Source organism: Kitasatospora sp. NPDC096077 (genome assembly GCF_040303245.1).
Lineage (GTDB): Bacteria > Actinomycetota > Actinomycetes > Streptomycetales > Streptomycetaceae > Kitasatospora.
In genome coordinates this window covers 1-56,274 of the sequence record NZ_JBEOSV010000044.1, presented here as the reverse complement: position 1 = coordinate 56,274, position 56,274 = coordinate 1, and the positions used below count along the sequence as shown (strand labels likewise).

Below are 56,274 nucleotides of genomic sequence, written 5' to 3'. Positions count from 1 at the left end.
AGGCCGGGGCCGAAGGCCGGGGCCGAAGGCCGGGGCCGAAGGCCGGGGCCGAAGGCCGGGGCCGAAGGCCGGGGCCGAAGGCCGGGGCCGAAGGCCGGGGCCGAAGGCGACCGACGACGACGCGGCGGGGTGCGTGCCCCGACGCCGCGCGCCCGGCTCGCACCCGGCGGGAATCGGCGGACACGCCCCGGCTGTATCGACCGCCGTCCACAACGCCCGTGGTCGATACAGCCAGCGGGCCGCAACGGCTCCGCCCTCGGCCGTCAGGGCTTCCAGGCGCGGGGGCGCCAGGCGTGGCGGCGGGCGGTGGTGACCAGGAGGGCCAGGCCGAGGGTGAGGACGACGGTGGCGAGGACGGCGGCGGCGACGGTCGCGGCCTGGTGGGGGGCGGGGTCCGCGGGCGGGGGTTGGAGGGCGGGGGCCGTGGCGGGCGGCAGGGCGGCGGCCGGGGCGGCGGGCGCGGTGGTGGTGAGGGCGGCCAGGGGGTCGACGGTGCCGTAGCCCAGGCGGGGGTCGGGCAGGGCGGTGCCGGGGTGGTAGGCGGTGGATTCGAGGCGGTCGCGCAGGTGGGCGGGGTCGAGGTCGGGGTGGTAGCCGAGCAGCAGGGCGGCGGTGCCGGCCACCACGGCGGTGGCGAAGCTGGGGCCGCTGCCGGTGAAGTAGCCCCGGCCGGCCGGTCCGGTGCTCATCATCGCCTCGCCCGGGGCCGTCAGGTCGACCCGGGGGCCGGCCGGGGTGCCCGCCGGGGCGGGGGTGTCCCGGGCGGTGACGGCGGTGACGGCGGCGCCGCTGCCGCTGGTGCCGCTGCCCGTGCCCCCGCCCCCGCCGCTGCCCGTACCCCCGCCCCCGCCCGGGGCGGTGCCGCCCGGGGCGAGGGCGGCGACGGTGAGGACCTGGGACGGGGCGGAGGCCACGGCGGCGTTGCCCTGGTCGAAGGCGGCCGGGGCGACGACCAGGGCGCCCTTGCCGTCGGCGTGGCGCAGCGCGTCGTCGAGGGCGGGGTCGCCGGCGGGCAGGGGCAGGGCGGAGGCGATCACCCGGGCGCCGGCGTCGGCCGCGTCGCGGATGCCCTTGGCGAGCAGGGCCGGGGTGGTGGCGCCGGCGTCGTCGGTGACGGCCACGGCGAGGATGCGGGCCTCGGGGGCGATGCCGGCGAAGCCGGTGCCGTCCTGGTGGCGGGCGGCGATCAGTCCGGCGAAGAAGGTGCCGTGGCCGACGCAGTCGCGGGTGGAGTCGCCGGTGCCGTACTCGCGCGGGCCGGTGACCAGGCGTTCGCCCAGGACGCCGGAGGCGCCGTCGACGCCGGAGCCGACGACGGCGACGGTCACCCCGGTGCCGCGGCTGAGCGGCCAGGCGGCCTCGGGGTGCAGGTAGGTCTGGGCCCAGGGGGTGCGGTCGGTGCCCTTGTCGGAGGGTTTGAGGCACTCGCCCGGGCGGGCGGCGGAGCGGTTCTGGGCGATCACGGGCAGGGCGGAGGGGTCGCCGGAGGCCGCGGCCGCCGGGATCGGGGCGGCCACCGCGGCGACGGCGGTGAGGAGGGCGAGGAGACGGGCCGTCACGCCGGGCTGCCCTGGAGCAGGGCGGGGACGTCCTGCGGGAGCAGCAGGCTCAGTTCGGACACGTCGCCGACCTCCAGGCGGGCCAGCCGGCCGGCCTGGCGGGTGAGCATCGACTCCAGGGTCTGGCGGGCGAAGCGGCCGTTGCCGAAGTTGCGGTCCCGGGGGACGGCCGCGCACAGGGCGGCCAGCGTGGTGAGGGTCTCGGGGGCGCAGAGGTAGCCGGCGGCCTCGGCCTGGCGGGCGACGATGGTGACGAGTTCGTCGGCGCTGTAGTGGTCGAAGGCGATCTGCTGGGGGAAGCGGGAGGCCAGGCCCGGGTTGGAGGCGAGGAAGCCGCGCATCTCGTCCTCGTAGCCGGCCACGATCACCACCACCTCGTCGCGGTGGTCCTCCATCAGCTTCATCAGGGTGTCGACCGCCTCCTGGCCGAAGTCCCCGGAGGCGGTGCCGCCGCGCGGGGTGAGGGTGTAGGCCTCGTCGACGAACAGCACGCCGCCGCGGGCGCGTTCGAAGGCCTCCTTGGTGAGCTGGGCGGTGTGGCCGATGTAGCGGCCGACCAGGTCGGCGCGGGCGGTCTCGACCAGCTGGCCGGTGGGCAGCACGCCGAGTTCGGCGAGCAGGGCGCCGTAGAGGCGGGCGACGGTGGTCTTGCCGGTGCCGGGCGGGCCGGCGAAGACCAGGTGGTGGCTGATCCTGGCGGCGGGCAGGCCGGCCTCCTCGCGGCGGCGGGCCTGGGTGATCAGGTTGACCAGGTTCTCCACCTGCTCCTTGGCGGCGGCCAGGCCCACCATCTCCCGCAGCTGCGCCAGCAGTTCGCTGCCGCCGCCGGTGCCGCCCGTGCCGGTGCCGGGGCCAACGGCGGCCGCGGCGCCGAGGTCCTCGGGCAGCAGCAGCGGCAGGTCGGCGTCGGTGACCTCGGCGAGGGCGGCCAGCCGGGAGGCCTGGCGGTCGACCATCTCCTCGAAGACCTTGCGGGCGGCGCGCCCGTTGCCGAAGTCCGCGCCCTTGGGCATGCGGGTGAAGTGCGTGTCCAGAGCCTCCAGGGTGGCCTCGGCGAGGTCGAAGCCGTGGGCTTCGGCGGCCCGGCGCACGATGGTGACCAGTTCCTGCGCCGAGTAGTTGCGGAAGTCCACGGTGCGGCTGAAGCGGGAGGCCAGGCCCGGGTTGGAGGAGAGGAACTCGCGCATCTCGTCCTCGTAGCCGGCCACGATCACCACGACGTCGTCGCGGTGGTCCTCCATCAGCTTGACCAGGGTGTCGATCGCCTCGCGGCCGAAGTCCGGGCCGGTGCCGCCGGATCCGGCGGACAGGGTGTACGCCTCGTCGACGAACAGCACCCCGCCCAGGGCCTCGTTGAACACCTCGGTGGTCTTGATGGCGGTGCCGCCGACGATGGAGGCGACCAGGTCGGCGCGGGCGACCTCGACCAGGTGGCCGCTGCGCAGCACCCCGAGCTCGGCCAGGATCGAGCCGTAGAGCCGGGCGACGGTGGTCTTGCCGGTGCCGGGCGGGCCGGCGAAGACCAGGTGACGGCCCATCGGGAGGGCGGGCATGCCGGCCTGTTCGCGGCGCCGGGCCAGCTTGTTGAGGTTGACCAGGGTGGCGACCTGCTCCTTGACGCCCTCCAGGCCGACGAGGGCCTGCAGGGCGGCCTGCGGGCCCTCGGGGTCCGGGGGCGGCGGCTCGGTGCCGGCGGGCTGCGGGTCGGCGGGGCCCTGGTGGCCGGGGTCGGGGTCGGCGCCGGCCGGGCGGGTGCCGGGGGCGGCGGCCACGGGGTGGGCCTCGGCGCTGCCGTGGCTGTCGGCGTGGGCGTTGTCGCGGCTGGTGAGGTCCTGGACGGCGAGGCGGGTGCCGGGCCTGGTCTGGCGCAGTCCGGAGCCGCGGTTGCCGGTGACGGTGCAGCCGGTGACGCGCACCGGTTCCTCGGAGTCCACGCGCAGCCCGTCGCGGGCGTTGTCGGTCAGTTCGCAGCCGGTCAGCGCGGCGCGGGCGCCGGCGGCGAGCAGGGCGCCGTGGCGGCGGTTGCCGTGGATCCGGGTGCGGGCGGCGGTGAGTTCGCCGTCCTCCTCGACGAGCAGGCCGTCACCGCTCCAGTCGGCGATGTCGCAGTCGCGCAGCGAGACGAGGCCGCCGGGGCCGATCTCGACCCCGTTCACCGCCGTGGCGGCGGCGGTGCCGCTGCCGCGCACGGTGGTGGCGCCGACCTGGGTGTTGCCGCCGTCGGCGATCCGCAGGGCGGCGCGCCCGCCCGCCCCCAGCAGGCAGGACTCCAGGCGCCCGCGGCCCTCGCGCAGCACCTCGACGCCGTGGCCGCCGACCTCGGCGATGTCCAGGCGGCGCAGCAGCGGGTTGGCGCCCTCGCGCACGAGCACCCCGGTGCCGGCGGCGCCGCGCACCTCCAGGCGGTCGAACTCGGCGGCGCTCTCGCCGGTCAGGTCCACCGCGTCGCCGGCGCCGGCGGTGACGGTGGTGCGGGTCAGGACCGGGCTGGAGGACTCGTCGACCAGGATGCCGGTGCCGTGGGCGTCGGCGACCGCGCACTCCTCGAAGCGGCCCCGGGAGCGGCCGGTGACGTGGATGCCGTGGCCCTTGGTGCGGGTGGTGCGGCAGCGGCGCACCAGCGGGTCGGTGCCGCCGGCCAGGACCAGTCCGTGGCCGCGGGTGGTGTCCAGGGCGCAGTCCTCCAGCAGGACCTGGGCGGCGGAGCTGACGTAGACGCCGAGCGCGACGTCGCGCACGGTGGTGCGCAGGACGCGGGTGGTGCTGTGCTCCTCCAGGGCGATGGCGGGCTTGTCGGTGGCGGAGATCTCGCAGTCCTCGATGGTGCCGCGGCCCTCGCCGTTGGCGCACACGCCGTTGCCGCGGGCGTCGCGCATGACGCAGTTGCGCACCACCGGGTTGGCCTTCTCGCCGATCACCACGGCGGAGCTGCCGAGGTGTTCGATGACGGTGTCCTCGATGACGCTGGTGCCGGTGGAGGTCTCCACGATGCCGGCGCCGGCCGGGTTGACGACGCGGCAGCCGCGCATCGCCAGGGAGCCCTGCTGGCGGGTGAGCAGGGCGGTCCAGGAGTTGCCGGCGACCTCGCAGTCCTGGAGGGCGGCCTGGCCGCGCGGGACGTCGACGGTGGGCAGTTCCTCGTCCTGGCCGTGCAGGACCAGGCCGGTGAGCTGGACGGCCTCGGCCACGACCTGGACGACGGCGCCGCGGCGCGGGGAGATGCGCACGCTGCCGCGGGCCTCCTCGGCGGTGATGGTCACCATCTTGGTGATCACCAGGTTCTCGTCGTAGCGGCCCGGGCGGACGCTGATCACCGCTCCGCTGCGGGCCGCCTCCAGGGCGGCGCCGATCGTGCGGTAGCCGCCGTCGCGCGGCTCCGCACCGACCGTCAGCACATGGCGGGTCATGGGGCGTTCTCCTCCGTCGTTCGTGGGCAGGTGGTGCTGGTGGTGCGGGTGGTGCTGCCGGTGCTTCTCGCCGGCCGGGGTCAGCCGGTGCAGTCGGCCTTGACGGCGGAGGCGGCGTGGTGGGCCCAGGTCTTGACGGTGTCGCCGACCCAGTCCTGGCCGCGGCTGTGCATCGTGACGGCGATGCGGCCGCCGCTGAGCGGGAAGGTGCCCGCCGGGACCCACTGGCCGCGGGAGGAGACCTGGTTCACCTCGAAGGAGCGGCCCTGCACGGTGTAGTAGGTGGGGGCGCCGCCGACGGCCTTGATGTCACCGCTGTTGGGGACGTAGACGGACAGCCGACAGCTGCCGGAGGTGAGCGAGCCGGTGTTGAAGGTCCACACCACCGAGTTGCTGTTGTCGTCCTTGTTGGCGGCGCCGGACATCGGCATCGAGGTGAAGCCGCCGCCGCAGCCGTCGCCGCTGTAGCCGCCGGAGTTCTTGCGCCAGCCCTTCTGCCCGTCGTCGAACCAGCCGTTCTGCTGCATGGACGTCGATCCGCCGCAGCCCGGGCCGGCGACGGCGCTGTAGGTGGGCGCGGGCGGCGGGGCGGGCGGGGTGGACTTGGCCGGGGGCTGGGCCGGCTGCTGGGGCTGGGCGGGCTGCTGGGGCTTGGTCTGCGCCGCGCCGCCGCCCTGCCCGGTGCTCTGGCCGCCGCCCTGGCCCGCGCCCTGCCCGCCGCCCTGGCCGGTGTTCTGGCCGCCGTTCTGGGGCGCGGGCGCGCCCGGGGCGGCCGGCGTGTCGGCGGCGGTGCGGCCGGTGGCCGGGTTCCCGTGGCCGCCCTGGTCGCCGGGCAGGGCCGCGCCGAGGGCCGCGGCGGCGGGCACCACGCCGTCCCCGGGGTTGGGGGCGCCGGGCGCCGGCTGGCCGGGATCCGCGGGCTGACCGGGCTGACCCGGCTGCAGCGGCTGGTCACCGGCCGGGTTCCCGGGCCCGTCGGCGCCGGGGACGTACCCGTTGCCGCCGCCGTCCGGCTGGGAGAACCCGGCGGGCGGCGGCCCGTCGGCGCCGTGCGGGCCGGGGTTGTCCCCGCCCAGGCCGGCCACCCCCAGCGGCACCCCCACCAGCACCAGGCCGGCCAGCACCGCAGCGGCCACCATCGGCTTGGGGATGCGCCGCCCAGCGCCCTCCTGCCCGCCCGCCGCCTCCGGCACGGGCGCGGCCGTCACCCCGGGCCGGGCCGTGCCCGCGCCCGCCGCCGCCGTTGCACCGCTCTCCCGGACCGGGGGCACCGCTCCGGCGGCACCCACCGCCGCCGGGGCCGGCCCCGGGGCACCGGCCGCACCCGCGTCCGGCGCCCCGGACTCCGCCGCCGGCTCGGGCACCGCCCAGGCCACGGCAGGCAGTTGGATGCCCCCGCCCGACGACCCGCTCCCCCGCGCACTGCGTTCCCTGCCCACCCGCACTCCCTGGCCCACGACGACGACGCCCGACGGGGCCGGCCGCCCCGGCCGCACCGGCCGCGGCGGGAACCGCCCCTCCCCCAATCGACGGACGGCACGTGACGCCAGGTTCAGCTGGTCTCCAGGCGCCACGCCGGCTCGGCCGGGCGCGGTGGGTGGAGGACGAAGTCGACCGCCCGCTGGAGGGTCTGCGGGGACGGCTGCGGGCACGGCCCGGTGCGCTCGCGCAGGTGGGCGAGCAGCCCGGGCTCGGGGGCGAGGTCGTACTCCTCCAGGTAGTAGGCGACGGTGTCGGTCCAGATCCACTCGCCGTCGGTGCGGTAGTTCATCGGGACGGTGGCCCGGCGGGAGGTGTCGAAGATGTCGTCCATCAGCGCCGGCGTCACCAGCACCTCCGCCCCGGCGTTCAAGTACCCGGCCAGCGCGTCCCGTTCGGCCGGGTCCCGGACCAGCTCGTGGTCCGGCGAGAACCCCGGCCCGGCGACCGGGTCGACCAGGTCGAACACCGCCGCCAGCCGGAACTCCGGCTCCGCCCGCCCTTGCTGCTGTTCCACGCGTCGTGCTCCCGGTCTCGTGGCCCCGCACCGGGGCGCCCTCACCCGGTCAACGGCTCCGGGCGCGGGCGGCGTTCACGCGGTGGTCGTTCCGGGGTCAGGCCGTGCCGGTGAGGTCGGGCCGCGGGTCCTTCTTGAACCAGGCCAGGAGGGCGGTCTCCAACTCGGGGGTGGTCTTCCACCCCATGGGGCTCGACTTCATGTGCTTGTTCAGCTCCTTGATGAAGCTCTCCGAGGTGCCCTTGTAGCTGTTGGCGAAGGCCGTGACCCTCTTGGCCGGCATCACCTTGAGCGCCTTGTTGACGGTGTCCGCGGCGTTGTTCTCGAACTCCCTTGCCCTTTCCTCGGCTTGCCGTCGTGCTTCCTCCTCCGCGCGCTGCTTCGCGGCTTTCTCCTCGGCCGCCCTGTCCACGAGCCGCCGCTCCCAGTCGGTCTGGCCGTTCTTCGAGGGGAAGTACTTGAAGACGACCTCCCAGCCCGTGTGCAGATGCGTGCTGGTGGAGTTGAGGTTGGTCATCTCCTCCTCCTTCCAGCCGTAGTCGATCTGGCCCTTCCACGTGGCACCGCCCTGTTTGAACACCCGATCTGCCTGTGACCAGCCCGAGTTCGAGTTGTGCTTCGCGTAGGCCACGTAGACGCTGATGTTCGGGAACGCGTTGCGGAAGTCCTCGGCGACGACGTGCTTGCAGCTGTCGCACGTACCGCGGGAGGAGAGCACGGTGAGCACGCCCTCAGGCTGATCGCCGCTCGCTTTCATCGCGTTGTGGGCGACCTGCGGGTAGCCCCAGTCCCCCATCTGCCGGTAGGCCTTCGCCAGCCCCTTCACCTCCGCGTCGTAGTACTGCTGAGTCGTGTGGTTCTTCTCCCCCCATCGTTTGGCGGCCTCGTACGATCGAACGTTTGTGTCGAATTTCTCGTCGAACCCGCTCTGGACGGACTCGTCCGTGTGCCAGCTCTTGTTGCCCTTCAGCTCCAGGCTCAGGACGACATGGGTCGGCAGCCAGTCGGTGTTGGCGAAGAGCGGTTCGAGGAGGGCGTCGTTCAGGTACTTCCTCGCCGCCTCCGCGGAGTCGGGCTCCGGTCCCGCTTCCACGACGGCGGGTTCCTCGTCCACGGCCCGGCCCTTGCCCTTGTTCTCCTTCGTCACCGCCGACGCGGCGGCCGACGTCGCCCCGCCCGCCAGCGCGTTCTCGACCGCCTCGGACGTGTTGGTCTCGGGGGCCGGCGTCCCCTGGACCTCGGGGTCGGGGGCCCTGACCTCGGGGTCGGGGTCCCTGACCACGGGGGGAGCGGGGTCGGTCTGCTTCTTGCTCTTCCTCCCGAAGGCCAGCGCGCCCTCCAGCCCGCGGTGGGGGTCGAGGGTGCCCGGGTCCGCGCGGACGTAGCCCTCGGGGCGCTCACGGTCCGCGCCGCCGCCGGGGGGCAGGTGCGCCCCGCGTTCCGCGGTCACGTTCGCCTGGCCCTCCTCCAGGGGCCGGGCGACCTCCCGGAAGTGCCCGCCGGGGACGATGGCCGGCAGGCCGTCGGCCGTGTAGCCGACCTCGGAGGCGACCACCAGGTGGCCGGGGCCCTCCACGACGTGCCCGCCCTCCACGTGCGGCACGAAGAACACCGGGCCCGTCGCGACCAGCGCGCTGCTGCCCAGGTCGGCGAGGCCGAGCTGGCGCATCACCTCGGTGGTGTACTCGAGCCCGGGCGCCCTCCCGAGGTTGCAGGAGACGAACTGCAGCCGGTCGGTGCCGTTCCAGACGTCGCCCGCGTGCAGGCCGGCGAGGACCCCGACGACGTGGTCCTCGGTCAGCTCGCCGATCGGCAGGCCGGTGTCGGGGTCGATGTGCACCGGCTTGCCGGTGGCGGGGTCGGTGTGCACCGGCAGGGTGAAGACGCCCTCCTGCGCGGGGAAACGCGCCAGGGCGTGCCTGTCCGCCTCCGACGGCTCGGAGCTGCTGAGCCACCAGCCGTGTGCGGGGCCGCCGAACGCGCTGAGGGGCCTGCCGACCTCGCCCGCCGCCGGCACCGGGTCGACTCCCCACCAGTCGAACGGGAGGTTGATCGTGTCGAAGGGCGCGACCGTCGCCAGCGTGCCGTCCCGGAGGTCCTGGAGCACCTCGTGGAGGTTCACGGCCGTGTACCGGGCCTCCGTCGGGGGTTCGCCCCAGGCCTCGTTGTCGCTGTTCTGGATCCGGACCAGGAGGGTCCCGCCCTCGTCCAGGGCGAGGTGCACCGTCGTGTGCTGGCCGGTCACCTTCGGGTGGGGCGAGGTGATCACGACCGTCTTCTCCCGCCCGCCCTCGGACAGGTGCTCGGCGATGCGGAACTCGTCCCGCAGGTCGCTCCGGAAGGCGGCACGCAGCGCCTGCTCGCTGTAGAACCCGGCGAACAGGTCGAACACGTCCTCGATGGGGGTGTCGTTCACCCAGCCCGCGATCGTGGCCTGGACCTCCTGGATGGTCATGGACTCGGCCCTCGCCCGGATGACGTGGTAGTCGCCGTCCTCCTGCCGGTCGGTCACCGTCAGCCGGGTCGGGCCGAGCGTCACCTCGTACTGGGCCGTGTTCACCTCCGCCGGACGGCCCTGCTGCTCGGCGAACCCGCGCGGGAACGACAGCGCCAGCATGGGGTGCGACAGCGGCACCTCGATCTCGAACAGCGCGTAGCGGTCGGGAACCGACATCCAGCCCTGGGCGAACGGCCGGTCGTAGGTGGTGGACGCCGGCACGATCTCCGTGAAGCTCTCCTGCTGCCGTGTCTCCGCCGACATCCTCACCGCGCGGTACAGGAGCACGGTTCCCTCGGCGTCCGGGTGCCCCTCCGGGGGGCGGAGGGGCTCCGCTTCGTCGAAGAACCTCTGCAGGTCGGCCATCGTCTGGTCGAAGGTCACCGTGCCCTCGCGCTGGACGAGCCGGCCGGCCGGGTTGCGCAGGTTGGTGAAGGCCCCGTTCTGGATCCGCCCCATGAACCGGCGCAGCTCGCTGCCGGGTGGGGCGGCGGTCAGGTGGCGCTGTGACAGCGCCACCCCGGCGGCGGTCTGCTGCTCGGTCGGCAGGAGGAAGCTCACCGCCTGCTCGTTGCGGTGTTCCGGGGCTATCGACTCCACCAGGGCGTGGTCGTCGGGGTGGTCGTGGAAGGTGCCGTCTTCCGGCGCCCGGTAGGCGCCGCGGTCCTCGGTCCGGACGACGATGTCGCCGTCGTCGTTCCGGACCGCCCAGTGGTCCCGCCAGTGGCCGCCGGCGGCCATCGCCGGGCGGCCGTCCTCGGTGAAGCCGACGGCGGAGGCGACCACCAGGTGCCCGGGGCCGTCGTTGCCGCGCGGGGCGAAGAACACCGGGCCGGTCGCGTCCAGGACGTGGGTCCCCAGGCCCAACTCCTCAAGCCGTTCCGTCACTTCGGCGCCGAACTCGTGGGCCGGACCGCCGCCCAGGTTGCACGCCACGAACTGCACGGTGTCGGTGCCGTTCCAGGCCCCGGAGCGGTGGAGGCCGTACAGGACGCCCGCCGTCTGGTAGGCCGTCAGCGTGTCGCCTGCGGGCCCGACCGGCAGGCCGGTGGCCTCGTCCGTGTGCACGGGCAGGACGAACACCCCGGGCTGTTCGGGGAAGTTCCGCAGCGCGTCGCGCTCGGCCTGCGGCACGTCGCTGGGGCCGATGCGCCAGCCGGCGGCGGTGCCGCCGAAGTCCGACAGCGACTGTCCGACCTCCTCCGGCTTGAGCATCCGGTAGTCGAACCAGTCCCAGGGGAGGTCCAGCATCTCGAAGCTGGGGTTCTCGGCCAGCTTCTGCGAGCGAAGGCCCCCGCTCACGGTGCCGATGCTGTCGGCGTCGTAGACCATCGGCTCCCGCGGCTCCGTGTCTTCGCTGGAGCGCCAGAGGATGGAGACGGACTCGCCTTCATGACGGATCGTCGCTTCCAGGAACTGTCCGGCCAACCGTTCGTGGGAGTGCTCGATCCTGACGGTCTTCGTGAGGCCGTCCGGCGACGACGTCTCGCTGATGCGGTGGAAGGGCCCGAGGTCGCCGGCGTAGGAGGCCCGCAGCGAGCGGTCGCTGAAGAACTGGGTGAACTTCTGGAACGCGACCGGCATCGACATGCCGCTGGTCCAGTTCGCGACGTCGGTGCGGATGTCGGCGACCGTCATGGGTTCGGCGTCCACCCGGATGACGTGGAAGCCCCCGGCCTCCTCCCGTCCGGTCACCGTCAGGCGGCTCGGGCCGAGCGTCACCTCGGACTGCTTCTCGTTCACCGGCTCCCGGTCGCCCTGGGCCCTGGTGTGGCCCGGCGGGAACGACAGCGCCAGCATGGGGTGGGACAGCGGCACGTCGATCTCGAACAGCGCGTAGTTGTCGCCGCCGCCCCCGTTCGACATCCAGTCCTGGACGAACTCCCGGCTGAAGGAGGTGGACGCGGGCAGCAGCTCGGTGAACCCCTCCCGGCCCCGGGATTCGGGGTCCATCCGCACCGCCCGGTACAGGCGGAGGGACTGCCCCGTCGGATGCGCCCCGGCCGGGCGCAGCGCCTGCGCGTGGTCGAGGAACCTCTGCACGTCGCCGAGCAGGGACTCGTACCGATCCCCGGTCCTGATCGCGATCATGCCCTCTTCGTCACGCTTGCTCGTGAACCCGCCGCCCTTGATCCACCCCATGAACTGGCGGAGATCCGAGTTCTGGGCCGCGGCGTCGAGATGCTGCCGGGCCAGGTCCACCGCGACCGGGTCGACCGGGGCCGGGGGCGCGGCTGCGGGCTGGCGGAGGCTGCCGTTGCCGTCCGCGCTGCCGTCGGCGGCCCTGTCGGCGGAGGCCACCGGCTCGGGCCGGGCCTCGGTCGGCGGGGTGAGGCCGGTGCTGGTGGCATCGGGTTCCCCGAAGGTGAACGCGCCCTCGATCGGATCCAGGTCCGCGTGCTTGCGCGCGTCGATCTGCTGCCTGGTCGCGTCGTCGATCAGCACGGCGGAGCCCGTGCTCAGCAGGCCGTCGCGGTCCGGGCCGCCGAAGAACTCCCACGGCGCCCGGTGCGTCAGCGGCGCCGGCTGCCCGGGCACGGCGAGCGCGTCCCGCCACTGCTCCAGGGTGACCGTCTCGTGGGGGAAGAGCAGCGGGTCGATCACCCGCCTCCCGGCCGCCGTGTCGACCACCACGGCGACGTGGTGGTTCCACCGGTGCTGCTGGTGGAGGCGCCCGCCGGCGCTCCCGGGGAAGGCCCAGATCTTGGCGAGGTGCTGGCGGCCGGTGCGCGGGGCGGCCAGGTCGATGAGCTCGGACAGCGCGTGGGCCCGGAACTCGCAGCCGTCGACGCGGTCCGGGGCGTCGGGCTGGTAGCGGCTCATCACCGTGGCGTGGAGCTGCTGGAACTGGCCCTCGGAGGGCCGCTCGGAGGCACGGCCGGCCAGTTCGCCGCGACGCTCCGCCAGGGACGCCCTGCGGTTCTCCGTGGTGTGGTTCAGCAGCCCCAGCAGCGCGTCGGCGGCCCGCACCGAGCGGAGCGGGCCGACGTTCAGGATCGCGGTCAGCACGTCCTGCTCGGCACGGATCCGGTCGTGGACCGCCTGCGAGGCGTTGCCCTGTTCGGCTTCCCCCGACGCGTTCGCGAGCCGGTTGGAGCGGGTTTTCACGGCCTCCAGGAAGTAGTCGTACTCTTCGCGCTCCTCCGCCTCGGAACCGAGCTCGGACTCGGACTCCGGCTCGGGCTCGGGCTCGGACTCGGACTCCGGCTCGCTGCTGCCGTCATCCGACGCCATCTCCTCGTCCGACGAGGCGGGGTCGTTCAGCCGGACGCGCTTTCCCGAGCTCGGGCCCTCGCCCGGGTCCTGGTTCGCGCCCTCGTCGTCGGTCCCGGCGGCACGCGTGCGGCGCCCGGAGAACGCCATCGCGTCGCTCCGGGGCTCCAGTTCCCGCTCGCGCGAGGGGGCTCCGCCCGGGACCACGGTGTAGCCCTCGGGCGCCGACGTCGAACGCGGCGGGAGGGTCCTGTCCACCGGCAGGTGGGCACCGAGGTCACGGACCGTGATCGGGGCGCCGGGGTCCCGCGGGGCCCTCAGCCCCGCCCAGTTGCCCTCCCCCACCAGGACGGGCCGGCCGGAACCGTCGAAGGCGAGCTGCTTGCCGACCACCAGGGCGCCGGGGCCGTGCGGGTCGCTGCGGAACGGTCCCGCGACCGGGGGCGCGAACCAGGCCAGGCCCTTGGGGGCGTAGACCTCCAGGTCCCGGCCGGGCAGGCGCAGGCGCAACTGCCGCAGCACGCCCGCGGCGAACGACCGGGCACCGTCGCGGGCCGCCGAACAGGCCACCAGCTGAACGGGCTTGACCCCGTCCCACACCCTTCGTTCGTACAGCGAGACGAGCAGGCCGGCGGCTTCGCCCTCGGTGAGACGGGTGCCCTTCCAGCGCGGCACGCCGTCGGAGCCGGTGTGCATCGCCAGGGTGAGGAAGCGTTCGTCGACCGGGAAGCGGTCCAGTGCCGCGGCCATCCGCTGCCGGGCCCGCGGGTCGGCGCCCGGGTCGTCCAGCCGGTAGGCGCCGGAGGTTTCGTGGTGGACCAGTGCCGTGCGCAGGTCGCCGCCGCGGTCGATGACCGGCGGGTCCGGGAGCGGCGCCGGCACCAGGGGCCCGGCTTCCGGCGCCTGCGTCTCGTGCTCCGGGAGCGGCGGCGCGGCGGCCGGCTGCCGGAGGTCGTCGGCGTTCGAGTCCGCCAGGGGCTGACCCGCCTGCTCCTCCGCGGGCGCCTGGTCGAGGTCGTACCAGTCGTAGGGGAGGTCGATGGACTCGAAGCTGGTGTTCTCGTTCAGCTTCTGGGAGCGCAGGCTCACGCTCACGGTGCCGATGTTATGGGCGCCGTAGTCCAGCGGATCCCCCTCGTGCGGTTCCTCTCCGTGGAGCATTTCGTCGCGGAAGCGCCAGTGGAGCGAGACGGAATCGCTTTTGTGGTGGATCGTCACTTCGGTGAACTGGCCGCGCGGATCGCGGGGGTGCTCGATCCTGACGGTCTTCCGGCTACCGTCGGCGGACCACGTCTCCGTGATGCGGTGGTGGGGCTCCAGGACGCGGGAGTAGGCGGCCCGCAGCGAGCCCTCACTGTAGAACCGGGTGAACTTCTCGAACGCGACCGGCATCGACATGGGACTGGTCCAGTTGTCGACCTCGGTGCGGATGTCGGCGACCGTCATGGGCTCGGCGTCCACCCGGATGACGTGGAAGCCTCCCTCGTCGTCCCGGCCGGTGACCGTCAGGCGGCTCGGGCCGAGCGTCACCTCGGACTGCTTCTCGTTCACCGGCTCCGGGTCGCCCTGGGCCCTGGTGTGGCCCGGCGGGAAGGACAGCGCCAGCATCGGGTGGGACAGCGGCACGTCGATCTCGAACAGCGCGTAGTTGTCGCCGCCGCCCCCGTTCGACATCCAGTCCTGGACGAACTCCCGGCTGAAGGAGGTGGACGCGGGCAGCAGCTCGGTGAACCCCTCCCGGCCCCGGGCCTCGGAGTCCATCCGCACCGCCCGGTACAGCCGCAGGGACTCCCCCGCCGGCTGCCCTTCGGCCGGGTGCAGCGCCTGCGCGTGGTCGAGGAACCTCTGCACGTCGCCGAGCAGGGACTCGTACCGATCCCCGGTCCGGATCGCGATCATGCCCTCTTCGTCGCGCTTGCTCGTGTACCCGCCGCCCTTGATCCAGCCCATGAACTGGTGCAGCGCCGGGTTCTGGACCGCGGCGTCCAGGTGACGCCGGGCCAGGTCCACCGCGACCGGATCGGCGGCGAGCGGCGGTGCGGCGGATGGCGCCAGGAGGCCGCCGGCGCCACTCTCCCGGGCCGGCGGGTCGTCGTGGGAGGGGTGCTCTCCGAGGGCCGGGGCGTCCGCCGTCGGGTCGTGGTGGGAGCGGTACTGCCCGTGGGGCAGGTCGCGCAGGACCGGGCCCGAGTGCAGGACGTCCTCGATGCGCTGGAGGTGGCGGGGCAGGACGGTGAAGTCGTCGCGGTGGGCGGAGCTGCCCATGACGCCGTTCTCGCCCGCCCAGCGGTCGCGGCGGCGCAGCGCGAAGGCGTCGCCCGGCCTGGCCGCGGGTTCGACGTACTCGTCCGGGAGGCCGAGGAAGTGCAGCGCCTCGTGCAGCAGCACGCCGGGCGGGCTCTGGTCGTACCAGTGGAGCTGGTCGCTGCGCCCGTTGCCGGGCAGGACCGTGATGCTCTGGTGGGCGCCGGCGGCGTCCTGGGCGCTCTCGACCCGCAGGTGGACCTGGTCGCCGCCGGGCAGGCGGAAGCGCTCGTTGAAGCGGTCGGCGACCACCGCCCGGGTCCGGTCGAGCATCCGGGCGGCGGCGGCCTGCTCCAACGGGCGGCCGTCCGGCCCCTGAAGGTGCAGGTTCAGGGTGAACTCGGTGACCCAGTGGCCCGGTTGGGCCTCGAAGCGCCGCGCGTCGTAGCGGATCGCGGTGTCGGCGCCGTGCAGGCCGCCGAGGCTGCGCTGCCGGTTCTCGTACTGCTCGCGCACCCCGGGGCCGGCGATGGCGCCGGGGCCGCCCTGGCCGCGCACCCGGGGGTCGAAGCGCACGGTGTCCATCCGGGCGGGCGGCGCGAGCGTGCGGATGTCGGCCCAGGCGGAGGCGGGCAGCAGCGGGCCTGCGGACGCGGGCGGCTCGGCGTGGGCCGGGGCGACCGGGGGCAGGACGGTGGGCGGGGCCAGGGCGGCCTCGTTGGGCTGCTGCTCGGCCCGCTGACGCGGGGTGAGGGGCACGGTCGTGCCGCTGAAGGTGATCTCGTGACCGGTCGACATCGCCACGAACTCGTCCTCACCGAGGAAGATCGGACGGGTGGGGTCGCCGTACCGGCTCTGCAGGTTCGTCCCGAACACCCGGTGGATCGGAACGGTCTGGAGCGTGACGTAGTACGGCCCGAAGACGCCTTCCGTATCGGTCGGTTCCTTGAAGGGCGTCAGCAGACTGAACGACTCGAGCGGCCCGCGCTGCAGCTGCAGCTCCTGGCCCTCGTGGAGGTTGTCGGCACCGAACTCGTCGTTGATGTAGCCCTGGTCCTCCAGCCGGAACAGGGTGACCTGTCCCGTCTCGCGGTTGACGTTCGGCAGCTCCGTCGTCCTCAGGAACTCGTGGGTGAAGACGTGCTGGGCCACCATGCTGCGGAAGTAGCCCTGCGGGTATTCGAGGTTGTGCTCTTCGTCGAGATTGCGCCAGAGGTACTCGTGCTGCGCCTCGCCGGCCCCGGGGCGGAAGTGGCCGAACATGAGCTTCGCGAACAGCGGGGCCCCCGTCCAGGATCCACCGCCCTGGCTATCCTCCCAGGTCAGGATGTGGCCCGGATCGCCGCCCGCCACATCTCTCAGCCACGTGTAGAAGGCTTCGGAGGCGCCGTCGGTGCCCCGCATCGAGCCGCCGTCATCGGCCACCGTCATCCCGCCGGCCGGAGCCTCCCGGTAGCCGGTCAGCATGCGGTAGCGCGGGACGAAACCCCCGTCCTGGGGCAGCGGGTGCTGTTCGAACAGTTGCTCCGGGAACCGCGAGAACACGTCACTGGCCCGCAGCCGCATCTGCAACTGGAGGAACTCGCTGATGTAGGCGGGCGACCAGCCGTCGTCCGTCAGCGCGGTGTGGGTGTCGACCAGCACCCGGGCGGCTTCGTGACCCTCGGCCTCGGTGTCCTGGACTTCCGTGGCCCGCTCGACGATGCGCTCCAGCCGCTCCGTGATCCGCTCGACCGCGCGCTCGAAGAGGAGGTCCGGCCTGTCCTCGAACTCCGGCCATTCGCCCGAGCGGGGCCGCGAGATCAGCGTGTGGTCAAAGATCTCGAAATCCGGAAGCCGGTCATCGGTGCGCCACAACGTGGCGGCCCCGAACGGACCGTCCGGCAACGGCTCGACGGGAAGGTCCAGCGTCGAACCCTGAACGACCACCGGCTCGGGGTTGTCGGTGGGCTCGGGGTTGTCCTGGACTTCCGGGGCGATCGGGATCACCTGCGCCGCAGGGGGGTTCTCGTGGTCGCCGTTCTGGCTGCCCGTCCCCCAGTCATCGTCCGATTCGTCCGAGTTCATCGGCGGGGCCTTGGCGGGGGTGCGCTGCGCCACCGGGTAGGAGTCCTCCGGCTCCTCCTCGTGGTTGTCCCGGGAGCGTCCGTCCTCGTCCTCGTGCGTGGGGTGGGGGGTGCCGGCGAGGGTGAGCGGGCCGGCGGGGGTGTTCCCGGGGTCGGGCTTGCTGTCGGGTTCCGGCTTCGGCTCGGGCTTCGGTTCGGGCTCGGGCTCGGGGCGGCGGCCGAAGACGTTCTCGTTGGCCGCCTCGTGGCCGCGCCAGCGGTCGCCGTCCAGGTCCTTGGGTGCCCAGTGCTCCCGGTAGGCGTCGAAGAAGTCGCCGCCGTACTCGGTCTTCAGCTTGCGGGCCTCCTCCTCCGGCACCTTGCGGCCCTCGGCGAGGCGGTCGTAGCCGGCGGCGGCGTGCTCGCGGGCGGGCAGGACGTCGCGTTCGAAGGCCACGTGCTGTTCCAGGCCCCTGGTCAGCCGGTCGCGCTTGCGCTGCCAGATCTCCAACTGCTCGGTCAGGCCGGTGCGGTGGTCGGCGTCCGGGTCGCGCAGCAGGGAGCGGAAGGTCTCCTCGAAGGTGGCGCGGATCCGCTCGGTGTAGCCCTCGCGCACCCGGCGGGCGGCGCTGGAGGCGGGCTCGTCGGTGCCGCCGCCCGGACGGCCCAGGGCCATCTCGACGGCGGCCGCGTCGTCGCCGCGCCCGGTGTCCTCCGGGCCGCCCAGGTCGTGCGGGACCTCGGCGCGGGCGGTGTCCCCGGCGGCGCGCAGCGCCTCCTCGCGAGCGCCGTGCAGGGCCAGCAGGCGGTTGACCTCGGCCGGGGAGGTGAGCCGGTCCAGCTCCGCCTTGAGCCGGGCGGGGTCGCGGTCGGCGGCGGTGTGCTCGGCGACCAGGCGGTCGGTGCGGCGGGCGAGGTCGGCGCGGGCGGCGGTGACCGCGCGCGGGGACGGGCCGTCGGTCAGGCCGAGGTCGCGCAGCGCCTCGGCGCCGAACTGGTCGGCGGCGGTGTCCTTCCACGCCGCGGCCGCGTCGTCCACGGCTTCGGCGGAGCGCTTGCGTACGGCCTCGCGGACGGCCTGGACGGCGAAGTCGTGGGCCAGTTCCTGCTGGTGGCGGTCCAGCACCTCCTGGAAGTCCGTCTCCAGCCGTTCCCGGCCCAGGCTCGTCGGGTCGACGGGGACGAGCTCCTCGCCGTCCTCGCCGCGCTCCTCGCCCTCCGTGCCCTTGTCGCCCTTCCCGTCCTTCCCGTCCTTCTCCTCGAACAGTCGGACGGAGTCGTCGTCGCCGTACAGGTCCTCGATCCGCTCCCGCAGGGCCTCGGCGGCCAGGTCGCGGTCCTCCGCCGACGGGCGCACGTCCTGCGGCACGCCGGCCGCCTCCAGCAGCGCGCGGTCCTGCTCGGAGAACTTCTGCGCCGACCACTGGGCGTAGGCGTCGTCCACCACCTGGTCGACCCGCCCGAGCGCCTCGGCACGCGCCTGGCGCAGGTCCAGGTCCCCGGCGGCCTCCCGCAGCCGGCGCTCCAGCGCCCGGGCGGCCAGGGCGTTGCGCTCGGGGGTGAAGTCGGTGCGGGTGGTGAACAGTTGGGCGACGTCCTGTTCGGCGTCGGCCCGGAAGCGCTCGGTGGCCTCGCGGCGGATCTCCCGCTTGGTGTGGTCGCCGGCGTGCTCGGGTCCCAGGCCTCGGTCGGCCAGCAGCCGGTCGAAGCGGGTCATGGCGAAGGTGAGCGCGAGTTCGCGCCCGCCCGCCAGTTCCAGGCGGTCCGCGGCGGCGGCGAGGATCTCCTCCCGCTCGTGGGGGCGCGCCTCGATGTCCTCGCGCATGGACTCCGCGGCCCGGTGCCACACCGGCGTGTCCGGTGTGACGAGGGGGCGCAGCTCCCGGGGCAGGCGGTCGACGCCCTTGGTGAGGTGGTCCTCGACGGCCAGGCGCGTCGCCTCCCGTGCCTCGGCCTCGGCGAGCCGGGCGTCGTGGTCCTCGGCGAGGGAGCGCTGCCGGTCCTGCCAGGTGGCGCGCCGCTCGTCGGCGTCGGGCCGCTCGGCGTGCTCGGGGGCCTCGACGTGGTGGTAGGGGCGGCCGGAGGCGGTGGTGGACGCGGGCGGGGTGTCGGGGGTGTGCGGGGGCGGGGTGTCGGGCGGGGGCGGGTTCTTCGGGTCGCGGGTGTGCGGGGGCGGGGTGTCGGGCGGCGGCGGGTTCTGCGGATCCTGGTGCTTCGGGTCCGGGCGGTCCCGGTCCAGGTTCTGCGGATCCTGGTGCTTCGGATCCAGGCGGTCCCGGTCCAGGTTCTGCGGATCCTGGTGCTTCGGGTCCGGGCGGCCGAGGTCGGCCGGTGTGGTGACGTCGCCGGAGCCGCCCGAGCTGGTGCGGACCCGAAGCGGCGGGTCGGCCTCGTTCCGGACACCGTCGTTGGCATGCGGCTGCGGCTGCGGCTGCGCGTGCGACTGCGGCTGCGTGTGCCCGCCCGTGCCGCCACCGGTCGCGGTCGAGGGCGTGTCCAGAGGCGGTTCGGAGCCCTCCTCGACGACGGTGGTGCGGTGCTCCGGGCGCGGCCTGGGCGGCGGCTTCGGCTTCCCGGTGCCGCCCTGACCGTCCGCCTCCGCGGAGGACGTCGCGGTGGTACCGCGCTTCCCGTCGCCGTTCGCGCCCTTGGAACCGCGCGGGGCGGTGTCGCCGGACCCGGTGCTCTCGGTCTTGCCCTTCGTCGGGGTCCCGGTCTTCGACGCCTTGTAGGCGGCGGCGCTGTCGTCCTCGGACTGGGTCTTGACCTGCCGGTAGGGGGCCTTCGGGTCCCATCCCCCGTCGACGGAGGCGTGGAAGCCGGTCTTGCCCTCGGGGTTGGCGAGGACGCCTTCGGGGGACACCGTCTCCCCGAGGATCTCGCTGATGTGCCCGGGCCGACGCACCGGGAACGACACCGGGTGGCCGCCCATGGTGCTGATCACCGCGAGGAAGTTCAGCGGGTGGAAGGTGCTGTAGTAGTCGCCGTTCTCCTCGATCCGGGAGCTGTCCAGGCTGCGGACGAAGTCCGCGTACCGGGCGGTCAGCGGCGAGGCGAGGCCCATGATCATGTGGTGCATCCCGGACATCATGAAGCCGCCGACGAAGCTCATCCCGTTGGCCTGCCACTCACCGTTGTAGATGGTGTTGTAGATGCCCTCGGTGAGGTACTGGTTGACGCCCGACTCCAACTGGCCGCCCAGCATCTGCCCGACGTGGAACCACTTGTTCATCGTGTTGATGCCGCCCGCGAGTTCGGGCATCTTGTCGACGAGCATCTTGAGCTCGGGGGTGAGCGCGACCAGCTTGCTGTCCTTCTTGGCGAGGTTCTCCAGGGCCTCGGTGAGCGCTTCCCGACTGGCCTGCTTGGCCACCGTCTTGAGCGAGTGCTCGGCGAACTGGCGGCCGATCTGCTCGCCCATCTCCCGGGCGAACTTCTCGCCGATCTCGGCGCCGAGCTCGGTCACGAAGAGGTCGCCGAGCTGGCGCGCGAACTTCTCGCCCATCGCGGCGCCCGTGCGGCGTCCGGCCTTGAAGCCCTTGGCCAGGTAGTCGGCGTTGTCCTTCAGGAGCTTGGAGAGGCCGCCGGCGAAGCGTTCGGCGGCCTCGTTGCCGAGCAGCCGGCCGAAGTCCTCGCCGGCCCCCTTCTCCAGGCCCTTGGCGCCGCCGCCCGCGGCGCCCTCGCCGAGGTCCTTGAGCGCACCCTTGCCGAGGTCCTTGAGCCCGCCCTTGGCGGCGTCGCCCACGGCGCCCTTGGTGAGGTCCTTGAGCGCGCCCTTGGCGGCGTCGCCCGCGGCGCCCTCCCCGATCTCCTTGCCCAGGCCCCCGGTCAGCCCCTTGATGATGTCGTCGAGCACGGTCTTCATGAACAGCTTGCTCAGCCCGGCGCCGAGCAGCTTGCCCAGGCCCTCGCCCAGGATGCTGAGCGGGCCGCCGATGGCGCCGCTGATCGCGCCGAAGATCGCGGCCTGCTTGGTGAGGTCGGTGTCCCACTCGTGGCGGTCGCCGCGCTTGAACTGGATGCCCTGGATGATCGCGTCCAGCAGCAGGCCGCCGATGATGCCGCCGAAGGTGTGCATCACGATCAACTGGACGAGTTTCTTGACCAGTTGGATCAGGAACTGCCGGGTCAGGATCTTCTGCCACTCCAGCTCGATGAGCGAGGCGCCGCCGGTGAAGACCGACCAGGCGATGGCGATGGCGATCTCCAGGAGCAGCTGGACGAGCTGCCCGATCGCCATCCACTTGGTGTACTCGACGCTGAGGGCGACCTTGTTGGCCAGGTCGGCCAGCTGGGTGCAGAGGTCATGGGTCTGGTCGAGGGGGCCGGGCTGGCTGTCCGTGCCGACGAACTTGCCCCACTCCTTGCGGAAGGCGTCGGCGGTCTTGCCCTCGATCCGCTGGTCGCAGTTCTTCACCGCGTCCTGGATGTAGCCGGCCAGCTTCGGCAGGTCGTCGGCCAGGGCGAGGTAGTCGTCCCGGACGTCGCGCAGCAGCCCCTCGTCGGACTCCGGCCAGGGCATGCCGCTGATGATGTGGAAGAACTGCGCCAGGCCCGGGGAGACGCTGATCGAGGAGTGGGACACGGCGCGGGGCCTCCGGGGACGGAGCTGACGGCGGGGAAGGGCTGGCGGTACGGCGGGGGGCGGGCGGACCCGGGCGGGCGGGTGCTACGTCGCCAGGTCCACGCCGTGCTGGTCGGCGGCCTGGAAGAGGGTGACCGTGTCCTGGCCGTGCTTGGCCATCGCGTCGATCTTGGCGCCGATCTCCGTCGTCAGCTTGTACAGGTCATCGGCCGGCTTGTCGATCTTGTCGTGGTACTGCTTGCCGATGTCGTCGCCGCCGCCGGCCTTGACGTTCTTGGTGTGGATGTCCTCCATCTCCCCGGCGATCTTCGTGACCAGGGCGGACACCGCCTCGAAGTTGCTGAACGCCTTCCTGGTGTCGCCGTCCAGGCGCAGCGTGTCACCCATTGAACTCCTCCTGTCGGTGGGACTTGGCCCCTCGGCCGGCGCCGGGGCGCATCGCGGTGAGCGGGGCGAGCAGCGTCTCCAGGTCCAGGCCGGCGGTGGCCGCGAACGGGTCCTCGTCGCCGCGCTCGCCGGTGAAGTTCATCCGCAGGCTCTGGCCGACGCCCTCGAAGCTGCGCATCTCGGCGGTGATCCGCTCGCCCATCCGGGCCTTGGCCTCGTTGAGGACGTCCTTGAGCAGGGCGCTCAACTCGGCCGGGGCCATGGACTGGTAGGCGGTGGTGTGGAAGTTCAGCGCGAGCAGTTCGCCCTGCGGGCCGACCTTCGCGGTGACCATCCGGTCCTTGCTGGTGGCCTCGGCGGTCATCGCCTGCATCCTGCGGGTGGACTCGGCCAGCTTGGCCTGCTGGTCCGCCAAGTCGGCCAGGGCCTGGTTCAGTTGGTCCTCGAACGCGTACGACATGTCTCTCCTGTTCAGCTCTGCGGTCCTCATCCGGTCCTCATCCGGTCAGCGGCCGATCACGCCGCTGACCGCGCCGGTGTCGGTGCCCCACACCTCTTCGTCCTCGGCCAGCCAGGTGGTGCGCTGGCGGGCCTTCTCGCCCTGGCCGCCGGCGCCCATGCCCGCGCCGCCCATCGGCGGCACCATCGGCATGCCGCCGCCGGTGGTGGACACCGACTGCCCGCGCATGGCGGCCTGCTCCTCGGCGGCCAGCGCGGCGGCCTTCTGGGCGGCGGCCTTCTCCGCGGCGGCGCTCTCGGCGGCGGCCGCGCTCGCCGCGGGGCCGGACCTGCCGCCGGGCCCCTGGGTGAAGTTGTCCTCGACGTGGGGGCCCAGGCCGGCGCCGGAGCCGAGGATGCGGGGGCCGGAGGCGCCGCCGGAGCCGGTGGAGGCCGGGATGCCGCCGCCGGAGCCGAGGCCGCCGAAGAGGCCGGGCAGGGGGGTGAAGGAGCTGCCGGTGCCGCCGGAGCCGAGGTCCAGCGTCCAGGGCGTGTCGGTGGAGGAGCCGTGCGGGAAGCCGCCGATGCCGCCGAGGCCCCCGGTGCCGCCGGTCCCCCCGGTGCCGCCGGTGCCGACGCCGCCGTTGCCGGAGCCCATCGAGTTCCAGGCGCTCTGCAGGTCGCGGGAGCGCTGGAGGTAGTCGGGGATCGGCTTGCCGTCGGCGCCCAGCAGGGTGCCGTCCTGGGCGATCGAGCCGCCCTTCTCCAGGACGTACGGGTTGCCGTTGGCGTCCAGCACGGGCTTGCCCGCGGCGTCGACCACCGTGCCGTCCTCGCGCACGGTCGAGCCCTTGGGCACCTTGGCGTTGGCGCCGTAGACGCCGCCGCCGGTGCCCGCCGGCACGTTCGCGCCCGGGGGGACGACGACCGGCTTGCCGTCCTTGCCGAGCACCTCCTTGCCGTTGGCGTCGTAGACCTTGCCGCCGTCGCCGATGTAGCCGCCGGGGGGCAGCAGGATCGGCTTGCCGTCCTTGTCGAGGAGGGGCTTGCCGTCCTTGTCGCGGATCGGCGTGCCGGCTCCGCCGCCGTCCCCGCCGCCGGCGCCCGTGCCGCCCCCGGTGCCGCCGGTGCCGCTGCCGCCGATGACCGGCGGCGGCGGGGGGCCGCCGAGGTTCAGGTTCTGGTGCTTGCCGCCGCCCGCGCCGCCGTCCCCGGTCCCGCCGTCCCCGGCCCCGGAGCCGCCGTCCTGCGGGTTGGGCACGTCCTTGGGGTTGGGCACGTCCTTCGGGTTGGGCACATCCTTGGGGTCCGGCGCGTCCTTGGGCGGGAGCGTGAGCCCGACCGGCACCAGCCCGAAGTACAGCTTGCCGATCAGCGGCTGGTAGGAGGTCCCGAGGTCGGTCATCGTGGCGTTGCCGGGTATGTCGAGCATGGTGGAGACCTTGTCCAGCCACCGGGCCTTGGCCCGGGCGTCGAGCGCGGTGTAGAAGGCGTCGGTGTGCGGGTCGCCGAGTTCGGTGGTGTAGCTCCAGCCGTCCTTGCTCCCGGTCCAGGCCGGCGGGCTCTTGGCCATGACCTCCGTCAGGACCTCCAGGATGCACTGGTACGGGAAGCCGGCCGCGTACCAGCTATTGCGCGCGCGGTGCAGCGCGTCGATGGTGACCCCGATCTGGTGGGCCGCCTTCTTCAGCATCGACGCGTAGTCCGTCGCGGTCAACTGGTTGTTCAGGTCGTCGAGTTCGTAGGCGAAGCGCTGCAGGAGCATCTTGAACTCGCCGGCCGCGTCGCCCTCCCAGCTGCTGTCCGGGGCATTGATCTTGGTGGCCCAGTCCTTGGCGTCCTTGCTCTGGGCGGTCAGCCACTTCTTGGTGTCGTCGATCGCGGTGGAGGCGGCCAGCAGGCTCTGCGGGTGGATGACGTCGTTGCCCTTGGTGCTGACGTTTTCCCCCGTCAGCGCGTCCGCGTCGGGCAGGATCGGCAGCAGGATGTCCTCGCTCTGCCAGTTGAACCTGGACAGCGGGCCGGTGGGGTCGTTGCCCCACTTCGAGTAGTCGATGTGGATCGAGATCAGGAAGTGGTGCGCGTCGTACCCGTCGATGAAGTTCATCACCCACCAGACGTCGGCCGGCTTCCCGTCGGCGCCCGTCTTCTGGTTGTTCGGGTTGTCCTTCTTCGAACTGTTGTCGAAGTACCCCTTCTCGTTGCTGAAACTCCCGGTCAGCCACGGGGCGGCCTTGGCGCCCGCGACGTCCGCCCGCTTGACGATGTCCACCGGCGTCTTCTTGGAGTTGAAGGCGGCGAGGATGTCCTCCCAGGGGATGGTCGCCTGGGAGGGGGTCGGGGTGGTCACGGGGTTCTCCAGTGGGGTCGGGCGTGCGGGGATCGGCGGGCCGGCGGCGGGCGGTTACGGACCGGCTCCGCCGCCCCCCGCTCCGCCGCCGCCACCCCCGCCGCCACCGCCACCGCCACCGCTGCCGGCGCCGATGACGTCCTGGAGGATCTGCATCATCTCGGCGGCCGTCAGGGCGTCCTCGTGCGCCGCGTCCATCTGCTGCAGGAAGGACCAGATGTCGTCCTGGGCCTTGGCCAGCTGCTGGTGGAACTTCGTGAAGTCCTGCAGCACGCTGCCGGCCAGGTTGGAGGCGAACAGGTCGTGCAGGTGGATCCCGCTCTCGAACTGCCCGGTCAGCAGCTCGGTGAAGAGGGCGTCCTTGCCGACCCCGCTCTTGCCCGCGAAGGCCATCATGGCCTTGAAACCGGGGTCGCTCTCCAGTCGGGTCAGACAGGCCGCCAGGACCTTGTACGCGAAGTCCTTCAGGTCGTCGTGGTTGACGCTGAGAGTGGCGACCTCGGGCACCGTGGACGGCGTGCTCATCAGCCGATGCCCGCCGCACCGCGCTTGTCGGCGTCGCGCAGCAGGCCGTGCATTTCACGCAGCACGCCGGCGCCCGCCTTGATCTCGGTGTTCATGTCCTCGTTGCGGGTGGCGAGCGCCGTGTAGAGGGCGTCGGCGGCGTGCTTGAGGTCACCGTCGAGCTTGGCGCTGAGGGTGGTGATGGCGGTCTTGCAGTCGTCCATGGCGGTGTGCATGGACGCGCTGGCCTGGGTCAGGGCGTCGGCGGCGTCGTCGATGTTGGCGTGGTTGAGCAGGATGTCGGCCATCGGGGGTTCCTCTCCTTCGGGTTGTCCGGTCGTCAGGGGTGGTGCGGTGCTCAGGGGTTGAGGCCCTTGTAGACCTCGTCGGAGCCGCCGCCCCAGTGGGAGCCGAGCTCCAGGGCCTGGTCGTGGGCGTTGCTGATCTGGCGGTGGCCGTCGCCGAAGGTGGTGTGGAAGGTGCGGTAGGCCTCCTTGAGTGCCTGGTAGTTCGTCTGCCAGTAGCCGATCTGCTCCTGGTACTTGCTGCTGCAGGCGGCCCTGAAGTGCTGCTGGATCTCGCCGTTGACGTCCTCGACCTGGGCGCCGAAGCGCATCATCGAGTCGATGTGGCCCTCCAGGGTCGCCAGGAGGTTCTGGACGTCGGGATCGTCGATCTTCAAGCTGGGGGCCATCGGGGGCTCCTTCCGGTCGGGCCCGGGCATCGGCTGCGCCGGGTTCATTTCAGGTCAACGGTCGTGCGGGAAGTACGGGTTCAACCCGGGAAACACGGGTTCAGCGCGGGCACGGCGGTGCCGGCGGGGCGCCGGTGGGGGCGGGGCCGGTGAGGGCGGCCGGGTCGAGGCTGGGGCCGGTGGGCAGCAGGGCCAGCAGGGCGGCGGGCACGCCCGCCGGGGCGAGTTCGCCGTAGCCGAGCTGTTTGGCGACGGCAGGGGCGGCGAGCGGGTACTTCACCCCGGTGTCGGTGACCAGGTAGAGGGTGGCGCCGGTGCCGGCGGTGGACAGGGCGCGTACCAGGGCGCCGCCGCCGGGGCGCACCGCGATGGTGTCGGCGGGGGTGCAGGCGGCCTCGATGCCGGGCTGGGCGGTGGGGGCGGGGCCCTGGACGGCGCTGTCGTCGACGAGGGCGAGGGTGGTGGTGGGGGCGCCGTCGCCGGGGTGCAGTTCGGCGCAGACGTCGCGGCCCTGGGGGGCGGTGAGGAGTTCGGGCACGGTGGCGGGCAGGGCGGCGGCGGCCGGCGGGGCGGGGGCGGGGGGTGCGCTGTGGGCGGCGAGGTCGGCGGCGCCGATCGCGGCGGGGGTGGCGGCGGCGCCCTGGTAGGCGCTCTGCTGGGTGCGGGGGTCGGAGAGCAGGAGTTGACGGGCCATCGGGGTGAGCGGGGCGAGTCCGGCGCCGGTGAGCAGGTAGGAGTCGCCGCCGGGGCCGGTGAAGAGCTGGCCGATGCGGGTGGGGCGGGCGGCCAGGTCGGGGCCGGGGGTGCCGCGCTGGTCGAGGTCGGGGGCGGCGAGGTCGGGGCCGGCGGGCAGGGCGTTGAGGAAGGCCTGGGTGACGGGCTGGGCGGTGGCGGCGGCCTGGCCGAGGGCCTGGCGGGCGCCGCCGTGGGTGTCCAGGCGCAGCCGGCGGCCGTGCCACAGCAGGTACTGGGCGTCGTCGGGGGCGGTGACCAGCAGGGCCTGGTCGTCGGTGAGGGCGGTGCCGTGGGTGGCGGGGTCGACGGCGAGGGCGAGGCGGGGGCGGCGGGTGCCGGAGGGGTCGGGGCGCTGGGTGGCGCAGGCGAGCCAGGGGGCGGTGGCGAGGCGGTCGGGCAGGGGCAGGCCGTCGGGGGCGCCCGGGATGCCGAGCGGGGTGCCGCGCGGGGTGCCGTCCAGGGAGCGGCTGCTGACCTGGTCGACGGTGAGCCGGTCACCGGCGAGCAGGCGGGCGGTGGCCTCGTTGAGCAGGGGGTGGAGGGTGCCGTCGAGGTAGAGGTAGCGGGCGCCGCTCTCCTTGACCAGGACGAGGGTGCCGGGTTTCTTCCAGCCGGTGGCGCCGCCGGGGACCATGAAGCCGTAGACGGCGGCGATCAGGCAGGCGAGGGCGGCGACGAGCAGGCCGGTGGCGATGCCGCGGGAGGTGCGCCCGGTGGGGGCGTCGGGGGCGTCGGGTTCGCCGCGGAGCATGCCGGTGGCGAGGCGGCCCATCACGAACAGGTGGGCCTGCACCTGGTCGCGCTTCGACTGCATGGCGGTGGTTCTCCTCGGGCGGCGGGTTCGGGGCGGGGCGTACGGAGGGTGACGGGCGGTCAGCCGCCCAGGGCGCGCAGCCCGTGGTAGGCGCCGGCCGCGGCGAGGGCGAGCGGCAGGACGGCGACGGCGGCGAGGGTGTGCAGCAGGTCGGCGGCGCGTCCCCAGTAGGGCAGCAGGCGCCGGCCGGGGACGGTCCAGGAGGCGGCGGCCAGCAGGGCGGCGGCGGCGAGCAGGGCGGCGAGCAGGCCGATGCGGGCGGCGGGGCTCTGGGCGGCGGCGAGGTGGGCGGTGAGCAGGGCGGGGCCCAGGACGCCGGGGGTCAGGACGGCCAGGCGCTGGGGGATGGAGCCGATGCCGCGGGCGTGCAGCAGGAGCAGCACGGACAGGGCGCAGGTCAGGGCGGCGGGGGCCCAGCCGTCCTGGCCGGTGAGGACGGTCAGGGCGAGGGCGAGGACGGGGGCGAGGGCGAGGTGGAAGGCGGTCAGGTAGCCGTCGGCGACGGTGCTGCGGGTGCGCACGGCGGTGGCGGGGACGGCTTCGATGCCTTCCTGGAGTTCCTCGGCGTTGCGGGGCAGGGCGGGCAGGCGCAGTCCGGACAGGCGGAAGCACAGGCCGGGCAGGAAGGCGGCGGTGGCCACGGGGGCGACGGCGAGGACGGCGGCGGTGGCGGGCGGGGTGAGGCCGGCGAGCAGCAGGGCGCCGGCGGCGGTGACGTGCAGGGCGAGCAGGAGCAGGCCGAGGAAGAGCGGGGCGGCGCAGCCGACGGCGGCCAGCGCCAGGGTGGCGGCTCCGGCCGCGGCGCAGCCGCCGGCGAGCAGGCGGGCTCCGGTGGCGGAGGGGCCTGCGCCGGTGGTGAGCAGGGCGCCGGCCAGGGCGAGGTAGGGCACGGCGGTGGCGCCCAGGGCGGTGCCGGCGCCGGCGTCGCCGACGGCGCGGGAGGCGCTGAGGGCGCCGAACAGCAGGAGCAGGCCGGTGACGGCGGCGGCGCCGGCGCGCAGGTGCTCGGGGCCGGGCTGCAGCAGCAGGGCCAGGCCGCCGGCCAGGGCGGTGACGGCCAGGGCGAGGGCGGTGTGGTGGGTGAGGGCGGGGCGCCAGGTGTCGGGGCGTTCGCGCATGCCGGTGGCCACGCCGTCGGGCAGGTCGTCGTAGTGGACCTCGGGCAGGGGGTCGCGGCGGGGGCGCAGGTAGAGGTCCTCGCCGTCGTGGAGGTCGAGGGCGTCGGCGCCGAGTTCCTCGTCCAGCGGGGGGTGGCCGAGGCGTTGGAGGATCCAGCCGTCGTGTTCGGTGCCCTGTTCGTCGAGGTCGTCGCCGGCGTGGTCGAGGACGGCGGGCAGCAGGTCGGCGAGCGGGACGTCCGCGGGGACGACGAGTTCGAACACCGCGTCGGGTGCGTGGAACCGGAGTCGGCACTGCCCGGTGACGGCGGCTCCGTTGGCGCTCCCGTTCAAGGTTCTCCTCACGTCCGTACGGTCCTGGCCGTAGGTCTTGCTGGCTGCGGGTCGGTTCCGCCGTCCGCGCAGCGTTCTCCCTCTGGGGGGACGGGCGGTGGCGGCCGCGGGGTTCAGCTCGGGTTTCGCCGCTCGTGCGGGGGTGGATCCGGCGGGGGTGGGCCCGGGGCCGTACGGGCGGGTTGAACCCGGGGCGGGGCGGTGGCCGTGGTCCTGAAGGACGGCGGCCCGAGAGCCGGGCCGTGCGGCCGTCCCCCCGGGTCCGAGGAGCGCGTTCGTTGAGTGTGGTGCTGGTCGACCGTCCGCCGCGGCGTCCCGGGCCGGCGATGCCGGACGGCGAGATCCAGTTGCAGGAGCCGCCGGCGCTGCCGGAGTCGCAGAGCGGCATGTCCAGCATGATCTCGATGGCGCCGATGGCGCTGAGTTCGCTGTCGATGGTGTTCGTGGTGCTGCGCCCGGGCGAGGGCGGCGGGGTCATGACGTACGTGGCGATGGGCATGATGGGCCTGTCCGCGGTGGGCATGCTGGTGACCTCGCTGATCCGCGGGTCCAGCGACCGCAAGCGGGAGTTGCGGGCCGAGCGGCGGGACTACCTGCGCTACCTGGCGCAGATGCGCCGGCAGGTGCGCGCGCACGTCGTGCGCCAGCAGGAGGCGCTGGCGTGGCGGCATCCGGCGCCGGGGTCGCTGGCCTCGCTGGTGCGCACCTCGCGGCTGTGGGAGCGGCGCAGCGCGCACCCGGACTTCGGTGACGTGCGGATCGGGCTGGGGCACCAGCGCCTGGCGGTGCGGCTGGCGCCGCTGGCGACCAAGCCGGTGGAGGACCTGGAGCCGTTGTGCGCGCACGCGTTGCGCCGGTTCATCCACGCCTACGGCACGGTCGCGGACCAGCCGATCGCGGTGTACGTGCGCGGGTACGCCCAGGTGCTGGTGCGCTGTGACGAGCCGGAGGCCGGGCGGGCGCTGGTGCGGGCGATGCTGGCGCAGCTGGCGTTGTTCCATGCGCCGGACGAGCTGCGGATCGCGGTGGTGTGCGGGGCGCAGGAGCGGGGGCGGTGGGAGTGGGCGAAGTGGCTGCCGCACGCGCTGCACCCGGTGGACACCGACGCGCTGGGGCCGGTGCGGCTGGTGGCGGGGTCGGTGGCGGAGCTGGAGCAGGTGCTGGGGGCGGAGTTCGCGGGGCGCGGGCCGTGGGAGCCGGAGGCGCAGCCGGGGCGGGACGAGCCGTTCACGGTGGTGGTGCTGGACGGGGTGGCGGTGGGTGCGGGCAGCCGGGCGGCGCTGGCGGGCTGGCGCAACGCGGTGCTGCTGGACCTGGGCGAGGCGCTGGAGTGGAAGCCGCTGCGGCACCGGCTGCGGCTGCGGATCGAGGACGGCGCTCTGGCGATGGTGGGGGCGGACCGCAACCACCGGGACGAGTCGACCGACCTGGGGCGCCCCGACGCCCTGTCGCAGGCCGCGGCGCGGCGGCTGGCCGCGCTGATGGCGCCGTACCGGATCGGGGACCAGTCGGAGGCCGGTGAGCCGCTGGCCGGGGACTTCGACCTGGCGTCGCTGCTGGGCATCCGCGACCTGCACGGGCACGACGTGGCGCTGGGCTGGGCCGGGCGCGGGGGTGCGGGGCGGCTGCGGGTGCCGCTGGGGATCGCCGGGGACGGTGCGCCGGTGGAGCTGGACATCAAGGAGTCGGCGCAGGGCGGCATGGGGCCGCACGGGATGCTGATCGGGGCGACCGGTTCGGGCAAGTCGGAGCTGCTGCGCACGCTGGTGCTGGCGCTGGCGCTGACGCACTCCTCCGAGGTGCTGAACTTCGTGCTGGTGGACTTCAAGGGCGGGGCGACGTTCCTGGGGCTGGACCGGCTGCCGCACACCTCGGCGGTGATCACCAACCTGGCCGACGAGGCGGCGCTGGTGGACCGGATGCGCGACGCGCTGCACGGGGAGCTGGTGCGCCGTCAGGAGCTGCTGCGCTCGGCGGGCAACTACAGTTCGCTGTTGGAGTACGAGAGCGCCCGGGCCGGCGGGGCGGTGCTGGAGCCGCTGCCGACGCTGTTCGTGGTGGTCGACGAGTTCTCCGAACTGCTGGCCGCGCACCGGGACTTCATGGACCTGTTCATCATGATCGGGCGGCTGGGGCGTTCGCTGGGGGTGCACCTGCTGCTGGCCTCGCAGCGCCTGGACGAGGGGCGGATGCACGCCCTGGAGTCGCACCTGTCGTACCGGATCGGCCTGCGGACGTTCTCGGCGATGGAGAGCCGGGGGGTGCTGGGGGTGCCGGACGCGTACCACCTGCCCTCGCAGCCGGGCAACGGGTTCCTGCGCAGCGACATCGCGACGCTGACCCGGTTCAAGGCGGCGTACGTCTCCGGCCCGTACCGGGCGCCGCGTCCGGCGGCGGTGCGCCGGCAGGCGGCGGCGGGGCAGGTCGCGGTGTACGGGACGGGGTACGTGGCGCCGCGTCAGCCGGTCGCGCTGCCGACCGAGCCGGAGGTCGAGGAGGTGTCGGAGAGCCGCAGTCTGCTGGCGATCGCGGCCGAGAAGCTGGTGGACGCCGGGCCGCCGGCCCACCAGGTGTGGCTGCCGCCGCTGGGGGTGCCGCCGACCCTGGACCAGCTGCTGCCGCCGCTGGCGCCGGACGCGGTGTTCGGGCTGACCACGGAGGCCGATCCGGGCCGGGGCGGCCTGCGGGTGCCGGTGGGCGTGGTGGACCGCCCGTTCCACCAGGTGCGCGACCTGCTGGTGGCCGACCTGTCGGGGGCGGACGGGCACGTGGGCGTGGCGGGCGGGCCGCAGAGCGGCAAGTCGACCCTGCTGCGGACCCTGGTGGCCGCCCTGGCGCTCACCCACACCCCGCGCGAAGTGCAGTTCTACTGCCTGGACTTCGGTGGTGGCACGCTGTCCTCGCTGCGCGGCCTGCCGCACATGGGCGGGGTGACCGGGCGGCACGACCCGGAGCGGGTGGTGCGCACGGTCGCGGAGGTCAACGCGATCCTGGCCCGGCGCGAGCAGCGCTTCGCCGAGCGGGGCATCGACTCGGTGGCGGCGTTCCGGCGGGCGCTGGCCGCGGGGGAACTGCCCGAGGAGACCCACGGCGACGTGTTCCTGGTCGTCGACGGCTGGAACACCGTGCGCCAGGAGTTCGCGGACCTGGCGCCGGCGCTGACCCTGATCGCCCAGCGCGGCCTCAACTACGGCATCCACCTGATCGTGGGCACCACCCGCTGGGGCGAGGTCACCGGCGCGCTGCGCGACCTGCTGGGCACCCGCTTCGAACTGCGGCTGGGCGACCCGGTGGACTCCGCGATCGGGATGCGGGTGGCGGCGACCGTGCCCAAGATCCCCGGCCGCGGCCTGACCGGTGAGGAGCTGCACTTCCTGACCGCGCTGCCCCGGCTGGACGGCAACGGCGCCACCGAGGACCTCGGCGAGGGCGTCGCGGACCTGGTCGACTCCGTCGCCGAGCACTGGAGCGGCCCGCGCGCCCCCGAGGTGCGGATGCTGCCGCTGCACCTGTCCTCGGCGGCGCTGCCCGCCGCCGAGGGCCGGCTGCGGGTGCCGCTGGGCCTGCAGGACGTCTCGATGGCGCCGCTGTGGCACGACTTCGAGGAGTCGGCGCACCTGGTGGTGGTCGGCGACAGCGAGGCCGGCAAGACCAACCTGCTGAAGCTGGTCGCGGCCGGCATCACCTCCGCCTACCGGCCCGACCAGGCGCGGATCATGCTGGTCGACTACCGGCGGGTGCTGCAGGGCGCGGTGCCCCAGGAGTACCGGCTCGGGCACGCGGTCGCGGTGGACGTGCTGCGCCAGATCGTCGACGGCGCGGCGCGGGCGATGGCCAACCGGCTGCCCGGGGCGGACATCCCGCCGGAGCGGCTGCGGCTGCGGGACTGGTGGGAGGGCCCGGAGCTGTTCATCCTGGTCGACGACTACGAGCTGGTCGCCGGCTCCCCCGGCAGCGCCGCCCACCCGTTCGCGCCGCTGCTGGACTACCTGGCGCAGGGCGCCGAACTGGGCCTGCACCTGATCGTGGCGCGCAGCGCCAACGGCGTCGGGCGGGCCTCCTCCGACCAGCTGCTGCGCAAGCTGGAGGAGGTCAACACCCCGGCGCTGCTGCTGTCCTGCCCGCCGAGCGAGGGCTTCCTGTTCGGCAACACCAAGCCCCGGGTGCTGCCCCCGGGGCGGGCGCTGCACGTCACCCGGCGGCGCACGGTGCTGGTGCAGACCGCGCTGCTGGACGACGGCGGGGACGACGGTGCGGGCGACGCGGGCGGCGGCGTGGGCGGGGGGTCGGGACGTTGAGCATCACCGGACAGGCCCCCGGGACGCGGCGCTGGCTGCCGCGCCGCCGCACCGGGGGCGACGGCGCCCCGGCGCCCGCGGCGACCCTGCACGAGGTGGGCCCGCACTTCGTCATCGGACCCGGCGCCGCCGACGGCCCGGACGGCCCGGACCCGGTGCCGCTGCCCGCCGAACTCACCGACGCGCTGGCCGCGTTGACGCCCGTGGTCGGCACCGTCACTGTGCTGGCAGCGGCCGCCGACGCGCAGCCCGTGCTGCTCGGCCGGCTCGACGAACTGGCCCGCACCGCCGCCGCCCGCAAGGCCGCCACCCTGGTCCTGGCCGCCTCCGGCCTCGCCGCCGCGGCCGGGCCCGGGCCCCGCCCCGCCCAGCGGATCGCCGAACTGGCCGCCACCAGCATCGTCGCCCCGGACGGGCTCGTCACCCTGCGCCCCGACGGGACCCTGCTCACCACGGGCGATCCGGACGGCGCACCGTCCTCCTGGTGGCTGTTCACCCCGGACGGACGCACCCGCCGCCTCGGGGCGGTGTGGCCGCTGCCGGGAACGGGCGCGGCACGCGGCCGGGCGGCGGCGGCGACGGCGACGGCGACAGCGGGGGGTGTGCCGGCGACGGCGGGGGTACCGGCGGGCCCGGCCGTGCCGGAGGCGGGCCGCGCGCCTTCGGCGCCCGAGGCGGCATCGGCAGCACTGCCCGCCGGGCCGGCACCCGCCGTGGTGCCGGGCCGGGTGAGCCCAGCGCCGTCGGTGCCGACGAACGCGCCGACGAACGCGCCGATCCCGGAACCGGCGGCGCCCGAGACGGCCCCGGAGCTGACGGCCGTGCTGCCGCACGGCCGCTGGTTCCACGGCGGCCCCGCCCCGGTCGTCCCGCCGGCCGCGCTGCTGGGTGCCGAGTCGGTACCCGGCACGCCCGTCCTGGTGGTGGGCCGCCCGGGTGTCCCGCTGCCCCCGGTCGCCGAGGTGGCCGCCGCCCTGGCCGCCCGACCGGACGGGCCCGGGCCCTCCCCGGCCGACCCGCTGATCAGCGCGCCCTGGGCCACCGTCCCGGAACTCGTCGCCCTGGCCGGCGAACTCGCGGCGGAACTGGGCCGCGAGGTCCGGGCCGCCGTCGGCCTGCCGACCCGCACCGCGCACGGCTGCTCCTCGCTGGTCCTGACCGCCGACGCGGCCCCGGCCTGGGAGCCGTGGCTGACCGAACTGACCGCCTGCCCCGAACTCGGCCGCGTGATCGCCTCCGCCTGGCGCCCGCTCCCCTCGGCCTTCGCCGCCTGCGGACCCGCGCTCCACCAGGCACCCGTCGCGGGCTGGCGCCTGGAGGCGGTCCCCGCCGGACTGTGGCTGCGCCCCGAGGAGACACCGCACGACCGCGGCCCCCGGCTGCTCGACCCGGCCCCGGACCGGCCGACCCTCATCGCGGGCTCGGCCGACCGGACGGCACCCGCCGAGGTGCTCGACGTCCTGGACGACCTGCTGTCCGCCCTCACCACCCCGGGCACCCCGACCCCGCGCCTGCTCCTCCCCGGCGCACCCGACTCCCCTTCCCCCGTAGCCCCCGAGGCCGCCAACTCCCGTTCCCCGCAAGCCCCGCAGGCCGATCCCGCCACCGGAAGCGACACCGACATCGACACCGACACCGACACCGGGACGCCTCCCCCGGCGGAGCCGCTCACCCCCGCCACCGCACCGACGACCGCCGTCGAGAGCACCGGCACACCCGACACCCCGGCCCCCGTCCCCGTCCCGGACCCGGACCCGGCCGACCCCGAGACCCCCGAGACCCCCGAGACCCCCGCCGCTCCCCGGCTCCTCGTACCGACCACCGCCGCCACCACCCCCAGGCGGGTGTCCACGCCCGCCGAACGGGCGGCCTTCCGGGCCCTGCTGGGCACGCACTTCCACCGCTACGCCAGCCGGGCCGAGCAGGCCGCGCTGCGGATGCCGGCGCTGCGCACCCAGGACCGCGAGGATCTGAAGGAGGACCTCGCGGCGGTCCACCTGCACCACATCGACACCGGACTGCCCGTCCACCGCGCCGAGTTGGTGGCGGCGGCCCGCCGCTGCGCCCCCGGCACCGGGCCGCTGGCCCCGTACCTGGCCTGTCTGGGCTCGGGGCTGCGCCGGCTGCCCAACCACCGGGGTGCGGTGCTGCTGGGCGCCGAGGCGGACGAGGAGGTGCTGGGTCAGTACGCGCGCGGTGTGCGGCTGGTGGAGCCCGCGCCGGTGGTGGGGACGGCGGAGCCGGAGGTGGTGCCGGGGACGGCCGTGGAGTTCCTGGTGTGGTCGGCGACCGGCCGCCGGACGTCGGCGATCGCCGAGGCCGGGGACCCGGAGGTGGTGTTCCCGCCCGGGACCTGCTTCACGGTGCTGGACGTGCTGCCCGGCGAGGAGGACCGCCCGGCCCGGGTGCTGCTGCGCGAGGCCGGCCCGGCGTCCGTTCCGGACGCGGCCGGGGACGAGCAGGACCGGGCCCGGCTGCTCGCCTGGCAGGAGCGCCGCGACCGGCTGCCCGCCGAGCGCCTGCGCGCCCCGGCCCGCCCCGAACGGCTGCTCCTGACCCCCGGGGTGGCGCTGTGAGCGCGCAGGCGGGGGACGATCCGGTGCAGCCGGACGCGACCGGCCCCGCGGCCGGCCTCCCGGCCTGCGGCCACCCGGGCTGCGCGCCCGTGCCGGACACGGAGCGGTACGCCCTCTACCGGCAGGACGCGAAGCTGCTGGCGGCGATCGGCGAGCACGTCGACGCCCAGGCCGACCGGGTCACGGTGCGCCTGCCCGGGGCGCTGGCCCGGGCCGCGGTGGCCGCCTGGGACCGCGACGACGAGGGCGACCTCGACGAGGAGACCCGCGAGCAGTACGAACTGCGCGGCCAGGCAGGTGACTTGGCCCTGATCGGCCTGGCCGTCTCGGAGCGCGGCCGCTGGGAGGGCGAGGAGGTCGTCGTCGACCTGTTCGTCAATCTCGCCGGGGCGGCCCTGCTCGCGCACATCGAGGCCGCGGGGGCCGGCTACCGGTCCCCGAAGCCGTGAGCGCGGCCCGGGGACGGCCGCACCCGTAGCAGTCGCCCTTACCGCACCCCGGCGCCCGCGGCGCGGCGGCGCGCCCCTGTCGGATGTCAGGGACCGTGGCCGCCCGCGCGTTCCTAGGCTGGCGAGCACCGGTCCCGACCCCACGTCGGGGCCTCCACCAGCAAGGGAGAACCACCCATGCGCAGGATCACCCGTACCCTGGCCGCGATCGGACTCTCGGCCGCCGCGCTGACCACGGTGGGCGTCGGCAGTGCCGGCGCCGCCGACGGCTCCTGGGCGGGCTGCCCCTCGGGCGCCGTGTGCGTCTACCCGCAGGACCAGAACCCGGCCTCCTCCCCCTCCGCCGTGTACTGGAGCTACGGCGCCCACAACCTGCAGGGCCAGTACGGCAACCACTGGGTGCTGAACAACCAGACCGGGGGCGCCCACGCGCACCTGTGCCGGGCCTCCGGCGGCGGCGACTGCGTGTACGACATCCCGGCCCAGAACGGCGTCTACTACGACCTGGGCCCGATCAACTCCATCACCCTCGACCGTCCCTGACGGACGGTCGGAACGAGCCGGGGTGCCCGCCGCGGTCGGGGGAACGGCGGGCACCCCTTCCATCCCCGGTCCGTCCTCAGCGCACGGGCGTGAAGCCGGCCCCGGAGCGCCGCACCCGGGTCAGGCCGGGGCCGGCGAAGTGCGCGGGGACCACCAACTCCCCCTCGTCGGCGGCCCGCTGGAGGATCCGCAGCCGGCTGGCCGCCGCGGCGGCCGCGTCCAGGCAGAAGCAGCTGTTGCAGGCGGGGTGGGCCAGCTGGACCGGCGAATGCAGCAGGTCGCCGACGAACACCGCGCCCCCGCCGCCGCTGGCCAGGCGCAGCACCGAGGAGCCGGGGGTGTGGCCGGGGGTCTCCTCCAGGACGAGGCCGGCGCCGATGCGGTGTCCACCAGGACGGTGCGCCCGTCAGAACGGGCAGCCCAGGCCTGCAGGGCGCCGGTAGGAGCCGTCGGCGGGGGTCGCCGTGGGCGGCGGCGGAAAGCGGCGGACTCCTCCGGCGGCTAGGACCTGAGTTGTTGTCATTGGCACCCGGTAGTTTGGTCGTGTGCATCTGAGGTACTCGTACCGCCTGTATCCGACACCGAGTCAGCGCGTGGCGCTCGCCCGGACGTTCGGTTGCGCCCGGGTGGTGTACAACGATGCCCTCGCGGTGAGGAAGGAAGCCCGCCAGGCCGGTCTGCCGTATCCCAAGAGCACCGATCTGCAGAAGCTGGTCATCACAGCGGCGAGGAAGACTGCCGAACGGGCATGGCTGGCGACGGTGGGTGTCGACCCGCTGATCCAGTCCCTTCGGGATCTGGACGCCGCGTACCGGAACTTCTTCGACTCGGTGTCCGGCAAGCGCGCCGGGCGGCGGGTCGGCCTGCCTGTCTTCAAGTCCCGTAAGCACTCGCGGCAGAGCCTGCGGTTCACTCGCAATGGATTCCGCATCCGGGGCAACGGGAAGCTGAACCTGGCGAAGATCGGCAACGTGCGGGTGAAGTGGTCCCGGAATCTTCCGGCCGAACCGTCGTCGGTGACCATCGTGCTCGATCCGGCCGGCCGCTACCATGCTTCTTTCGTGGTGGACGTCGAACCATCACACCTGCCGGAAGTTCCGGCCGAGGTGGGGATCGATCTGGGCCTGACCACGTACGCCGTCCTGTCAAACGGCGACGTGATCGACAACCCACGCTTTCTCCGCAGGGCGGAGAAGAAGCTCAGGGCCGCTCAGCGGGAATTGTCCCGCAAGGCCAAGGGCAGCAAGAACCGGGCCAAGGCCCACAGGAGGGTCGCCAAGGCACATGCCAAGGTGGCCGACACCCGCATGGACTGGCTGCACAAGCGGACCACCAGGCTGATCGGCGAGAACCAAGCCGTCTACCTGGAGGACCTGAACGTACGCGGCCTCGCGCGGGGTCGCCTGGCCAAATCCGTCCACGACGCCGGATGGGCCACCTTCCGGCGCCTGCTCGAAGACAAGGCCGCCCGGTACGGCCGGTACGTCGGGATCGTGCACCGTGCCTTCCCGTCCTCGCAGTTGTGTGCGGACTGCGGACACCGCGACGGCCCCAAACCCCTGCAGGTAAGGCAATGGGCCTGTGGTGGGTGCGGCGTTCTCCATGACCGTGACCTCAATGCTGCTCGAAACATCCTGGCCGCCGGGCAGGCGGACAGGCTAAACGCCTCTGGAGGGCCGGTCAGTCCTGGTGCGGCAATCCCGCACCAGGCACGCCCCGTTGAACGAGGAACCCACCGGAACGCCAGCCGCACGGGAGCACCGCCCCATACGGCCGGCGCGGCCGGAATCCCCCGGCCCTAGCCGGGGAAGGATGCCAAGAAGATAACGAATAGAGGCGAAGCCCTCCGAGTCTGGTTTTACTTCTTGACGCCATGTACGCGGTCAGGTTTAACTCCCCCCACCCCCGCCGCACCGCCGCGGCGGCCACCAGGGAGAGGCATCCCGCATGAACGCACGACTGCGTCGCGTCATCGTCTCGACCGCCGGCCTCGCGCTGGCCCTTTCCATGACCGCCGCCTGCGGCAAGGCCGGCGGCGACAAGAAGGACTCCGCCGCCTCCGGCGACACCACCTCGATCGGCCTGCTGCTGCCCGAGAACGCCTCCTCGGTGCGCTACGAGTCCTTCGACCGGCCGTTCATCGAGGCCAAGGTCAAGTCCCTGTGCGCGAGTTGCAAGGTGCTCTACAACAACGCCCAGGGCAGCGCCGCCAAGCAGAAGCAGCAGTTCGACACCCTCCTCGCCCAGGGCGTCAAGGTGATCATCCTGGACGCCTACAACGCCGAATCCACCCAGGGCTGGGTGCAGGAGGCCGCCGCCAAGGGCGTCAAGGTCGTCGCCTACGACCGCCTGGCCACCGGCCCGGTCGCCGCCTACGCCTCCTTCGACAACGAGAAGGTCGGCGAACTCCAGGGCCAGGCACTGCTGGACGCGCTCGGACCGCAGGCCCCGGACGCGAACATCGTCATGATCAACGGCGACGAGGCCGACCCCAACGCCGCCCAGTTCAAGACCGGCGCCCACAAGGTCCTGGACGGGAAGATCAAGAAGGTCGTCTACGAGCAGTCCGGGCAGTGGGACCCGATCGTCGCCGGCCAGAAGGCCGCCGCCGCCGTCACCCAGCTCGGCAAGAACGGCTTCCAGGCCGTCTACTCCGCCAACGACGGCATGGCCGGCGCCATCATCACCCAGCTCCAGGGCTCCGGCATCAAGGTCCCCGTCGGCGGCCAGGACGCCGGCCTGGACGCCATCCAGCGCATCGTCAACGGCGACCAGGCCTTCACGATCTACAAGGCCTACCGGCCGCTCGCCGACACCGCCGCTGAACTGGCCGTCGACCTGCTCCAGGGCAAGGACGTCAAGTCCGTGGCCACCACCACCGTCGACAGCTCCACCGACAAGAACATCCCCGCCAAGCTGCTGGACGCCAAGGTCGTCACCAAGGCCAACATCGCCCAGACCGTGATCGCCGACGGCCTCTACAAGGCCTCCGACATCTGCACCGCCGACTACGCCGCCGCCTGCACCGCCGCCGGCCTCAAGTAGCCCCCGCCTCCCGGACATTCAGGATGGTTCACGTGACAGGCGCACCCGTCCTCCAGCTGCGCTCGGTATCCAAGCGCTTCGGCGCCGTCCAGGCCCTCACCGACGTCGACCTCGCCGTCCACCCGGGCGAGGTCCTCGCCCTCGTCGGCGACAACGGCGCCGGCAAGTCCACCCTCGTCAAGACCATCGCCGGCGTCCACCCCGTCGACGAGGGCACCATCACCTGGCACGACGCCCCCGTGCGCCTGGCCCGCCCCCAGGACGCCACCGCGCTCGGCATCGCCACCGTCTACCAGGACCTCGCCCTGTGCGACAACCTCGACGTCATCGCCAACCTCTTCCTCGGCCGCGAGAAACGCCGCCGCACCCTGCTCGACGAAGTCGCCATGGAGCAGCACGCCCGCGAGCTGCTGGACACCCTCGCCATCCGCATCCCCGACGTGCGCGCGCCCGTCGCCGCCCTCTCCGGCGGCCAGCGCCAGGTGGTGGCCATCGCCCGCGCCCTGGTCGGCGAGCCGTCCGTGGTGCTGCTGGACGAGCCCACCGCGGCCCTGGGCGTCGAGCAGACCGCCCAGGTCCTGGACCTGGTGGAGCGGCTGCGCGAACGCGGCCTGGGCGTCATCCTGGTCAGCCACAACATGGCCGACGTGCGGGCGGTGGCCGACACCGTCGCCGTGCTGCGCCTGGGCCGCAACAACGGACTGTTCCCCGTCGAGGGCACCACCCAGGAACAGATCGTCGCCGCCATCACCGGCGCCGACGACAACGCCCACGCCCGCCGCCGGGCCCGGCGCGCCGAGGAGGAGGACGCCGCATGACCGCCCCCGCCCCCGACCCCCGTCTGCACGTGAGCGCCGCGACCTGGGCCGGACGCGCCGACGCCGCCCGGCGCCGGCTCGCCTCCGGCGAACTGGGCGCGCTGCCCGTCGTCGTCGGCCTGGTCGTCATCGCGATCGTCTTCCAGTCCGTCACCCACCACTTCCTCCAGGCCGACAACCTCACCAACATCAGCCGCTTCATCGCCGGCCCCGGCCTGATCGCGGTCGGCGTCGTCTTCGTCCTCATCCTCGGCCAGATCGACCTCTCCCTCGGCTCGGTCGCCGGCGCCTCCTCCGCCATCACCGCCGTCCTCGCGGTGCGCCAGGGCTGGCCGGAGTGGCTGGCCATCGCCGCCGCCCTCGGCACGGCCGCCGCGCTGGGCCTGCTGCACGGGCTGCTGTTCGCCCGCGTCGGGGTGCCCGCCTTCGTCGTCACCCTGGCCGGCATGCTCGCCTGGTCCGGCCTCCAGGAATGGGTGCTCGGCGACGGCGGCACCGTCAACAACCGCCACGACGGCATCGTCGCGGGCCTGGACTCCACCTTCCTCGGCGACGGCGACATCGCCTACGCCTGGGGCCTGGCCGTCCTCGCCCCCGCCCTCTACCTGCTCGCCCAGCTGCGCACCGCCCGCCGCCGCTCCGCCGCCGGGCTGACCGCCCGCCCGCTCACCGACATCCTGCTGCGCGCCGGGGCGCTGGCCGTCCTGGGCCTGGCCGCCGCGTACGCCCTCAACCAGGACCGCGGACTGCCGCTGTCCCTGGTCGTCCTGCTCGGCGCGGTCGTCGCCACCGACTTCGTGCTGCGCCGCACCCGCTACGGGCGGCAGATCTTCGCGATCGGCGGCAGCGTCGAGGCCGCCCGGCGCGCCGGCGTCAACGTCGCCCGGGTGCGGGTCTCGGTGTTCATGCTCTCCGCGCTGCTGGCCGGCCTCGGCGGCCTCTTCTACGCCTCCCAGCAGGGCTCCGCCGACAAGCAGTTGGGCAGCGGCAACGTCCTGATGATGGCCATCGCCGCCGCCGTCATCGGCGGCACCAGCCTCTTCGGCGGCCGCGGCAACGCCTGGTCGGCGCTGCTGGGCATCCTGGTCATCCAGTCCATCACCACCGGCCTGGACATGGTCCACGCCGCCCAGGCCATCCAGTACATGATCACCGGCGCGGTGCTGCTGGCCGCCGTCGTCCTCGACTCCCTCACCCGCCGCACCCGCACCGGCCGCGGCTAGCGCCTGTCCGGCCGCCCCGGGGCCCCGCCGCCCGGTCCCCGACGGGACGGCGGGGCCTCGGCGTCGTCTACTGTCCCGCCATGGACTTCACCTCCGGCGGCACGGCCGGGCCGCGCCTGGACACCGCCGCCCTGGCCCGGCTCCACCTCGGCACCAACATCTGGGGCAGCCTGCCCGGAGCAGCCGGCGCCCAGCACGCGGCCGAGCTGTTCCACCGCGCCGGCTGGCGGGTCCGCCGCTCCAGCTGGACGGAGTTCGAGGTCGAGAACGCGTACGCGGAACTCGAACTGACCCCGCTCCAGCCCGTCCTCGTCACCGGCTTCGTGGACCCCGACCGCCTCACCGACCTGCTGGCCGCGCTGCGCGCGACGGGCCTGTCCTACCGCCTCGAGTACGAGGACCCCGAAGGACGCGAGCACCTCCACCACTCCCCCGACCAGGACGCCTGACGGGGCCCGGCCGAACCCGTCCACACACGCGGGAAGTCGGGCCCGCCGACTTCCTGTGCTCGTCCGCGGGTGGCCCCAGCGGCGAAGGCGCGGCACCGGGTCCGGCGCTGTCAGCCGATGCCGAGGTCCCGGTAGACGGCCCCGGTCACGGCCAGGTCGCGGGCCAGGCGCTGGGCGGGTGCGGTGTTGCCGACGAAGTGCAGGGCCACGGTCACCTCCCGGTCGGGGTCGCTGAACACGGTGCACGCGGTGCCGCCGAGTGCGCCGAAGCTGCCCGGGGACGCGGGCCCGAAGTTCTCCGCGGCGAGCGGGACGCCCAGGCCCCAGCGCCGGGGGCGGCCGGCCGCCTCGTCGACCAGGTGCGGCGGCCGCCGGTCGGTGACCACGGCCGCGCAGGTCTCGGGCGTCAGGATGCCCCCGGCCGCCGGTGCGCAGCAGTTCGCACAGGTCGGCCGCCTCGCCGAACGGTCCGGCCACGCAGGCGCCGGGCAGGCCGAGGGTGACGTCGAACCGGCCGATCCTGGCGGCGAGTTCGGCCGGGCCGTACCAGGGCACGTCGACGACCGGCGCTGCGGGCGGGCCGCCGAGGGCGCAGGTCAGGCCGAGCGGGCCGGTGATGTGCTCGGCCTGGAACGCGGCGAAGCCGGTACCGGCCTTGCGGGCCACGATCTCGTCCAGCAGCAGGTAGCCGGCGTGCCCGAGGTAGGCGGCCCGTTGGCCGGGAACCCAGTCGGGGTCTGCCTCGGCGTGCAGCACGCGCTCGACCAGGGCGTCGCGCCCGCTGTCGACCGCGCCGCCGACCTGCCGGTCGACGGTGCGCAGCGGGGCGGTGTGGGTGAGCAGGTGGGTGAGCCGGATGTCGTCCTTGCCGGGGCCGGCGAACTCGGGCAGGTGGTCGACGACCCGGTCGTCGGGGTGGAGCAGGCCGAGTTCCCAGGCCTTGGCCACGGCCAGTGTGGCGGGCAGTTTGGAGGCCGAGAACCAGGGCACCGTCGCGCCGGTGTCCAGCGGGCGTCCCGGGGCGGCGTCACCGGCCGTGAGGTGCAGGAGCTGTCGGCCGGAGCGCAGCACCCGCACCTGGGCGCCGAGGCAGGTGCGGGAGTCGATGGCCGCCCGCAGTGCGGCCCTGGTCGCCGTGGCATCGTGCATGGGGCCGATTCTCCGGCTCCGGCACGGCGGGCCCGGTGCTGTTCACTGTCCGCTGAACCGTGCCGGGCGGGGCGCCGCGGGCGCTCACTGTGCGCAGGCCGCCTGGGTGAGGGCGGGGGTGACGAGGGCCCAGACGAACTTGCCGACGCCCCCCGCGCGGGGACAGCAACCCCAGCGCTCCGCGAGCTCGTTGACGAGGAACAGCCCGCGGCCGTGTTCTTCGTCCAACGTGGAGGAGCGGAGGGCGGGGCGTCCGGCCCCGGCGTCGTGGACCTCGATGCGCAGCCGGCCGCCGGCGAGGGCGAAGCGGACCTCGATCAGCCGGTCGTCGGGGGCGCCCGCGTGCTGGACGGCGTTGGCGAAGAGCTCGCCGAGGAGCAGTTCGGCGATGTCGCGGTAGCGCTCGCCGGCGGGGTGGCCGGCGAGGTAGGCGCGCAGCAAGTGCCGGGCCAGCGGCGCGGATTCGGCCCGGGAGTCGAGGCGGGCGGCGAACGCGCGGGGGCGGCGGGATTCGAGCATGGCAGGGGACCTCTGAGGGTTTGTGCGTAGGGGCGTGGTTTCGCCCGCACGCCGGATACGAGGACCCAAGAGGTCGCCCTACGCATCCGACGAATCACCGGGCGTAGCCATGGTGGCGTGATCTGCCCTACGATTGCCAGCGTCTTACCTTTGACAGCAATGTCATGTGAAGGAGATGAAGGATCATGACCGAAGCGGGAGTTGACGCCCAGGCATCGCCACAAGTCCGCTTCGGCCAGGAACTTCGCAGGTCGAGGCGGGCAAGGCGGTGGTCGCAGACAGAGACGGCCAAGCGCCTGGGGTACTCGGGTGCGCACATCTCATATGTCGAGAACGGGAAGCGTTCCCCAACAAGGGCTCTGACTGTTAAGGCTGATGAGGTGTTCGAATCAGGCCAGAGGTTCTACGAGTTGTGGCGCAGGTTCAGCCGGGCGGCGCTCCTTGAGGGTTTCGCCGAGTTCGCCGACGCCGAAGCCCGGTGCTGGCGGTTGCGAACGGTCGGCCTGATCATCGTGCCCGGCCTTCTGCAGACCCCCGCGTACGCGAACTCTCTTGCTCAGGCAGCTGTGCGGCGGGGCGCGATCACCGCTGCCGAGGCCGACGAACGCACCGACTATCTGGCTCTGCGCCAGGAGATCCTCAGGCGGAAGTGCCCGCCTACGCTTCACGCGGTCCTTGAGGAGGGGGTGTTGCTGCGCCCCGTCGGCGGCCCACAGGTCATGGCCGAGCAACTGCGGCATATCGAGGAGTTGGCCGAACACCCGAACATCACGGTGCAGATCGCTCCCTTCAGCATGGGAGAGCACCTCTCCTTCACACTTCCGGTGGTTCTGCTGGATCTCCCGGACCATACGGTCGTGGCGTACGCGGAATCGACGGCCAGGGGCCATCTTGAACGGTCACGGGCAACGGTTGCGGGATGGGAACGTGACTACGATCAGCTACTGGTGGAAGCGCCGCCGACGGCCGCATCCCAGGAAATGGTCCGCAAGGCCCGAAAGGAACTCCGATCATGACCGACCGTGTAGACCTGTCCAGTGTTTCCTGGGTCAAGTCCTCGTACTCCAACAACGGCGGCGACTGCGTCGAGGTGGCGCCCGGATTCCCCGGCCTCGTCCCCGTACGTGACTCCAAGGACCCCAACGGTCCCCGACTCGCCTTCCCCGCCGGGGCGTGGCGCTCCTTCCTGACCGCCGTCCGCACCGGCGAGTTCGGCGACGTCTGAACCGACGGCGCAGGCCCCGCCAGCTCCGACACCTGGAGGAGCTGGCAGCCCGCCCGCACTTCATCCTGCAAGTCGCCCCGTACACGCTTGGCGAGCTGCGCCCCTTCTCGCACTCCGTCACGTTGTTGACCCTGCCCACTCGCACGATGGTTGGGTACATGATCCGGGAGGCACGGAAAGAGTATGAACGGCATGCGCGGTGACCACCCGGCTGACGCCACGTGGCGAAAGAGTTCCTACAGCGCCCAGCAGGGACAGTGCGTCGAAGTGGCCCCCGGATTCCCCGGCCTCGTCCCCGTACGTGACTCCAAGGACCCCAACGGTCCCCAACTCGCCTTCCCCGCCGGGGCGTGGCACTCCTTCCTGACCGCCGTCCGCTCCGGCGAGTTCGGCGACGTCTGAACCGACGGCGCAGGCCCCGCCTCCCCCGGCCGCGAGCGCAGGAAGTCGGCGGGCCCGACTTCCTGCGCCGGCCGCCCTATCCGCCTGCGCATGGGCAACAGCGCCGGGAAGTCCCGGCCGACGCCGCTCCGGCGGGTTCGGCGGTCTCCGGCCCCGGGGCGGCGGGCCGTCAGGCCCGGGTGGGCAGCAGGCGGGCGGCGAGGTTGCGGGCGGTCAGGCCGAGGGTGGTGGCGGGGACCAGCAGGGCGGCCGAACGGCGCATGGCCCGCTGCTTGGGGGTGACCCGGGCGCGGTGGGCCTGCTCGTAGCGCCTGAGCGCGGACGCCGGGTCGGCGAGGTGGCCGGCGAGGGCCTCGGCGAGGGTGCGGGCGCCGGCGATCGCCAGGCTGGAGCCCTCGCCGAGCAGCGAGAGGCAGGACGCGGCGTCGCCCAGCAGCGTGATCCGGCCGCGTGACCAGCCGGGGAGGTCGACGAGGCTCACCTCGTCGAAGTAGAGGTCCTCGGCCGCCCGCACCGCGTCGAGCAGGTCCGGGACCCGCCATCCGACGCCCCGGTAGGCCTCGGTGACGATCCGGCGCTGGGCGGCGGCGTCGCGCAGCTCTGCCGCGGTGACGCCGGCGGCGTGCCGGAAGATGAACGCGGCCATCGCCTCGCCGCGTCCCGGGTGGACGGAGACCAGCCGCCCCGGCACGTTGTGCAGCAGCACCTCGGTCGGGTCCGGGGCCGTCCCGCCGAGCGGCAGGGTGGCCACCAGCAGGCCGGTGGGCCGCACGAACTCCCGTTCCGGGCCGAAGGCCAGCCGGCGCACCGTCGAGTGCAGCCCGTCGGCGCCGACGACCAGGTCGAAGCGGCGCGGCGCGGCGCGCTCGAACACGACGTCCACTCCGGCGCCGTCGGCGTGCAGCCCGGTCACGGTGTCGCCGAAGACGAACTCGGCGTCGTGGCGGGCGGCTTCGTGGAGCGCGGCGGCCAGGTCGGCGCGCGGCAGCTCCAGCGAGCCGGGCTCCGGGGAGGACCGCACCCGGGCGACGGTGCGTCCGGACGGGCCGAGCACCCGCAGGGTCCGCACGGAGGTGGCGCGGGCGCGCAGCGCGGGCAGCACGCCCATCGCCTCGGCCACCGGCAGCGCGGGCCCGCGCACGTCCACGGGGTTGCCGCTGGAGCGCGGGCTCCGGGCCCCCTCCACCACGGTGACCCGCGCTCCGTTCCGGGCCGACCAGTACGCGAGGGTCGGGCCGGCGATTCCGGCCCCGACCACCAGAACACTTGGGGGTGTCATACCATCGACCATAACTGCACTCAGTGCAGATATGCAATGGATGCAAGTACGCGCTGCGGGCAGAGCGGCACCCGGCGCCGGCCGGCACGGCGCGCGATAGCGTGGGCGCATGTCCCTACGCGACCGCAAGCGGGCCCGCACCCGCCAGGCCCTGATCGACGCCGGCGCCGAACTGTTCGAGCGCCAGGGCTACGACGGCACCACGGTCGCCGACATCGCCGCCGCCGCCGAGATCGGCACCCGCACCTTCTTCAGCTACTTCGCGAGCAAGGAGGAACTGCTCTTCCCCGACGCCGACGAGCGCATCCGGGCGGCGGAGGAGGCGATCGCCTCCCGCGGCCCCGACGACGGACCGGCCGACGTCCTGCTCCGCGCGCTGCGCACGAGCGCCCGGGACACCGACCTGCTCAGCCCGATCGCCGCGCGCCGGATCGAACTGATCCGCACCGTCCCGGCCGTGCGCGGCCGCGCACTGCAGATCCAGCTGGACGCCCAGCGGGTGATCGCCGACCGGCTCGCCGAGGCCTTCCCCGACCGGCTCGACCCGGTCACCGCCGCCGCCCTCACCGGCGCGTTCATCGGCGCCGTCACCGGCGCCCTCCAGGTCCTGCTCGCCGGGCCCGGCACCGACGCCCAAGCCGTGCGCACCGCCCTGCAGACCGCCACCGACGTCGCCCTCGCCCCCTGGCAGCACCACACCTCCCGTAACGGCGCCTGAGAGGCAGCCGGGCCCCTGCCCGCGCGGGAAGTCGGACCCGCCGACTTCCTGCGCTCGGGGGTGCGGGGTCAGCCGGTGCGCTCCGAGAGTTCGACGACGATGTTCTCCGGGCCTCGGACGTAGCACATCCGCTGGTTCTTGTAGCGCTCCACCGCGCCGACGAGCCGGGCGCCGCGGGACGTCAGGTCGGCGAGGACGGTGTCGAGGTCGTCGACGGCGAAGCCGATGTGGTGGATGCCCGGGGTGTTCGACGGTGCGGGGCCGTCGCCGGGCGGGCGCTGCGGGCCTTGCGGGGAGTGGTACTTGGTCAGTTCGAGCCGGCTGTGGCCGTCCGGGGTCTGCACGATGGTGAAGTCCGCCCGGACGCCTTCGAGGCCGACGACGCGCTCGACCCAGCCGCCCTCCACCGACCCCTCGCGCTGCACCTGCAGCCCGAGCGCGAGGAAGAAGGCCGTGACGGCCGGGAGGTCGTCGACGACGATGCCCACGTGGTCCATCCGCCGCAGAGTCATGGCACCGAGCATAGTCCCACCCGAGGCCCGCCGCCCCGGGTCCAACGGGGCGGCGGGGACCGGGTGTTGGGGGTGTTCAGGCGGGGAGCAGGCCCGGGTTGCCGGCGGATCAGCACCCCGGCCCAGCACGCCGCCCTCGCCCACCCGGTGCGCCAGCGCCTGCTGTTCGCCCTGGGCGCCCGCCCCTCGACGATCAACCGGCTCGCCGCGCAGCTGGGGGTGAACAAGGGCGGCGTCTCCCACCACCTGCGGGTGCTGTGCGCGGCGGGGCTGGTCCGGGAGGCGGGAACGCGGCGGGTGCGCGGCGGCACCGAGAGGTACTACCGGCGCACCGCCGAGCGGCTGTCGGCGGCCGAGCCGCAGCCCGAGGGCACCGCCGCGCTGTTCGGCGCCGTCGCCCAGGAGTTGGACCGCTCCCCGGTCGACCACCTGCTGACGCTGCGCCACATCCGGCTGGGCCCGGCCAAGGCGGCGCGCCTGGCGCAGGCGCTGGCCGCCCTGGTGGACGGGGCGGAGGAGGACGCGGAGGGCGAGCCGGTGCACGGCCTGCTGGTGACGCTCTACCGGCAGGCCGGGACGTAGCGGGCGCCCCGCGGACCGCCACCGGACCGACCGGACCCGCCGGACGCACCCGACCCGCCCAAGCCGCCGAACTCACCGCCCCCGCCGGGCTCCCCCGGGCCCCGCCCGTCCAGGGCCGCGCGCAGCCAGGCGTGGCAGTGCCCGAGGGTCGGCTCGCCCGGCGCGCTCAGCTCGCCGGCGAGCTCCCAGTAGCGGGCGACGACCGGATCGTCGGTGGCGTCGAGGAGGGCGCGCAGCCGGCGGCGGAAGGCGGGGGTGTCCCGGGTGGAGCGGGAGGCGGCGTGGGCGGCGACGAAGCTGTCGAGCGCCTCGCCCTCGCACGGGGCGCGGCCGGCGCGCAGGTCGGCCGAGGCCAGGTCGTAGGCCTCGGCGAGGCCTTCGTAGAGCACCGCCGGGCGGTGGTCGCGCTCGGCGGTGCGGGCGGGGGTGGCCGGGCAGGGGGTGTGGTCGCCCGGGTGGCGGGCGGGTGCGGGGCGGCCCCGGGTGGCGAGCGCGGTCAGCCGGGCGAACGCGAGCACCTGGGCGGGCGCCGGGTCGGCCGGGGGCTGCGGGACGGCGGCGTGCAGGATGGCGGTGGTCAGCCGGGCGGGCAGGCCGGGCGGCAGGGCGCGCCGCCAGAACCGGGCGAGCGCCGTGGTGTCGGGCGGGGTGCCCAGGGCGCCGACGAGGGCGAGCCGCTCGGCGCGTTCCGCGGGCGGGCACTCGTGCAGCAGCCGCAGCGCGGCCTCCCGCCAGCGCAGCGCGGCGAGTTGGGAGCCCAGCTCGCTCAACTGGCGGGCCACCGCGTCCTCCAGCGCGCTGCCGAGCGCCTCGTCCTGTTCCAGCAGCCGCCCGACCTCGGGGACGGGCAGGTCGAGGGTGCGCAGCGAGCGGACCAGCAGCAGGCGTTCGAGCGCTTCGGGGCCGTAGCGGCGGTGTCCGCCGGAGCTGCGCCGGGCTTCGGGCAGCAGGCCGCGGTCGGAGTAGAAGCGGACGGTCTTGACGGTGACGCCCGCGTGTTCCGCGAGTTCTCCGATGCTCCACAGGACGGCGGGTGGCACGGGGTTGAACCTCCCTCAGGGGGAGTTCCTACGGTACCGGCATCGCCCGCCCGCACGGGGGTCGGGCGGGCGATCACCACTGGGGCCGCCGGGCCCGGACGACGCGCGGGAGGGGATGATGGTCGCATTCGTGCTGGTGCCGGGCCATTTCACCGGGGGCTGGATCTGGCGGGAGACGGGCGAGCGGCTGCGGGCGGCCGGGGCCGAGGTGTACGGGGCGACGCTCGACGCCCGGCCCGGCGCGGGCCTGGGCACCCACATCGGGGAGGTCCTGCGGCTGGTCGACGCGGTGGCGGACCCCGAACTCGTCCTGGTCGGCCACGACTACGGCATCCACCCGGTGGTCGGTGCCGCCGACCGCCGGGCCGGGCGGGTGAGCCGGGTCGTCCACCTGGACGCCGGGCTGCCCGTGGACGGCGACCGGGCGCTGCAGCTGGTCCCGGACCGGCGGGCCCGCGAGGTGCTGGCCGACCCGGGCACCCGCCCCGCGGACGGTCTGCTGCCGGCGCCGGGCCACCAGCAGTGGCGGCGCTGGGGCAGCACCGTCGGCCTGGGCCGGGCGGAGCTGGGGCGCCTGACCGACCTGGCGACCGCTCAGCCCGTGGCCTCGCTGGTCGAGCCGCTGCGGCTGAGCGGTGCGTTCCGGTCGGTGCCGACCAGCGGGATCCTGTGCACCGCGGGCGGTCTGAGCACCGAGGCGGTCGAGGCGATGGTGCACTCGGGCCTGGAGCGGCTGCGGTTCCTGGCCGATCCCCGGGTGGGCTTCTTCGACCTGGACACCGGGCACTGGCCGATGCTCTCGTGTCCGCAGGAGCTCGCCGACGTCCTGCTGCGGGCCGCCGCCGGCGAGGGGCGCCGGATCGCCCCGCCGCCGGCCGCCGTGGCGGGCGCGTTCACGCGGGCGAGCGTCCTGGACCCGCCGGAGCGTCCGCTGCCGCCGTGCGGGCACGAGCGGGCCGGGAGCCTGGACCTGTACCTGCCGCCGGATGCCGGGCCCGGGCCGGTGCCCGCCGTCCTGTTCGTCCACGGCGGTCCGCTGCCCGCCGACACCCGCCCGGGCCCGCGGGACTGGCCGCTGTACGTCGGCTACGGCCGGTACGCGGCGAGCCTGGGCGTGGTGGGTGCGACGGTGGCGCACGGGCTGCACGACCTGTACGCGTACCCGCGGGCGGCCGGGGAGGTGGCCGCGGCCGTGGCGGCGCTGCGTGCCCACCCGCGGGTGGACGGTGGGCGGATCGCGCTCTGGTTCTTCTCCGGCGGGGGCCTGCTGGCCGCCGACTGGCTGGCCGCGCCGCCGCCGTGGCTGCGCTGCGTGGCGGCGTCGTACCCGGTGCTCGCCCCGCTGCCGGGCTGGGAGGCCGTCGAGCCCCGGTTCCGTCCGGCGCGGGCGGTGGCCGGGGCGGGCGGGCTGCCGATCGTGCTGGTGCGGGCGGGGCTGGAGGCGGCGGCCGTGGCGCGGACGGTGGCCGGCTTCGTCGCGGCGGCCGCCGCGAGCGGGGCGGCGCTGGAGGTGGTCGACGTCCCGCAGGGGCACCACGGCTTCGAGGTGGTGGACCGCACCGAGGAGGTCCGGGAGGCCGTCGGGCGGGCCGCGGCCGCGGTCCTGCGTCAGCTGTGGGCCGGGCGGGAGCCGTCCGGGCCGTGACGCCGCGGGCCCCGGTGCCGCCGGTGCCGCCGGCGCCTGCTGGTGCCGCCGGCGCCTGCGGTGCCCCTTGTGCTCCGGAGTCCCGCCTCCCCGGTCCGACGGCGGTCGGCGGGGCGGCGGGACTCCGGGTTCGACGAACGGTCAGGCGCCGAACGGTCGGGCGCCGGACGGTCGGGCGCCGCAGGCTCAGGCGGGCTTGAGTCCCGGGTCGCCGGCCTCGGTGACGAAGGACGCGGCGGTGGAGACGGTGCCGCCGGGGCGGGTGATGTGGGAGATGACCCGGTGGTCGGCGCGCACCCGGCGGCGGTCCATGTCCAGGGTGGTGTAGCCGCGGCGGCCGTCGTAGAACTTCAGGTGCGGGTTGGCGGCCGTCAGGGCGGCCCAGTTGGCGGGCTTCTCCTCCCCGTCGCCGTCGCTGCTGATCGAGGTGCCGACGAACTCCACGCCCACCGTGCGCGAGGCGGGGTCGTCGAAGTCCCGCTTGACGTCCATCGCGTAGGCCACGTGCACGTCGCCGGTGAGCAGCACCAGGTTCTTCACCCCGGAGCGGTCGACGTCGGCGAGGAAGCGCTCGCGGGCGGCCGGGTAGCCGTCCCAGGCGTCCATGGACAGCTTGGAGCGGGCGGCGGTGGTGTTCTTGCGGCGGGAGAAGACGACCTGCTGGGGCACCACGTTCCAGGTCGCCCGGGAGCGGCGCAGCCCTTCGGCGAACCAGCGTTCCTGGGTGGCGCCCATCAGGGTGCGCCGGGGGTCCTCGGACTCCGGGGTCGGGTACTGCCAGCCGTCTCCGTTGGCCTGGTCGTCGCGGTACTGGCGGGTGTCGAGGATGTCGAACTGCGCCAACTGCCCGCAGTGGACGCGGCGGTAGAGGGTGAGGTCGGTGCCGCGCGGCCGGGGCGGGCGCAGCGGCTGGTTCTCCCAGTACGCGCGGTAGGCGGCGGCGCGGCGGGCGACGAAGGGGGCCGGGTCCTGGTTCTTCTCCGGGATGCCGGCGGCGTAGTTGTTCTCGACCTCGTGGTCGTCCCAGGTGACGTACCAGGGGTGGGCGGCGTGGGCGGCCTGGAGGTCGGGGTCGTTCTTGTAGAGGGAGTAGCGCAGCCGGTAGTCGGCGAGGGTGGTGGTCTCGTGGTCGAGGGCGGCGGGCAGGGTGCGGTCGGTGTACTTGCGGTCGCCGCCGGCGGCGTCGATGCCGTACTCGTAGATGTAGTCGCCGACGTGGAAGACGGCGTCGAGGTCCTCGTCGGCGAGGTGGCGGTAGGCGGTGAAGTAGCCGTCCTCGTAGGCCTGGCAGGAGACGACGGCGAAGCGGGTGCGCTCGGGGCGGGCGGTGCGGGCGGGGGCGGTGCGGGTGCGGCCGACGGGGCTGGTCCAGGCGCCGACGGTGAAGCGGTAGTAGTAGCCGCGGGCCGCATCCAGGCCGTCGACGTCGACGTGGACGGCGTAGTCGAACTCGGCGTGGGCGCGGGTGGAGCCGCGGCGGGCGGTGCGGCGGAAGCGTTCGTCGTGGGCGATCTCCCAGCCCACCCGCACGGAGCCGGCCGCCGGCAGGCCGGAGCCGGGCTCCAGCGGGCGCGGGGCCAGGCGGGTCCACAGCACGACGGCGTCGGGCAGCGGGTCGCCGGAGGCCACGCCGAGGGTGAACGGGTTGTCGGTGATCACGCGCGGGGCGAACTCGGGGTCGTCGGCGTGCGCGGAGGGCAGGTTGACGGTGAAGGCCAGGGCGGCGGCGGCCGAGGTGACGGTGAGGAAGCGGCGCCGGTCCAGGCGGGCGGCGGCCTCGCGCAGCAGCCGGTCGGGCGAGGGGCGGTCGGCGGGACGGGTCATGGCGGGGCGGCCTTTCGCGGCGGGGCCTGTACGGCGGGGGGCGGTTCGGGCGGGTGCGGCTCCGGGGGTGTGCGAAGGAATTGGAGTGGACCGCTCGGTACGCCAGGGGTCCGGACCCGGGCGGTCGGGTGATCATCTGATGGGAGAGCGGTGAAGGTCCGACAGATCATCCGATAGGTACGGGAAACGGGGTGATCGGTGCGCTCCGGGGGCCCGCGGCGGGGCCGGGGGCGGCCTCTGGTGCGGAAACGGTGAACGCCCGGGCCGTCGGCGGCCCGGGCGTGCAAGGGGTTGGTCAAGCGCGCGAAGGACTAGATCTTCCCGGAGAAGGTGTCGCACTGGGTCATGTCGCCGGTGCGGTAGCCGGTGGTGAACCAGGCCTTGCGCTGGTCGGCGGAGCCGTGCGTCCACGCCTCCGGGTTGATCCTCCCGGTGGCCTGCTTCTGGATCCGGTCGTCGCCGACGGCCGCGGCCGCGTCCAGGCCCTGGGCGATGTCCTGGTCGGTCAGGGCCGCGATCAGCGGGCGGCCGGTGGAGGCCTGCGGGGTGGTGGTCGCGTGGTGGGCCCACACCCCGGCGTAGCAGTCGGCCTGCAGCTCCAGGCGCACCGAGGCGCTGGAGGCGCCCTGGCGGTCGCCGCCGACCTTCTGCATGGTGCCCAGCAGGTTCTGGATGTGGTGGCCGTACTCGTGGGCGACGACGTAGGACTCGGCGAACGGGCCGCCCTTGGCGCCGAAGCGGCTGGACAGCTCGTCGAAGAAGCCGAGGTCGAAGTAGGCCTTCTGGTCGCCGGGGCAGTAGAACGGGCCGACCGCGGAGGTCGCCGGGCCGCAGGCGGTGGAGACCCGGCCGGTGAACAGCACCGTCTGGGCCGGCTTGTACGCCACCTTGGTGCGGCGCGGCAGCTCGGCGCTCCAGAACTCCTGGACGCTGTTGGTGACGGCCGTGATCCGGCAGTCCTGGCGCTTGTTGGCGTCCGCGCCCTTCTTGCAGGACTGCTGCACCTCGCTGTCGGTGCGCGTGCCGGAGGAGGACGAGGTGCCGCCGCCGGAGGACAGGCCCAGCAGCTGCGGGTCGACCCCGAGGATGACCGCGAACAGCACCGCGAGCAGGCCCACGGCCCCGCCGCCGATCGCGACCTTCCCGCCCGGGATGCCGCGGCGGTCGTCCACCTGCGAGGTGTCGAGGTCGCCCTGGTCGTCGAACTGCATGCCCGTGCCTGCCCGTTTCTGTCGATGTGTCGGCCTGTCGAGACGCCGCGGTGTCGCTTCGGTGACGGTTCGTGTGCCCGCGGCGCCGCCCAGCCTACGGGCAGCGGGCCCCGACCCGCCGCAGCCTCCGCGGCGCACCCGGGCGTCACACCCCGGCCCCCACCACCCGCAGCAGCTCCAGCCGGGACGCGGTCTCGCTGCCCGCGGCGGCGGTGTGCACCAGCAGCAGCTGGTCCTGCCCGCCCGCGGCCAGCACCTCGCACTCCAGCTCCAGCTCCCCCACCACCGGGTGCAGCACCCGCTTGCGCCCGCTGCGCCGCAGCGCCACCTCATGGCGCTCCCAGTAGGCGGCGAACTCCTCGCCGGTGGCCAGGAGTTCGGCCAGCAGCTCGGCGGCGCGCCGGTCCCCGGGGCGGGCGGCGTGCGCGGCCCGCAGGCCCGCCACGTGGGCGCGGGCCAGCGTCTCGTGGTCCTCGGGCGGGAACAGCGCGCGGCCGGCCGGCTCGGCGAACCAGCGCAGCAGCAGGTTGCGCCGCCCCGGCCCCGGCCCGCCGGCGTCCCCGAACACGGCCGCGGCCATCGCGTTCTGCGCCAGTACGTCCCCCAGGTCGGAGACCACCTGCGCGGGCGTGTCGTGCAGGCGGTCCAGGATCAGCAGCAGCCCCGGGCGCACGTGGGAGAGCGGGCCGTGGCGGCGCGGCGGCTCGTGCCCGGCCAGGTGGAACAGGTGGTCCCGCTCGTCCTCGCTCAGCCGCAGCGTCCGTGCCAGCGCCGCCAGCAGCTGCGGGGAGGGCTGCGGGCCGCGCCGCTGCTCCAGCCGGGCGTAGTAGTCCACCGACAGGCCCGCCAGCTGCGCGACCTCCTCGCGGCGCAGCCCGGGGGTGCGGCGGCGGGTGCCGGGGGGCAGGCCGACGTCGGCGGGCGTCAGGCGGGCGCGGGCGCGGCCGAGGAAGTCGGCGAGGGCGTCACGGTCGATCATGTGTCCAGCATGGCGCGGGCCGGGGCGCGGTAGCCAGGGAGTACCGGTCCCGGGTTACCGGTCCCGGGTTACCGCACCCGGGTTACCGGTCCCGGGTTACCGCGCCCGGGTCCGGGGGCTAGGGTCGTGGCCCGTGTCCGATACCCCGTCATCCTCCGCGTCCTACCCCGCCGCCACCGCCGACGCCTACGACGCCGTGGCCGTGCGCTACGCCGACCTGGTCCGGGACGGCCTGGCCCGCCTGCCGCTGGACCGCGCCTTCGTCGCCGCGTTCGCCGACCTGGTCCGCGCCGCAGGCCCCGCCCCGGTCGCCGACCTGGGCTGCGGGCCCGGCTACCTGACGGCGGCCCTGCACGAGGCGGGACTGGAGGCCTTCGGCCTCGACCTCTCCCCCGCCCTGGTCGACATCGCCCGCCGCAGCCATCCGCGGCTGCGCTTCGAGGTCGGCTCGATGGCCGCCCTGGCGGCGGGCGACGGGACGCTGGGCGGCGTGGTGTCCTGGTACTCGCTGATCCACACCCCGCCGGAGCAACTGCCCGCCTACCTGGCCGAGTTCCGCCGGGTGCTGGCCCCGGGCGGGTACGCGCTGCTGGGCTTCTTCGAGTCCGGGGGCGAGCCGGTGACCGTCTTCGACCACAAGGTGGCCCCCGCCTACCGCTGGCCCCTGGAGGCCCTGGCCGCCCTCGCGGACGAGGCCGGCCTCACCGAGGTCGCCCGGATGCTGCGCGAGCCCGGCGAGGGCGAACGCTTCCGCCGCGGCCACCTGCTCCTGCGCGCCGCCTGACAGTGAGGATGTTCATGAGCGGTTCCCGGACAGGTCTGACCCACCGCCTGACTGACCTCGGGTCCTCAACGGGATCTGTCGGCCT

The 56,274-nt window shown here is 74.4% G+C and carries 38 protein-coding genes and 2 pseudogenes; 17 read left to right on the top strand and 23 right to left on the bottom strand.

All coding sequences use genetic code 11. The annotated features are described in order from the left end of the window. Positions 1-263: 263 nt before the first annotated feature. The 13 genes from ABTZ03_RS29715 to eccD form a co-directional block, all read right to left on the bottom strand. Positions 264-1,559: a S8 family serine peptidase gene (locus ABTZ03_RS29715; protein WP_350516193.1), complete on the bottom strand. Its 1,296-nt coding sequence runs from the start codon at positions 1,557-1,559 to the stop codon at positions 264-266. Continuing rightward, positions 1,556-4,966: a right-handed parallel beta-helix repeat-containing protein gene (locus ABTZ03_RS29710; protein WP_350516192.1), complete on the bottom strand. Its 3,411-nt coding sequence runs from the start codon at positions 4,964-4,966 to the stop codon at positions 1,556-1,558. The genes ABTZ03_RS29715 and ABTZ03_RS29710 overlap by 4 nt, the downstream gene beginning before the upstream one ends. A gap of 80 nt (positions 4,967-5,046) precedes the next feature. Continuing rightward, complete coding sequence (locus ABTZ03_RS29705) at positions 5,047-6,342, bottom strand: hypothetical protein (protein WP_350516191.1); 1,296 nt, start codon at positions 6,340-6,342, stop codon at positions 5,047-5,049. 176 nt (positions 6,343-6,518) lie between these two features. Then, positions 6,519-6,962 (bottom strand): hypothetical protein, encoded by a 444-nt coding sequence (locus ABTZ03_RS29700; RefSeq protein WP_350516190.1) that lies wholly within the window; start codon positions 6,960-6,962, stop codon positions 6,519-6,521. 97 nt (positions 6,963-7,059) lie between these two features. Further along, on the bottom strand, positions 7,060-21,546 hold the full coding sequence (locus ABTZ03_RS29695; RefSeq protein ID WP_350516189.1) for a WXG100-like domain-containing protein: 14,487 nt from the start codon (positions 21,544-21,546) through the stop codon (positions 7,060-7,062). Between the two features lie 84 nt (positions 21,547-21,630). After that, positions 21,631-21,933 carry a hypothetical protein gene (locus tag ABTZ03_RS29690; protein ID WP_350516188.1) on the bottom strand — a complete coding sequence of 101 codons (303 nt, stop codon included), beginning with the start codon at positions 21,931-21,933 and terminating at the stop codon, positions 21,631-21,633. Beyond that, a complete protein-coding gene (locus ABTZ03_RS29685; protein WP_350516187.1) occupies positions 21,926-22,393 on the bottom strand; it encodes a YbaB/EbfC family nucleoid-associated protein in 468 nt (155 codons plus the stop codon). The genes ABTZ03_RS29690 and ABTZ03_RS29685 overlap by 8 nt, the downstream gene beginning before the upstream one ends. Before the next feature lie 45 nt (positions 22,394-22,438). After that, positions 22,439-24,721, bottom strand: coding sequence for a WXG100 family type VII secretion target (locus ABTZ03_RS29680; RefSeq protein ID WP_350516186.1), 2,283 nt, complete (start codon positions 24,719-24,721; stop codon positions 22,439-22,441). A 54-nt stretch (positions 24,722-24,775) separates the two neighbouring features. Continuing rightward, entirely contained in the window at positions 24,776-25,246 is a 471-nt protein-coding gene (locus ABTZ03_RS29675; protein ID WP_350516185.1) for a hypothetical protein, read from the bottom strand. After that, complete coding sequence (locus ABTZ03_RS29670) at positions 25,246-25,533, bottom strand: hypothetical protein (RefSeq protein WP_350516184.1); 288 nt, start codon at positions 25,531-25,533, stop codon at positions 25,246-25,248. The genes ABTZ03_RS29675 and ABTZ03_RS29670 overlap by 1 nt, the downstream gene beginning before the upstream one ends. 50 nt (positions 25,534-25,583) lie before the next feature. Beyond that, complete coding sequence (locus ABTZ03_RS29665) at positions 25,584-25,919, bottom strand: hypothetical protein (RefSeq protein ID WP_350516183.1); 336 nt, start codon at positions 25,917-25,919, stop codon at positions 25,584-25,586. 100 nt (positions 25,920-26,019) lie between these two features. Beyond that, complete coding sequence (eccB, locus tag ABTZ03_RS29660; protein ID WP_350516182.1) at positions 26,020-27,468, bottom strand: type VII secretion protein EccB; 1,449 nt, start codon at positions 27,466-27,468, stop codon at positions 26,020-26,022. Positions 27,469-27,527: 59 nt separating this feature from the next. Next, complete coding sequence (eccD, locus tag ABTZ03_RS29655; RefSeq protein WP_350516181.1) at positions 27,528-28,931, bottom strand: type VII secretion integral membrane protein EccD; 1,404 nt, start codon at positions 28,929-28,931, stop codon at positions 27,528-27,530. Positions 28,932-29,197: 266 nt separating this feature from the next. On the opposite strand from eccD, the gene eccCa reads away from it, so the two are divergent. The 4 genes from eccCa to ABTZ03_RS29635 all read left to right on the top strand — a co-directional run bounded on the left by eccCa (position 29,198) and on the right by ABTZ03_RS29635 (position 36,785). Then, on the top strand, positions 29,198-33,217 hold the full coding sequence (gene eccCa / locus ABTZ03_RS29650) for a type VII secretion protein EccCa (protein ID WP_350516180.1): 4,020 nt from the start codon (positions 29,198-29,200) through the stop codon (positions 33,215-33,217). Next, the gene (locus ABTZ03_RS29645; protein ID WP_350516179.1) at positions 33,214-35,793 is read left to right on the top strand and encodes a hypothetical protein; all 2,580 of its coding nucleotides are present in this window, start codon (positions 33,214-33,216) and stop codon (positions 35,791-35,793) included. Before eccCa ends, ABTZ03_RS29645 begins: the two co-directional genes overlap by 4 nt. Then, entirely contained in the window at positions 35,790-36,242 is a 453-nt protein-coding gene (locus ABTZ03_RS29640) for a hypothetical protein (RefSeq protein WP_350516178.1), read from the top strand. The genes ABTZ03_RS29645 and ABTZ03_RS29640 overlap by 4 nt, the downstream gene beginning before the upstream one ends. A 177-nt stretch (positions 36,243-36,419) precedes the next feature. Continuing rightward, complete coding sequence (locus tag ABTZ03_RS29635) at positions 36,420-36,785, top strand: hypothetical protein (protein ID WP_350516177.1); 366 nt, start codon at positions 36,420-36,422, stop codon at positions 36,783-36,785. 76 nt (positions 36,786-36,861) lie between these two features. Here the strand turns inward: ABTZ03_RS29635 and ABTZ03_RS29630 are convergent. After that, positions 36,862-37,176: pseudogene (locus ABTZ03_RS29630) on the bottom strand (MBL fold metallo-hydrolase); the annotation flags it as partial. Between the two features lie 154 nt (positions 37,177-37,330). Between ABTZ03_RS29630 and ABTZ03_RS29625 the strand changes: the two are divergent. The 5 genes from ABTZ03_RS29625 to ABTZ03_RS29605 all read left to right on the top strand — a co-directional run bounded on the left by ABTZ03_RS29625 (position 37,331) and on the right by ABTZ03_RS29605 (position 42,320). After that, positions 37,331-38,587, top strand: coding sequence for an RNA-guided endonuclease InsQ/TnpB family protein (locus ABTZ03_RS29625; RefSeq protein WP_350516176.1), 1,257 nt, complete (start codon positions 37,331-37,333; stop codon positions 38,585-38,587). Positions 38,588-38,732: 145 nt separating this feature from the next. Continuing rightward, positions 38,733-39,830 (top strand): sugar ABC transporter substrate-binding protein, encoded by a 1,098-nt coding sequence (locus tag ABTZ03_RS29620; protein ID WP_350516175.1) that lies wholly within the window; start codon positions 38,733-38,735, stop codon positions 39,828-39,830. A gap of 23 nt (positions 39,831-39,853) precedes the next feature. Then, positions 39,854-40,648 (top strand): ATP-binding cassette domain-containing protein, encoded by a 795-nt coding sequence (locus ABTZ03_RS29615; RefSeq protein WP_350516174.1) that lies wholly within the window; start codon positions 39,854-39,856, stop codon positions 40,646-40,648. Next, positions 40,645-41,871 (top strand): sugar ABC transporter permease, encoded by a 1,227-nt coding sequence (locus ABTZ03_RS29610; RefSeq protein WP_350516173.1) that lies wholly within the window; start codon positions 40,645-40,647, stop codon positions 41,869-41,871. Before ABTZ03_RS29615 ends, ABTZ03_RS29610 begins: the two co-directional genes overlap by 4 nt. 80 nt (positions 41,872-41,951) lie before the next feature. Further along, positions 41,952-42,320: a hypothetical protein gene (locus tag ABTZ03_RS29605; protein WP_350516214.1), complete on the top strand. Its 369-nt coding sequence runs from the start codon at positions 41,952-41,954 to the stop codon at positions 42,318-42,320. Positions 42,321-42,430: 110 nt separating this feature from the next. Here the strand turns inward: ABTZ03_RS29605 and ABTZ03_RS29600 are convergent, their stop codons facing one another. From ABTZ03_RS29600 to ABTZ03_RS29590, 3 genes and pseudogenes are all read right to left on the bottom strand, one after another. Next, positions 42,431-42,706, bottom strand: a complete 276-nt coding sequence (locus ABTZ03_RS29600; protein WP_350516213.1) for a hypothetical protein — start codon at positions 42,704-42,706, stop codon at positions 42,431-42,433. 19 nt (positions 42,707-42,725) lie between these two features. Then, positions 42,726-43,469, bottom strand: a pseudogene (locus tag ABTZ03_RS29595) (serine hydrolase domain-containing protein); the annotation flags it as partial. An 84-nt stretch (positions 43,470-43,553) separates the two neighbouring features. Then, entirely contained in the window at positions 43,554-43,988 is a 435-nt protein-coding gene (locus ABTZ03_RS29590) for an ATP-binding protein (RefSeq protein ID WP_350516172.1), read from the bottom strand. Between the two features lie 185 nt (positions 43,989-44,173). Here ABTZ03_RS29590 and ABTZ03_RS29585 point away from each other — a divergent pair, with 185 nt between their 5' ends. The 4 genes from ABTZ03_RS29585 to ABTZ03_RS29570 are packed head-to-tail and all read left to right on the top strand — an operon-like array spanning position 44,174 to position 45,615. Then, on the top strand, positions 44,174-45,004 hold the full coding sequence (locus ABTZ03_RS29585; protein ID WP_350516171.1) for a helix-turn-helix domain-containing protein: 831 nt from the start codon (positions 44,174-44,176) through the stop codon (positions 45,002-45,004). Continuing rightward, on the top strand, positions 45,001-45,213 hold the full coding sequence (locus ABTZ03_RS29580; RefSeq protein WP_350516170.1) for a DUF397 domain-containing protein: 213 nt from the start codon (positions 45,001-45,003) through the stop codon (positions 45,211-45,213). The genes ABTZ03_RS29585 and ABTZ03_RS29580 overlap by 4 nt, the downstream gene beginning before the upstream one ends. After that, positions 45,162-45,416 (top strand): Scr1 family TA system antitoxin-like transcriptional regulator, encoded by a 255-nt coding sequence (locus tag ABTZ03_RS29575; protein WP_350516169.1) that lies wholly within the window; start codon positions 45,162-45,164, stop codon positions 45,414-45,416. The genes ABTZ03_RS29580 and ABTZ03_RS29575 overlap by 52 nt, the downstream gene beginning before the upstream one ends. Further along, a complete protein-coding gene (locus ABTZ03_RS29570; RefSeq protein ID WP_350516168.1) occupies positions 45,397-45,615 on the top strand; it encodes a DUF397 domain-containing protein in 219 nt (72 codons plus the stop codon). The genes ABTZ03_RS29575 and ABTZ03_RS29570 overlap by 20 nt, the downstream gene beginning before the upstream one ends. A 169-nt stretch (positions 45,616-45,784) precedes the next feature. Here the strand turns inward: ABTZ03_RS29570 and ABTZ03_RS29565 are convergent, their stop codons facing one another. Continuing rightward, a complete protein-coding gene (locus ABTZ03_RS29565) occupies positions 45,785-46,894 on the bottom strand; it encodes an FAD-dependent monooxygenase (protein ID WP_350516167.1) in 1,110 nt (369 codons plus the stop codon). Between the two features lie 109 nt (positions 46,895-47,003). On the opposite strand from ABTZ03_RS29565, the gene ABTZ03_RS29560 reads away from it, so the two are divergent. Further along, positions 47,004-47,612, top strand: coding sequence for a TetR/AcrR family transcriptional regulator (locus tag ABTZ03_RS29560; protein WP_350516166.1), 609 nt, complete (start codon positions 47,004-47,006; stop codon positions 47,610-47,612). A 68-nt stretch (positions 47,613-47,680) separates the two neighbouring features. Here ABTZ03_RS29560 and ABTZ03_RS29555 read toward each other — a convergent pair whose 3' ends face one another. Beyond that, complete coding sequence (locus tag ABTZ03_RS29555) at positions 47,681-48,124, bottom strand: VOC family protein (protein WP_350516165.1); 444 nt, start codon at positions 48,122-48,124, stop codon at positions 47,681-47,683. A gap of 72 nt (positions 48,125-48,196) precedes the next feature. Between ABTZ03_RS29555 and ABTZ03_RS29550 the strand changes: the two genes are divergently transcribed. Next, positions 48,197-48,706, top strand: coding sequence for an ArsR/SmtB family transcription factor (locus ABTZ03_RS29550; protein WP_350516164.1), 510 nt, complete (start codon positions 48,197-48,199; stop codon positions 48,704-48,706). Here the strand turns inward: ABTZ03_RS29550 and ABTZ03_RS29545 are convergent. Continuing rightward, positions 48,685-49,746, bottom strand: a complete 1,062-nt coding sequence (locus tag ABTZ03_RS29545; protein ID WP_350516163.1) for a MerR family transcriptional regulator — start codon at positions 49,744-49,746, stop codon at positions 48,685-48,687. The genes ABTZ03_RS29550 and ABTZ03_RS29545 overlap by 22 nt on opposite strands. 118 nt (positions 49,747-49,864) lie before the next feature. Here ABTZ03_RS29545 and ABTZ03_RS29540 point away from each other — a divergent pair, with 118 nt between their 5' ends. Continuing rightward, a complete protein-coding gene (locus tag ABTZ03_RS29540) occupies positions 49,865-51,391 on the top strand; it encodes an alpha/beta hydrolase (protein WP_350516162.1) in 1,527 nt (508 codons plus the stop codon). 186 nt (positions 51,392-51,577) lie between these two features. Here the strand turns inward: ABTZ03_RS29540 and ABTZ03_RS29535 are convergent, their stop codons facing one another. The 3 genes from ABTZ03_RS29535 to ABTZ03_RS29525 all read right to left on the bottom strand — a co-directional run bounded on the left by ABTZ03_RS29535 (position 51,578) and on the right by ABTZ03_RS29525 (position 55,402). Continuing rightward, complete coding sequence (locus tag ABTZ03_RS29535; RefSeq protein ID WP_350516161.1) at positions 51,578-53,215, bottom strand: alkaline phosphatase D family protein; 1,638 nt, start codon at positions 53,213-53,215, stop codon at positions 51,578-51,580. A gap of 311 nt (positions 53,216-53,526) precedes the next feature. Next, complete coding sequence (gene ypfJ / locus ABTZ03_RS29530; RefSeq protein WP_350516160.1) at positions 53,527-54,426, bottom strand: KPN_02809 family neutral zinc metallopeptidase; 900 nt, start codon at positions 54,424-54,426, stop codon at positions 53,527-53,529. 145 nt (positions 54,427-54,571) lie between these two features. After that, entirely contained in the window at positions 54,572-55,402 is an 831-nt protein-coding gene (locus tag ABTZ03_RS29525) for a helix-turn-helix transcriptional regulator (protein ID WP_350516210.1), read from the bottom strand. 136 nt (positions 55,403-55,538) lie between these two features. Between ABTZ03_RS29525 and ABTZ03_RS29520 the strand changes: the two genes are divergently transcribed. After that, positions 55,539-56,189 carry a class I SAM-dependent methyltransferase gene (locus tag ABTZ03_RS29520; protein ID WP_350516159.1) on the top strand — a complete coding sequence of 217 codons (651 nt, stop codon included), beginning with the start codon at positions 55,539-55,541 and terminating at the stop codon, positions 56,187-56,189. Positions 56,190-56,274 lie beyond the last annotated feature (85 nt).

Bases quoted from the DNA above. Each gene is read 5' to 3' on its own strand.
- ABTZ03_RS29710 (WP_350516192.1), bottom strand. From the start codon at position 4,966: ATGACCCGCCATGTGCTGACGGTCGGTGCGGAGCCGCGCGACGGCGGC.
- ABTZ03_RS29690 (WP_350516188.1), bottom strand. From the start codon at position 21,933: ATGGGTGACACGCTGCGCCTGGACGGCGACACCAGGAAGGCGTTCAGC.
- ABTZ03_RS29685 (WP_350516187.1), bottom strand. From the start codon at position 22,393: ATGTCGTACGCGTTCGAGGACCAACTGAACCAGGCCCTGGCCGACTTG.
- ABTZ03_RS29675 (WP_350516185.1), bottom strand. From the start codon at position 25,246: ATGAGCACGCCGTCCACGGTGCCCGAGGTCGCCACTCTCAGCGTCAAC.
- ABTZ03_RS29670 (WP_350516184.1), bottom strand. From the start codon at position 25,533: ATGGCCGACATCCTGCTCAACCACGCCAACATCGACGACGCCGCCGAC.
- ABTZ03_RS29665 (WP_350516183.1), bottom strand. From the start codon at position 25,919: ATGGCCCCCAGCTTGAAGATCGACGATCCCGACGTCCAGAACCTCCTG.
- eccB (WP_350516182.1), bottom strand. From the start codon at position 27,468: ATGCAGTCGAAGCGCGACCAGGTGCAGGCCCACCTGTTCGTGATGGGC.
- ABTZ03_RS29635 (WP_350516177.1), top strand. From the start codon at position 36,420: ATGCGCAGGATCACCCGTACCCTGGCCGCGATCGGACTCTCGGCCGCC.
- ABTZ03_RS29620 (WP_350516175.1), top strand. From the start codon at position 38,733: ATGAACGCACGACTGCGTCGCGTCATCGTCTCGACCGCCGGCCTCGCG.
- ABTZ03_RS29615 (WP_350516174.1), top strand. From the start codon at position 39,854: ATGGTTCACGTGACAGGCGCACCCGTCCTCCAGCTGCGCTCGGTATCC.
- ABTZ03_RS29610 (WP_350516173.1), top strand. From the start codon at position 40,645: ATGACCGCCCCCGCCCCCGACCCCCGTCTGCACGTGAGCGCCGCGACC.
- ABTZ03_RS29605 (WP_350516214.1), top strand. From the start codon at position 41,952: ATGGACTTCACCTCCGGCGGCACGGCCGGGCCGCGCCTGGACACCGCC.
- ABTZ03_RS29590 (WP_350516172.1), bottom strand. From the start codon at position 43,988: ATGCTCGAATCCCGCCGCCCCCGCGCGTTCGCCGCCCGCCTCGACTCC.
- ABTZ03_RS29585 (WP_350516171.1), top strand. From the start codon at position 44,174: ATGACCGAAGCGGGAGTTGACGCCCAGGCATCGCCACAAGTCCGCTTC.
- ABTZ03_RS29580 (WP_350516170.1), top strand. From the start codon at position 45,001: ATGACCGACCGTGTAGACCTGTCCAGTGTTTCCTGGGTCAAGTCCTCG.
- ABTZ03_RS29570 (WP_350516168.1), top strand. From the start codon at position 45,397: ATGAACGGCATGCGCGGTGACCACCCGGCTGACGCCACGTGGCGAAAG.
- ABTZ03_RS29565 (WP_350516167.1), bottom strand. From the start codon at position 46,894: ATGACACCCCCAAGTGTTCTGGTGGTCGGGGCCGGAATCGCCGGCCCG.
- ABTZ03_RS29560 (WP_350516166.1), top strand. From the start codon at position 47,004: ATGTCCCTACGCGACCGCAAGCGGGCCCGCACCCGCCAGGCCCTGATC.
- ABTZ03_RS29555 (WP_350516165.1), bottom strand. From the start codon at position 48,124: ATGACTCTGCGGCGGATGGACCACGTGGGCATCGTCGTCGACGACCTC.
- ABTZ03_RS29540 (WP_350516162.1), top strand. From the start codon at position 49,865: ATGGTCGCATTCGTGCTGGTGCCGGGCCATTTCACCGGGGGCTGGATC.
- ABTZ03_RS29535 (WP_350516161.1), bottom strand. From the start codon at position 53,215: ATGACCCGTCCCGCCGACCGCCCCTCGCCCGACCGGCTGCTGCGCGAG.
- ypfJ (WP_350516160.1), bottom strand. From the start codon at position 54,426: ATGCAGTTCGACGACCAGGGCGACCTCGACACCTCGCAGGTGGACGAC.